This is a genomic window from Polyangiaceae bacterium (assembly GCA_020633205.1).
In the GTDB taxonomy this organism is placed as follows: domain Bacteria; phylum Myxococcota_A; class Polyangia; order Polyangiales; family Polyangiaceae; genus JAHBVY01.
This window is the reverse complement of record JACKEB010000014.1, coordinates 115,344-173,014: the sequence shown is the minus strand read 5'-3', so window position 1 is coordinate 173,014 and position 57,671 is coordinate 115,344. Positions and strand designations below refer to the sequence as shown.

Annotated in this window: 51 protein-coding genes (2 of these 51 cut by a window edge); 28 read left to right on the top strand and 23 right to left on the bottom strand. The window is 64.5% G+C overall.

Annotated elements, in window-relative coordinates; all coding sequences use genetic code 11:
• The 9 genes from aroF to H6718_20730 all read left to right on the top strand — a co-directional run.
• On the top strand, positions 1–381 hold the final stretch of the coding sequence (aroF, locus tag H6718_20770; protein ID MCB9587850.1) for a 3-deoxy-7-phosphoheptulonate synthase. Its footprint begins 675 nt before the window's first position; the window shows 381 of its 1,056 coding nt (coding positions 676–1,056); the start codon falls outside the window, past its left edge; its stop codon occupies positions 379–381.
• Positions 378–1,121 carry a bifunctional demethylmenaquinone methyltransferase/2-methoxy-6-polyprenyl-1,4-benzoquinol methylase UbiE gene (gene ubiE / locus H6718_20765; GenBank protein ID MCB9587849.1) on the top strand — a complete coding sequence of 248 codons (744 nt, stop codon included), beginning with the start codon at positions 378–380 and terminating at the stop codon, positions 1,119–1,121. The genes aroF and ubiE overlap by 4 nt, the downstream gene beginning before the upstream one ends.
• A gap of 1 nt (position 1,122) precedes the next feature.
• Positions 1,123–2,553 (top strand): isochorismate synthase, encoded by a 1,431-nt coding sequence (locus tag H6718_20760; GenBank protein ID MCB9587848.1) that lies wholly within the window; start codon positions 1,123–1,125, stop codon positions 2,551–2,553.
• Between the two features lie 50 nt (positions 2,554–2,603).
• Entirely contained in the window at positions 2,604–4,388 is a 1,785-nt protein-coding gene (menD, locus tag H6718_20755; GenBank protein ID MCB9587847.1) for a 2-succinyl-5-enolpyruvyl-6-hydroxy-3-cyclohexene-1-carboxylic-acid synthase, read from the top strand.
• Between the two features lie 73 nt (positions 4,389–4,461).
• Complete coding sequence (locus tag H6718_20750) at positions 4,462–5,220, top strand: alpha/beta fold hydrolase (GenBank protein MCB9587846.1); 759 nt, start codon at positions 4,462–4,464, stop codon at positions 5,218–5,220.
• A 23-nt stretch (positions 5,221–5,243) separates the two neighbouring features.
• Complete coding sequence (locus H6718_20745) at positions 5,244–6,224, top strand: 1,4-dihydroxy-2-naphthoate polyprenyltransferase (protein ID MCB9587845.1); 981 nt, start codon at positions 5,244–5,246, stop codon at positions 6,222–6,224.
• A 9-nt stretch (positions 6,225–6,233) separates the two neighbouring features.
• Entirely contained in the window at positions 6,234–7,334 is a 1,101-nt protein-coding gene (locus H6718_20740) for a hypothetical protein (GenBank protein MCB9587844.1), read from the top strand.
• Positions 7,331–8,740 (top strand): AMP-binding protein, encoded by a 1,410-nt coding sequence (locus tag H6718_20735; GenBank protein MCB9587843.1) that lies wholly within the window; start codon positions 7,331–7,333, stop codon positions 8,738–8,740. The genes H6718_20740 and H6718_20735 overlap by 4 nt, the downstream gene beginning before the upstream one ends.
• Positions 8,741–9,170: 430 nt before the next feature.
• Entirely contained in the window at positions 9,171–9,479 is a 309-nt protein-coding gene (locus tag H6718_20730) for a hypothetical protein (protein MCB9587842.1), read from the top strand.
• A 354-nt stretch (positions 9,480–9,833) separates the two neighbouring features.
• On the opposite strand, the gene H6718_20725 is transcribed toward H6718_20730, so the two are convergent.
• On the bottom strand, positions 9,834–10,304 hold the full coding sequence (locus H6718_20725) for a DUF3565 domain-containing protein (GenBank protein ID MCB9587841.1): 471 nt from the start codon (positions 10,302–10,304) through the stop codon (positions 9,834–9,836).
• 407 nt (positions 10,305–10,711) lie between these two features.
• Between H6718_20725 and H6718_20720 the strand changes: the two genes are divergently transcribed.
• Positions 10,712–12,940, top strand: coding sequence for a hypothetical protein (locus H6718_20720; protein ID MCB9587840.1), 2,229 nt, complete (start codon positions 10,712–10,714; stop codon positions 12,938–12,940).
• A gap of 39 nt (positions 12,941–12,979) precedes the next feature.
• Here the strand turns inward: H6718_20720 and H6718_20715 are convergent, their stop codons facing one another.
• The gene (locus tag H6718_20715; protein MCB9587839.1) at positions 12,980–13,345 is read right to left on the bottom strand and encodes a DoxX family protein; all 366 of its coding nucleotides are present in this window, start codon (positions 13,343–13,345) and stop codon (positions 12,980–12,982) included.
• A 236-nt stretch (positions 13,346–13,581) separates the two neighbouring features.
• Between H6718_20715 and H6718_20710 the strand changes: the two genes are divergently transcribed.
• Positions 13,582–13,971, top strand: coding sequence for a helix-turn-helix transcriptional regulator (locus tag H6718_20710; GenBank protein ID MCB9587838.1), 390 nt, complete (start codon positions 13,582–13,584; stop codon positions 13,969–13,971).
• An 11-nt stretch (positions 13,972–13,982) separates the two neighbouring features.
• On the opposite strand, the gene H6718_20705 is transcribed toward H6718_20710, so the two are convergent.
• The gene (locus H6718_20705) at positions 13,983–14,249 is read right to left on the bottom strand and encodes a hypothetical protein (GenBank protein MCB9587837.1); all 267 of its coding nucleotides are present in this window, start codon (positions 14,247–14,249) and stop codon (positions 13,983–13,985) included.
• 23 nt (positions 14,250–14,272) lie between these two features.
• Here H6718_20705 and H6718_20700 point away from each other — a divergent pair, with 23 nt between their 5' ends.
• Complete coding sequence (locus tag H6718_20700; GenBank protein ID MCB9587836.1) at positions 14,273–14,410, top strand: hypothetical protein; 138 nt, start codon at positions 14,273–14,275, stop codon at positions 14,408–14,410.
• 59 nt (positions 14,411–14,469) lie between these two features.
• Here the strand turns inward: H6718_20700 and trxA are convergent, their stop codons facing one another.
• The 4 genes from trxA to H6718_20680 all read right to left on the bottom strand — a co-directional run bounded on the left by trxA (position 14,470) and on the right by H6718_20680 (position 18,054).
• Complete coding sequence (gene trxA / locus H6718_20695) at positions 14,470–14,895, bottom strand: thioredoxin (protein MCB9587835.1); 426 nt, start codon at positions 14,893–14,895, stop codon at positions 14,470–14,472.
• Between the two features lie 74 nt (positions 14,896–14,969).
• The gene (locus H6718_20690) at positions 14,970–15,188 is read right to left on the bottom strand and encodes a hypothetical protein (GenBank protein MCB9587834.1); all 219 of its coding nucleotides are present in this window, start codon (positions 15,186–15,188) and stop codon (positions 14,970–14,972) included.
• Positions 15,189–15,712: 524 nt separating this feature from the next.
• Positions 15,713–16,861 (bottom strand): metallophosphoesterase, encoded by a 1,149-nt coding sequence (locus tag H6718_20685; protein ID MCB9587833.1) that lies wholly within the window; start codon positions 16,859–16,861, stop codon positions 15,713–15,715.
• On the bottom strand, positions 16,861–18,054 hold the full coding sequence (locus tag H6718_20680) for a cytochrome-c peroxidase (GenBank protein MCB9587832.1): 1,194 nt from the start codon (positions 18,052–18,054) through the stop codon (positions 16,861–16,863). The genes H6718_20685 and H6718_20680 overlap by 1 nt, the downstream gene beginning before the upstream one ends.
• A 336-nt stretch (positions 18,055–18,390) precedes the next feature.
• On the opposite strand from H6718_20680, the gene H6718_20675 reads away from it, so the two are divergent.
• From H6718_20675 to H6718_20665, 3 genes are all read left to right on the top strand, one after another.
• Positions 18,391–19,470 carry a hydrogen peroxide-inducible genes activator gene (locus H6718_20675; protein ID MCB9587831.1) on the top strand — a complete coding sequence of 360 codons (1,080 nt, stop codon included), beginning with the start codon at positions 18,391–18,393 and terminating at the stop codon, positions 19,468–19,470.
• A gap of 187 nt (positions 19,471–19,657) precedes the next feature.
• Positions 19,658–21,643, top strand: coding sequence for a hypothetical protein (locus H6718_20670; protein ID MCB9587830.1), 1,986 nt, complete (start codon positions 19,658–19,660; stop codon positions 21,641–21,643).
• A gap of 27 nt (positions 21,644–21,670) precedes the next feature.
• Positions 21,671–22,516 (top strand): hypothetical protein, encoded by an 846-nt coding sequence (locus H6718_20665; GenBank protein ID MCB9587829.1) that lies wholly within the window; start codon positions 21,671–21,673, stop codon positions 22,514–22,516.
• Positions 22,517–22,535: 19 nt separating this feature from the next.
• On the opposite strand, the gene H6718_20660 is transcribed toward H6718_20665, so the two are convergent.
• Both H6718_20660 and H6718_20655 read right to left on the bottom strand, forming a co-directional pair.
• Entirely contained in the window at positions 22,536–25,238 is a 2,703-nt protein-coding gene (locus H6718_20660; GenBank protein MCB9587828.1) for a WGR domain-containing protein, read from the bottom strand.
• A gap of 155 nt (positions 25,239–25,393) precedes the next feature.
• Positions 25,394–25,963, bottom strand: a complete 570-nt coding sequence (locus H6718_20655) for an RNA polymerase sigma factor (GenBank protein MCB9587827.1) — start codon at positions 25,961–25,963, stop codon at positions 25,394–25,396.
• A 300-nt stretch (positions 25,964–26,263) separates the two neighbouring features.
• Here H6718_20655 and H6718_20650 point away from each other — a divergent pair, with 300 nt between their 5' ends.
• Both H6718_20650 and H6718_20645 read left to right on the top strand, forming a co-directional pair.
• On the top strand, positions 26,264–26,794 hold the full coding sequence (locus tag H6718_20650; GenBank protein MCB9587826.1) for a hypothetical protein: 531 nt from the start codon (positions 26,264–26,266) through the stop codon (positions 26,792–26,794).
• 515 nt (positions 26,795–27,309) lie between these two features.
• Complete coding sequence (locus tag H6718_20645) at positions 27,310–28,074, top strand: phosphatase PAP2 family protein (GenBank protein ID MCB9587825.1); 765 nt, start codon at positions 27,310–27,312, stop codon at positions 28,072–28,074.
• Here H6718_20645 and H6718_20640 read toward each other — a convergent pair.
• The 6 genes from H6718_20640 to purL all read right to left on the bottom strand — a co-directional run bounded on the left by H6718_20640 (position 28,071) and on the right by purL (position 37,414).
• Positions 28,071–28,991, bottom strand: coding sequence for a phosphatase PAP2 family protein (locus H6718_20640; protein ID MCB9587824.1), 921 nt, complete (start codon positions 28,989–28,991; stop codon positions 28,071–28,073). The two genes, H6718_20645 and H6718_20640, sit on opposite strands and share 4 nt — an antisense overlap.
• A 3-nt stretch (positions 28,992–28,994) precedes the next feature.
• A complete protein-coding gene (locus H6718_20635; GenBank protein ID MCB9587823.1) occupies positions 28,995–29,996 on the bottom strand; it encodes a serine/threonine protein kinase in 1,002 nt (333 codons plus the stop codon).
• 102 nt (positions 29,997–30,098) lie between these two features.
• A complete protein-coding gene (locus H6718_20630) occupies positions 30,099–30,761 on the bottom strand; it encodes a hypothetical protein (protein ID MCB9587822.1) in 663 nt (220 codons plus the stop codon).
• 78 nt (positions 30,762–30,839) lie between these two features.
• Entirely contained in the window at positions 30,840–32,639 is a 1,800-nt protein-coding gene (locus H6718_20625) for a DUF692 family protein (protein MCB9587821.1), read from the bottom strand.
• A gap of 80 nt (positions 32,640–32,719) precedes the next feature.
• Complete coding sequence (locus H6718_20620; protein MCB9587820.1) at positions 32,720–33,151, bottom strand: hypothetical protein; 432 nt, start codon at positions 33,149–33,151, stop codon at positions 32,720–32,722.
• Between the two features lie 270 nt (positions 33,152–33,421).
• Entirely contained in the window at positions 33,422–37,414 is a 3,993-nt protein-coding gene (gene purL, locus H6718_20615; GenBank protein MCB9587819.1) for a phosphoribosylformylglycinamidine synthase, read from the bottom strand.
• A 212-nt stretch (positions 37,415–37,626) separates the two neighbouring features.
• Here purL and H6718_20610 point away from each other — a divergent pair, with 212 nt between their 5' ends.
• Together H6718_20610 and H6718_20605 are read left to right on the top strand one after the other, a co-directional pair.
• Positions 37,627–38,187 (top strand): hypothetical protein, encoded by a 561-nt coding sequence (locus H6718_20610; protein ID MCB9587818.1) that lies wholly within the window; start codon positions 37,627–37,629, stop codon positions 38,185–38,187.
• Between the two features lie 69 nt (positions 38,188–38,256).
• Positions 38,257–38,805: an HD domain-containing protein gene (locus H6718_20605; GenBank protein ID MCB9587817.1), complete on the top strand. Its 549-nt coding sequence runs from the start codon at positions 38,257–38,259 to the stop codon at positions 38,803–38,805.
• A gap of 3 nt (positions 38,806–38,808) precedes the next feature.
• Here H6718_20605 and H6718_20600 read toward each other — a convergent pair whose 3' ends face one another.
• On the bottom strand, positions 38,809–39,276 hold the full coding sequence (locus H6718_20600; GenBank protein ID MCB9587816.1) for a hypothetical protein: 468 nt from the start codon (positions 39,274–39,276) through the stop codon (positions 38,809–38,811).
• Positions 39,277–39,607: 331 nt separating this feature from the next.
• Complete coding sequence (locus tag H6718_20595; GenBank protein ID MCB9587815.1) at positions 39,608–42,016, bottom strand: serine/threonine protein kinase; 2,409 nt, start codon at positions 42,014–42,016, stop codon at positions 39,608–39,610.
• Between the two features lie 71 nt (positions 42,017–42,087).
• Between H6718_20595 and H6718_20590 the strand changes: the two genes are divergently transcribed.
• On the top strand, positions 42,088–42,894 hold the full coding sequence (locus H6718_20590; GenBank protein MCB9587814.1) for a sigma-70 family RNA polymerase sigma factor: 807 nt from the start codon (positions 42,088–42,090) through the stop codon (positions 42,892–42,894).
• Here the strand turns inward: H6718_20590 and H6718_20585 are convergent.
• On the bottom strand, positions 42,891–43,172 hold the full coding sequence (locus H6718_20585; GenBank protein MCB9587813.1) for a hypothetical protein: 282 nt from the start codon (positions 43,170–43,172) through the stop codon (positions 42,891–42,893). The genes H6718_20590 and H6718_20585 overlap by 4 nt on opposite strands.
• A gap of 1,169 nt (positions 43,173–44,341) precedes the next feature.
• Here H6718_20585 and H6718_20580 point away from each other — a divergent pair.
• Positions 44,342–45,007, top strand: coding sequence for an SUMF1/EgtB/PvdO family nonheme iron enzyme (locus H6718_20580; protein MCB9587812.1), 666 nt, complete (start codon positions 44,342–44,344; stop codon positions 45,005–45,007).
• 1 nt (position 45,008) lies between these two features.
• On the opposite strand, the gene H6718_20575 is transcribed toward H6718_20580, so the two are convergent.
• Positions 45,009–45,470, bottom strand: coding sequence for a peroxiredoxin (locus H6718_20575; GenBank protein ID MCB9587811.1), 462 nt, complete (start codon positions 45,468–45,470; stop codon positions 45,009–45,011).
• Between the two features lie 581 nt (positions 45,471–46,051).
• Here H6718_20575 and H6718_20570 point away from each other — a divergent pair.
• The 3 genes from H6718_20570 (at position 46,052) to H6718_20560 (ending at position 47,349) form a co-directional block, all read left to right on the top strand.
• Positions 46,052–46,321, top strand: coding sequence for a hypothetical protein (locus tag H6718_20570; GenBank protein ID MCB9587810.1), 270 nt, complete (start codon positions 46,052–46,054; stop codon positions 46,319–46,321).
• Between the two features lie 90 nt (positions 46,322–46,411).
• Positions 46,412–46,888 carry a hypothetical protein gene (locus tag H6718_20565; protein ID MCB9587809.1) on the top strand — a complete coding sequence of 159 codons (477 nt, stop codon included), beginning with the start codon at positions 46,412–46,414 and terminating at the stop codon, positions 46,886–46,888.
• Complete coding sequence (locus H6718_20560; protein MCB9587808.1) at positions 46,885–47,349, top strand: acyl-CoA thioesterase; 465 nt, start codon at positions 46,885–46,887, stop codon at positions 47,347–47,349. Before H6718_20565 ends, H6718_20560 begins: the two co-directional genes overlap by 4 nt.
• A gap of 3 nt (positions 47,350–47,352) precedes the next feature.
• Here H6718_20560 and H6718_20555 read toward each other — a convergent pair whose 3' ends face one another.
• Positions 47,353–47,757, bottom strand: a complete 405-nt coding sequence (locus H6718_20555) for a GFA family protein (GenBank protein MCB9587807.1) — start codon at positions 47,755–47,757, stop codon at positions 47,353–47,355.
• Between the two features lie 89 nt (positions 47,758–47,846).
• Here H6718_20555 and H6718_20550 point away from each other — a divergent pair, with 89 nt between their 5' ends.
• On the top strand, positions 47,847–48,554 hold the full coding sequence (locus tag H6718_20550) for a YafY family transcriptional regulator (GenBank protein ID MCB9587806.1): 708 nt from the start codon (positions 47,847–47,849) through the stop codon (positions 48,552–48,554).
• A 16-nt stretch (positions 48,555–48,570) separates the two neighbouring features.
• Here the strand turns inward: H6718_20550 and H6718_20545 are convergent, their stop codons facing one another.
• Together H6718_20545 and H6718_20540 are read right to left on the bottom strand one after the other, a co-directional pair.
• On the bottom strand, positions 48,571–49,767 hold the full coding sequence (locus tag H6718_20545) for an aminotransferase class V-fold PLP-dependent enzyme (GenBank protein ID MCB9587805.1): 1,197 nt from the start codon (positions 49,765–49,767) through the stop codon (positions 48,571–48,573).
• A complete protein-coding gene (locus H6718_20540; protein MCB9587804.1) occupies positions 49,757–50,911 on the bottom strand; it encodes a PrsW family intramembrane metalloprotease in 1,155 nt (384 codons plus the stop codon). Before H6718_20540 ends, H6718_20545 begins: the two co-directional genes overlap by 11 nt.
• Positions 50,912–51,266: 355 nt before the next feature.
• On the opposite strand from H6718_20540, the gene H6718_20535 reads away from it, so the two are divergent.
• Positions 51,267–52,823 (top strand): Ig-like domain-containing protein, encoded by a 1,557-nt coding sequence (locus H6718_20535; protein MCB9587803.1) that lies wholly within the window; start codon positions 51,267–51,269, stop codon positions 52,821–52,823.
• Between the two features lie 2 nt (positions 52,824–52,825).
• A complete protein-coding gene (locus tag H6718_20530) occupies positions 52,826–55,045 on the top strand; it encodes a hypothetical protein (protein MCB9587802.1) in 2,220 nt (739 codons plus the stop codon).
• A gap of 26 nt (positions 55,046–55,071) precedes the next feature.
• On the opposite strand, the gene H6718_20525 is transcribed toward H6718_20530, so the two are convergent.
• A complete protein-coding gene (locus H6718_20525) occupies positions 55,072–56,283 on the bottom strand; it encodes an acyl-CoA dehydrogenase family protein (protein ID MCB9587801.1) in 1,212 nt (403 codons plus the stop codon).
• A gap of 434 nt (positions 56,284–56,717) precedes the next feature.
• Between H6718_20525 and H6718_20520 the strand changes: the two genes are divergently transcribed.
• On the top strand, positions 56,718–57,671 hold the 5' portion of the coding sequence (locus H6718_20520) for a hypothetical protein (protein ID MCB9587800.1). Its footprint extends 429 nt past the window's final position; 954 of the gene's 1,383 nt are visible here — the first part of the coding sequence; the start codon lies at positions 56,718–56,720; the stop codon falls past the right edge of the window.

Sequence of the window (57,671 nt, the reverse complement as noted above, 5' to 3'; positions counted from 1 at the left end):
TTCTGCGAGCGCGGGATCCGTGGCTTCGACACGACCACACGGAACTTGCTGGATCTCGGGGCGGTAGCGCTCTTGAGTCACGTCCACCATCTGCCGGTGTTGGTCGACCCAAGCCACGCCTGCGGCCGTCGCGATCTGATCCCGGCGTTGTCGAAAGCCGCGTTGGCGGTCGGCGCTGCGGGGCTCTTGCTGGAGACCCACGATGCCCCGGGCGAAGCGTTGAGCGACGGTCCTCAGGCGCTCGCTCCCCAGGAGCTGAAGGCGTTGGCCGCCGAACTCGGTTTCCGCGCGAAAACTTCGAACGGTGAGCGCGCGGGCTCAATGGACAGTGCAGCCGTCGCGGCGCCCGCGGAATTGCCTCGGATGGAGGCTCGAACATGAATCAGGTGGAGTCGAAATCAAGCGCGCTGGGGGATGAGCCCCGAGGTGGTTCAGGTGAAATGTTCGATCGCATCGCCGATCGCTATGACCTGCTGAACCGTATTATTTCCTTGGGGATTGATCAGGGTTGGCGGCGCAAGACCGTCCGCGCGTTGGCCCTCAAAGGCGATGCTCAGGTGCTTGACCTCGCGACGGGCACAGGTGACCTAGGCATTCTGGTCGCCGAGACGCACCCAGAGGTCGAGGTCGTCGGGCTGGATCCATCAGCCGGGATGCTCGAAGTAGGGCGCCAGAAGGTGCACGACCATGACCTGACCGGGCGCATCCGCATGGTGCAAGGCCGCGCTGAGGAGCTGCACTTCGACGACGATCAGTTTGATGGCGTGTGCATGGCATTCGGCATCCGCAACGCCGAGGACCGAGGGAAGGCGCTGCGAGAAATGGCTCGCGTGACTCGACCTGGTGGTCGAATTGCCATCCTGGAGCTGTCCGAACCACGCGGCGTGCTTGGGCCGCTCGCACGCTTCCACGTCCATCAGGTCGTACCGCGCCTCGGCGCGTGGCTGTCTGGGGCCAAAGAGTACCGGTACCTAGAGAAATCCATCGCGGCGTTCCCGCCCGCAGAGGAGTTCGCTGCGCTGATGCGCGAGAGCAACCTCGAGGTGCTGCAGGTGCAGCCCCTGACGTTCGGCGTGTGTCACCTATACGTAGCCACCCCAAAAGTTGCGGAGGCTGACTGACGTGAGCTCGCTCGGCCCTAGCCTGAGCCCGGCCGGGCCACACGAGGCAGCCGACTACAAAGGCTCCCTCGACCAGCGCATTTTAGGCGCGCTGGAACGTGGCGCGGGCACGCGCCTAGTCAGCCTCAGCATCCCTGCTCCACGTGTCCCTGCGGATACGCTCCTGAGTATGCGGGGAGAAGCCGCGAGCTTTCTCTGGGCACCCCCAGCCGCAACCCACTTCTCCGGGTTTGGCACAGCTCACGAGATCGCCAGTTCTGGCAGCGAGCGCTTTCGCGTCTGCGCCGAGCGCGGCGCGGTCTTGCGTGAAGCGCGTGAGTTGCTCGCTCCCGAGGCTCCCGCAGCGCGCCTGTTTGGCGGGTTCGCATTTCAGAGCGCTGGCTCGGGCGACGGCTTGAGTGAGCCCTGGCAAACCTTCGGCGAGGCGCGATTTTTACTCCCGCGAGTGCGCTACGCGGTCGCCGGTGACGATGCATGGTTGACCCTGACGCTCGGTCCCGAGGAGCGTGACGCGGCGAAGATCAGCGCTGAGCTACGTGAGATCTTGAGCGGGCTCCGTCACGCAGAGGCGCCGAACAGCATCGCGATCCGTCAGACTCACGGTGACGTCGTGAGCACCGAGGCGAGCAGCTATGAGAGCTGGGATGCCTTGATCCGCTCCATCCTGGATGCAATCGCACGAGGCGGCGCAGAGAAGATCGTCGCCGCGCGCAAGACCCGCTTCACCCTGCAGCACCCGGTAGACCCGCTGGCGGTTCTGCAGCGACTCCAAGGATCGCCAAACGTCAATCGCGTGGCCTTCCGTTTCGCTCAGGCTGAATTCCTCGCGGCAACGCCTGAGCGATTGCTACGGCGCTCTGGCCGACAGATTCAGACCGAGGCGCTCGCAGGCACTCTCCCCACGCAGCACGCGTCTGGCTCCGTCGCCGAGGCGGTGCGCGCGCTGCTCGCGAGCCAGAAGGACCGCGAAGAGCACGCCTATGTGGTGGAGGAAATCTTGCGCTGCCTCCAGCCGTTCTGCAGCCAAATCCAGGCAGCGCAGGAGCCATTGGTGCGGGAGCTACGCCACGTGGTGCACCTGCAGACGCCCATCGAAGGTCAGCTTGCGGCGGACCCCGAGCGTCACGTGCTGGAGCTGGTCGAGGCACTTCACCCGACACCAGCGGTCGGCGGCGTGCCCCGCCAGTTCGCGTTGGACTTCCTGAGCGAGCATGAGGCGCTGGAGCGCGGTTGGTACGCGGGCCCACTCGGCTGGTACGACGCCGCAGGCGACGGCGAGTTCTGGGTGGGGCTCCGCTCGGGTGTTTTCAGCGGCAACGAGGCGCACCTGTTCGCCGGCGCGGGCATCGTGCGTGGTTCCGAGACGGAGAGCGAGTTCGCCGAGACCGAAGTGAAGCTCACTAGTTTGCTTCGCGCGCTCGGCATCGCCTGATCCATCGGGATTGGTGCTCCGCTAGGCTTGCTGCTCCGTTAGGATTCGTCATGCACAGCCGAGGCCCGGACAGCGCTACTGCGGCCCACCTGACCAGCAGCTGGGCGCGCCTCTTGATGCACACGCTGTGGGACGCGGGGGTCGAGCACTTCGTCGTGAGCCCCGGCTCGCGCTCGACGCCGTTCACCTGGGCGCTGATGCAACTCACCAGGCAGCCTGACGGACCGAGCGCGCAGATCGTGCTGGATGAGCGCTCGGCGGGCTTCGTGGCGCTGGGTGTCGCGCGCGCCAGCGGCAAACCGGCGGCGCTCTTGTGCACGTCGGGTAGCGCCGCCGCCAACTATTTCCCCGCGGTAGTTGAGGCGCGAGCCGCCGGCCTGCCGCTGCTCCTGGTCACCAGTGACCGGCCCACGGAGCTCGGCCAGTGCGGCGCGCCGCAGACTCTCGATCAGCTGAAGCTCTACGGAGACCAAGCCGTGGGCTTTTTCGAGCTGGGGCAAGCGGAGAGCGATTTGCGCGCCTGGCGCGGCTTGCGTCGTATAGCGCTGCAGGCATACGCAACCAGCATCGGTCCCATTCCTGGGCCCGTGCAGCTCAACGTCAGGGCGCGCAAGCCGCTGGAGCCGGAGCCAGACGGTCCGCTCAAGAGCTTCGTTGACTCCCTGGTGGGCCCTCACCCCCAAAACTTGATCCGCACGGAAGTTAGCATCAGCGAGGTCGCGGCGGAGCACCTCGCTCAGCGCCTGAAGCAGGCGAAGCGGGGCGCGATCGTGTGCGGTCCGCTGTCACCAAGCCAAGCGGCGCCGCGCGAGCTCTTGCAGCGCATCTCCAAGGCGAGCGGCTGGCCGCTGTGGTGCGAAGCGACGAGCAACGCCGAAAGCGGAGACGCCGTCACTCGCTTCGACACCTGGCTGCGAGACGAAGCGGCGCGGCGGGAACTCACGCCGGACGTGATACTGCAGCTCGGTCCCGCACCGACCTCGGGCAGCCTGCTGCGTGTCCTCGACCAGTTCGAAATCGAACGTCACGTGATCTGCCCGTTCGGCTATCAAGATCCAGCGAATCGCGCCGCGAGCGTGCAGCGTGCTGATTTGGGTCCGAGCTTGAGGCGCCTGTTGACGCGTCTCGAAACGGCCCCCGCCGCCGAGCTCTACTGCGAGCGACTGATGCGAGTAGAAGCTGCCTGTGGGGCCGCGCTCGTGGAGGTGCTCGAGGCGTGCGACGGGGAGTCGCAGCTGAGTGAGGCGAGCGCCTTCGACGCGGTCCTACAAAACCTCCCGGAAGCGGCGACGCTGAGCGTTGGCAATAGCTTGGCGGTGCGTGAGGTGGATTGGTTTCGTCGCCACCGACTGCCTGGTCGGGTGCTCTCTCAGCGCGGCCTGAACGGCATCGATGGCAACGTGAGCGGCGCCTTCGGCGCGCGCCTGGCAGGAGCTGCTGGGCCGCACCTGTTGCTGCTCGGAGACTTGAGCTTTCTCCACGACTTAGGTGGCCTTGGGGCGGCTCTGCGCGCAACTCAGCCCCTCGTGGTCTGTGTGATCAACAACGCGGGCGGACGCATCTTCGAGATGCTGCCCCTCGCCTCCGAGGTCGACGCGGCAGCGCTGGAGCCGTGGACCACACCTCATCGCGCGAACTTGGAGCACGCCGCGGGGATACACGGGATCGCATACTTCCAGGCGAACACCCGAAGTGAGATCAAGGCGTCACTGGATGCCTGTCTGAACCGCAATGCTGCAGCGGTAGTAGAAGTACGGGTGGCAGACCAATCCAGCATTTCTGCTCAGCGCGCCTTGTGGCGCCGCGCGAGTGAGCGTATTTCCGCGGCGCTGTAGGTCGCGCGCCGACCCTCGCACCCCCATCACCTCCCCTCCCGCGACCGTCACCCGACGGACCGCCGCGCCGTTCATGGACATCGTTTTTCTTCACGGATTTACCGGAACGCCAGGTTCCTTTCGCTGGGTCGCAGAAGCGCTGGCCCCGACGCAGGCCCGCGTGTTCGCGCCCATCCTGGTTGGGCACGCCGGCGGTCCGTCTGCGGCGAGCAGCTTCGAGCAAGAGGTCGAGCGGTTGAGCCGTGAGATCGACGAGGCGGGTTTCCGTGGAGCACACCTGATCGGTTACTCCCTTGGGAGTCGCGTGTCGCTTGGCCTCTTGATGCACGACCAGACCCAGTTCGCCAGCGCGACGCTCGTAGGAGTGCACCCCGGGCTCGAGAGCGAAGCCGCGCGGAAACAACGCGTACAGGCTGACGAAGGCTGGTGCGAGCTGCTGGAGCGCCAAGGCATCACCGCCTTCATCCGCGCTTGGATGACGCTACCCTTGTGGGAGACTCAAAAGACCCTCGACGAAGCGAAGCTCGAAGCTCAGTCGCGGGATCGCATGACCCACACGGCGCTCGGCCTGGCATGTGCCCTGCGGAGCCTTGGGCTCGGGCAAATGCCCGCGTACGTCGAGCGCCTACATACGTTGAAGCTGCCCGTGCACTTGGTGGTTGGGGAGCAGGACGCGAAGTTCCTGGAGATCGCCACGCGCATCGTTCGGCAGCTGCCCCAGGGGGATCTGCAAGTGGCGCCAAGCTCCGGTCACAACGTACTGCTCGAGCGTCCCGATTTCATCGCGCAGGTGTTAAGAAGCGCGGACACAGCGTGTCCTCCTCCGAACTAGACTCCCCGCCGCAGCCAACCAAGCTGCCCGCACCCGGTAGCTTCGGCGCGTGGGTGCTCGCATGTCGCCCTGCGACGTTGTCCGCGAGCTCCGTGCCCGTTTTGGTGGGCACCGCCTGCGCGTTCCTGGCCGGCGGCTTCAAGCTCGGTCCTGCTCTGGCAGCGCTGATCGGCGCGGGACTCCTACAGATTGGCAGCAACTTCGCGAACGACGTCTTTGACTTCGAGAAGGGCGCCGACACCGAGGAACGCCTGGGACCAACCCGCGCGGTGCAAGCCGGACTGGTGTCGCCAGAAGGCATGAAGCGCGGCATGTGGCTGGTGTTCGGACTCGCGCTGCTGGTGGGGATCTACCTGACGTGGGTCGCGGGTCCGGTGATCATCGTCATTGGCCTGTGCTCCATCGCGGCTGCGATCGCCTACACCGGAGGACCGTATCCGCTCGGATATCACGGGTTGGGCGATGTCTTCGTGATGTTGTTCTTCGGCTTCGTCGCGGTACTGGGGACCATCTACGTGCAGCTGCACGAGCTGACACGCCTCGCTTGGCTCGCGAGCCTGCCAGTCGGCGCGCTGGCGACGGCCATCCTGGTGGTCAACAATGTGCGGGACTGCGACACGGACCGCGAGGCAGGCAAGCGCACGTTGGCAGTCCGCTTTGGCAAGCGGGCGGGCGTGGCGGAATACATTCTACTCTACGCGGTTTCTTACCTCGTTCCGCCGCTGCTCTGGCTTGGTGCGGGTTTTGCAAATCCACTCGGGAGCGCCGACGGAGCCGCTCAAGCAGCGCTGAAACCCTGGGTCATGTTGCCTTGGTTGGCTTTGCCCTTGGCGATCAAGAACGTGGGATCCATGCTTCGCGACCTGCGCCCACTCGCCCCTGGGCCGGGTGCCGCGAAACAACGCGGCGTGGTCCTCAACGAGACGCTCGTGAGGACCGCCAAGCACCTCGCCATCTTTGGCTTGCTGTTCGCAATTGGCCTGACACTAACCAAACTAATTTGAAGAGTGAGTATGCGCGCTGCCCGTTGTCGCGTGCGCCTCGACAAGAGGCGCGACCTGGAACTGAACCTCACCACCTCGAGCGGTAGCTGGACATCGCGTCCCAGCGCGCTGGTGCACCTGATCTCCAAGGACGGCACCACAGGCACCGGCGAGCTCGCGCCGCTGCCTGGGTACAGCCCCGATGAGTTCGATGCCGCCTACGAGGCGCTCTCCGATATCGAACCTCTGGAGATTGACCCGCCGGACTACGCCAAGCCGCGTATCTTGCTCTCGCGCATCGAGGCGATGGTCCCGCGTAGCCTGCCCTCCGCGCGCTTTGCGTTGAGCTCGGCTGCGATGGACTGGATTGGGCAACAGGCTGGAATTCCCGCATGGGAACTTTTGCTGCCACCAACGGATGAAGGCAACGCCGACTCCGTGCCCCTCTGCGCACTCTTGCCTCAAGACAACCCAGCCGCCGCCGCGAAAGAGCTGATCGCCGCTGGCTATGGCTGCGTGAAGTACAAGCTCGGTGCGGACCTCGAGCAGGCCACGAGCGAGTTGAAGGCCATCTCAGAGGTCCTCAAGGAGGGTGGTTTGGGGGGAGGGTGTTTGCGCCTGGACGCGAATCAAGGCCTCTCCGCGAAGCAACTCGGAGACGCGTTGAAGGCGCTCAGCGAGTACCAGCCGGATTTCCTCGAGGAACCGCTCAGCAGCGAGGAGCTGGTAGCCTGGCTCAGCGCTGGCAACTCATCGCCATGCGCCTTGGGCGTGGATGAGAGCCTGTTCAACGCCCCAAGCATGGTCAAGGCCTGGTTCGGCACGCTACAGACCCGCGCTGTGGTGCTGAAGCCGACGTGCCTCGGGCTCGCGCGCTGCCTGGACGTCGCCGATCAAGCGCGCAGCGTGGGAGTCGACGTCACCGTAAGCCACTGCTTCGAAGGCGCTTTCGGCTACACGGCGGTGGCCGCAGTTGCGATCGCGATCAGCAGCCGCAAGCTGTCGAGCGGCTTGGCTCCGCCGTCCACGGTAGGAGCCACCACGAAGCGCCCACCGCCGTTCGTTGCCGCGGGGTACATCACTCCGTGGGAGACCTCGGGGCTCGACACCGAGTTCGCGGTGCGCGGTTGAGTCAGCCACCAGCCACCCTGTCACTGGGCCGGGTCGCTGGCGAGCAGGCTTCGCGAATTGCGCTGATCGATGCGGGTCAGCCGCTGAGCTATGGAGAGCTCTGGGCGGGCGCCCAGGCGGCCCAGGGTTGGCTAGCAGCGCAAGGGCTCTTGGATGCGCCGCTGCTCGCCTGCGTCGCTGAAGCGAGCAGGCGCCATATCGAGCTGGCGCTCGCCGCCATCGATCTGGGCCTGCCCATCGCCTTCGTTCACCCGCGCCTGCACCCGGCCGAGCGCCGTGAGTTGCTGGGCGGTTTTCCGCGCACCGCGGCGGCCCCGGTGCTGGACACTTCAACGTTGCCTGAAGCGGGTTGGCCGGCGCAAAGCAGCGCGCCTCACCCCCAAATGAGCCGCGCGCTGAGAGACGAAGCCTGGAGGCGCTGGGAGGCTGTGCTCTTTACGAGCGGCAGCACCGGGACACCAAAGGGCGTGCTGCTCGGCGCAGAACAGTTCTTGGCCGCTGCCCACGCCTCTCAGCGGAACCTCGGCTGGCTCGAGCACGACCGCTGGCTCTTGAGTCTGCCGCTGGCACACGTGGGCGGCTTGTCCATCGTACTGCGTTGCCTCGCGGCAAGGCGCACCGTGGTGTTACCAGAGCCGGGCGCCGGGCTCGACTTGGGGCGCCTCACGCGGGCGGTCGAAGGACACCAGGTGAGCTTGATGAGCCTGGTACCGACTCAGCTCGAGCGGCTGGACGGGTGGGCTCCGCCGCCCAGCTTGAGAGCCGCGCTGGTCGGCGGCGCGGCGGCGCGCCCACAGACCATCGCCGAGGCACGACGGCGCGGGATCCCGACGCTCACGACTTACGGCGCCACCGAGGCTTGCTCGCAACTCGCCACCCAACCTCTGGGGAGCCCGCTGCGCGAAGATGGCGCCGTGGGGACGGCTGTGGCCGGCACTCAGCTCGAGATCCGGGCAGGGCGCATCGCGGCCCTTGGACCTCAGCTGATGCGTGGCTACTTGCCTCGAGGAAATGAAACCGACCAGGGCGCCGGGCTGGAAGCCGACTGGTTCGTCACTAGCGACGCCGGAGAGCTCACCGAGGACGGCTGGCTGCGCGTCCTCGGGCGCATCGACGACGTGATCATCACGGGCGGAGAGAACGTGCACCCGACCGAAGTCGAGGCGCGCTTGATCGAGTGCAGCGGAGTGTCGCGCGCCCTGGTAGCCGGCGTTTCGGATCCCACGTTTGGCCAGATCGTCGGCGCGCTGCTCGTGGGAGATGCGTCTCGAGATGGCGATTTTCAGGCGTTTTGTCAGAGCCTCGCGCCACACAAGCGGCCCCGGCGCTGGCGCTGGGTGGAGCGCCTGCCTGAGCTCCCCAACGGCAAACCAGACCGGCGAAAAGTCTCCGAAACCTTCGACTGAAGCGTACCAGCGACGAGTTACTGCGCTGAAACGCCGCGCAGTGCGGGGCACGGCGGCGTAAGTCCACGTGGCGCACGCGTCGCGGGGCATCGGCAGAGCGGTCGGAGACGCGAGTGGCGGCGTTGCCTTCCGCCACTCGAAGCGAGCTGGGTCAAACGACCGCAAAGCGCACGGGACGTGGGATCGCAGCTGCGAACGCCGCGTCAACGATGCGCCCAGGCATAGGTGCGGCAGGTTCGAGCGTCTGAGGCACTCAGCGACCCGCGCCCCAAACCGTGCGATTGGCACAACCGCTGCTTAGGAGGATGCAACGTTCGACGAGCACTCGGTTGCGCGTCGACGGGCCCCTGGAGCGATTTGTTTCCTCCGGGTAACTCAACTCCACGCTTCGACGACGTGAAGTCGAGCGCAAATACAACACGAGGAACTTATGAAGCACTTTCTGACTCTGGTCTGTCTCTCCGCAACCCTGGCCTTCGCTGGCTGCAGCAGCGACAACTCGCTGATCGAAGAGGCCAACAACACCGTCGACTGCGCGCAGATCTGCGACACCTACAGCGACTGCGTGACCGACATCGACGTGACGGAATGCACCGACTACTGCGAGGACGAGGCCGACGCCAGTGAGGCGACGGAGGATCGGGTGCAGGCGTGTGAGGACTGCCTCGACGACAAATCGTGCAGCGAAGCCGCGGTGTCTTGCTGGGACAACTGTGCGTTCGTGCCTGTGCCGGAATGAGGTCAAGCGACCTTGGCAGCTACCGCCTGACTCGCGCTGATACGCGCCTGAATCGGGCGGCAGCGCAAATGAGGGGCCGTGCGGCGACACCTTCGCGGGACGAAACGTGAACCTCAGCTTGGATAGTGCGGGTCGAGACGACTCGCGATGGTTCACTTGTTCGGAGGTGCGAGGGGGGTAGGCGACGGTGTCGCCGCACGGCTGACGCTCAACGGGGTGGGTGTGGACGCCCCGATGGTTCGCGGCGGGTTTGGCTCTCGATGCTGCCGCTCACCATGTCTCTACCTACGCCCCAGCCGGTTCTGACTTCCCTCCCTTTGGAACCCAAGTGCTCACTTTCGAGACTGAATGGCACTAAGATGGCTCGGCCGCGGCGTCGGCCCGCAGGAAGTCCACACGGAAACGAACTGGCTCGATGATACGTAAGTGGTGGGGCGTGTCGGGTTCGATGACGCCGAGCACCCCCGGGCGCAGCACGAAGACGCCGTGGGGACAGTGGTATTCGAGCCGCCCTTCCTCCACCACGATGTGCCCCCACACTCCCGGTTTCGTGCGGTGGTCGTTGAGCAGCGCCTGCGGCACGTCCTGATCGGTGAACTCACGCGTACCTGAGTACTTTTCGTATCCCTGGGGCACCGACCCCATATTGCAGAACTGGCAGTCGAGGGGCTCGCCCCGCTTGGCTTCGCGGCCTGCTTCGCTAAGCACCCAGGGGCGCTCCTGCCACGGCGGCGCGTGGCGCACATGCTGCGTGTGGCCGCACTCGAGTTCGGCGACCCAGTGCCCCTCGGTATCTTGGTGATAGCCCGCGATCTTGCGCTCCAAAGCACTGCTCCTGGTTCGGGGGAGGATGTCCGCGGCGGATACGGCCGCCGCGCGTAGCGAAAGCAGCCACGCGAGCGGGAAAAAAGCTAGCCGCTTGCTACGAAGTGGCAGCCAGCGCCCCAAGTCGAGCTGGAAGGCGCTGCGGGCAGCAGCTCATTGGTGCTAGCCTTCGTACACTCCAGGTTTGGTTCTTCGTTCTCGCGCTCTAGGCGAGAGTTGACCGCGTCTCGAGCGCGGCTTTTGTGGCGGCCCATGCAACCACTCGGCGATTTGAGCGTATGCACCGCGCACACCTGCGGGAGTGCGCTGGGTGAGGCGCAGCTCTTGCACTGCGCTCGTTCGCTCTTTGGCTTTGGCCCGCTTGTTTCGGGTCTTCGCGCCGTCCGGCGCCTGCTCCCGCGAGTCCCATGAAACCCGGCAAGCTCCAGTCGATCTCTCTCTACCTGGCGCTGGCGCTCAGCCTCATCGCGATCGTGCTCGCCCTCGTGGTGCGGCCCGACGCCAGTACGCCGCCAGACTTTCTGCGGTTTCTTGGGCGTTTCCACACCCTCGCGGTGCACCTGCCGATTGGCATCATCACCCTAGTAGCGATCGCGGAGCTGGTCTCGTTCTCCCAGCGCGCTCGGCCGAAGGTCGATCCGGTGATCGGTTTCGCCCTCCCCGTGGTGGCCGTCACCGCTACGGCGGCGTTCACGTTGGGCCTGCTGCTGGCTCGAGGCGGGGGCTACCCGAGCAAGCTGATTTTCTGGCATCGGGCGCTGACCCTGGCGTCGATCGCCTTGCTCCCCATCTGTGCCGGGCTCTGGGGGCCGGTGCAACGCAGCGGCAATGGCCGTTGGCTCTACCGTGGAGTGCTGTTCAGTGCCGTCGGCCTGATGAGCATCGGGGCGCACTTCGGTGGCTCGATGACCAAGGGCGAAAACTACCTCGTCCAGTTCGCCCCCAAGTTCGCTCGGGGTCTCCTGGGGGTGAAGGAAGCTGAGCCAGTCGCCGAGGCCAAAGTCGAGCCCACCGCCGACCCGTTGGTCTGGCAGCACTCAGTGCAACCTCTGCTTCAGCAACACTGCGTGGAGTGTCACGGCCCCGAGGAAGCCAAAGGCGGCTTGCGCCTCGACACCCTGGAGAGCGCCCTCAAAGGAGGAGACGAAGGCAACACGGTCGTCCCGGGCAATGCTGCGAAGAGCTCGCTCGTCAGTCGCATGAAGCTGCCAACGGACAGCGACGAGCGCATGCCGCCGGACGGCAAAGCTGGCCCCAGCGACGCAGAAATCGCGCTGATTTCGTGGTGGATCGACCGCGGCGCCGACGACAAGCTGAAGGTTCGCGAGGGCATCACCCCAGCCCCCGTGTCGGAGTTGCTGGAGAAGACCCTGAGCCAAGCGGCCGTTGCGCCCTCAGCGCCTGCAGGCGAGGGCCCAAAGTCCGCTGAGGCAGACGCCGGAGCAACGGATGCCGAAAAGACCGCAGCCGGCGACGACGACGACGACGACGATGACGATGACGACGACGACAGCGAGTTCGGACCAACTCCGCACTACGGCTCCGGGAGCAGCGACGACGACGATGACGACGACGGTGGAGAGACCAAGCAGGTCAGCCTGAGCCACAAGTCCGGTCCCGTCTGGAGCAGCCTCGTCAGTCCCTTGCTCGACAGCCGCTGTGGTAACTGCCACGGAGCCAAGCGCCAGAAGGGCAAATTCCGTGTGGATTCACTGGCTGCCCTCCGCTCTGGAGGCAAGGCCGGTCCCGGTGTCGTGCCAGGCAACCCGCAGAAGGGTACGCTGCTCGCTCGCGTCCACTCGACGAAGAAGAGCGAGCACATGCCGCCCTACAATCAGCCTCAGCTGACGGACAGCGAGGTGGAGCTGATCACGTGGTGGATCAAGCAAGGCGCAGACGAGAAGATCGCCTCCACTGCGCTGCCGAAGGCCCTGCTCGCCAAGTACGGTCCCGAAGCCCCCAAGCCGGTATCGAAGCCGACTGGTGGCGGGGACGATGACGACGACGACGACGATGCCGATCCGCAGGCGGCGGACGCCGGCGCACCGACTGCCGACGCAGCGCCACCAGCCACCCCAGACGCGACGCCTGTCGAGCCTGCCAAGGACACGGTCGCGCTCTACACCGACATCGTAAAGCCCATGCTGGAGAAGCGCTGCGGCGCGTGCCACACCGGCGACGGCGCGATGGGCGTGCACATCGACGATCTGCCCGGGATGCTGGAGGGTGGTGACATCGTCGCGGGTGACCCCGAAGGCAGCCCGATCCTCGCGCGCCAGCTGGTGCCTCTCGAAGAGCTGAGCCACATGCCGCCGAAGAGCGAACCTCAGCCCAAGAACTGGGAAATCGAGGTGCTACGGCTGTGGATCAAAGACGGCGCGAAGGCCGACGCTCGAGTCGCCCTCGCCGATCTACCCCCGGAAGCGATTCCGCAGGGCAAAGGTGGAAGCGACGCAGAAGAGCCCAGCGCCAAAGCAGGGGCTGGGGGTAAGGCTGGCGTTCAGACCCCCTCGACTGCCGGCGGCTGCGCCGCTTGCACCATCTCCCCCGAACAGGCGAGCCCACTCAGGAGGCTCGCCGCCTTCAGCCTGCTGGTCGGATTCGGCGCGCTGTGGCTGCGTCGTCGGCGCCGCTAGCTTTGGGCGCCCCGCGAAACAGCCAGACTCAAGCTGCTATCAAGCAGGCTGACGCAACGGGAGCAGCGCCCTCAGGCGCGCATCCCTGAGGAAAAGCCCTAACCACAGCATCACCCCGATTAGCACCGGCGCCAGGAAGGGCTCACCGACACGCACGTGGGTCGCCGTCGCACCACCCAGGTACGCCGTGAGCAACACCGCACCGAACACCGAAGTACGCGGCACTGCGTAGAGCAGCGTAGAGACGAGCTCTGCCAGCGCGATGGGCAACAAGGCGCCGCCCGGGTAGCCCAGATGCTCCTGAAACTGTGCAACGAACTGGGGATTGGCTGACAACTTCATCGCGCCGCTCGCGCTGAGCATCAGCACGGGTAGCGCAGACAACACGCGCCCGGTCCACAACATCCAGCGCGGTGACTCCGCGCTCTTGATCACTGAAGCCGCTTCCATATTGGAACTCCAGGCGCACCGCTGCGTTCCCACACGGATACAATCGGTCCCGCTTGGCCGACGACACTCCGTGCAGGTCAATCGCTCAGACCAGAGCTAGACCGTGCGCTTGCTGGGGCTATAGTGAGCGGGCGGCGCACCTCGCAAGTAGGCACACCGCTGTAACCCCGAGCCCAAAGGTAGGCACATCCATGTTACCTGACACGTATTCGCCGCCAAACGACTGCAGTGTCGCTCGAGACGTGATGTCCGCGATCGGCAGCAAGTGGACGATTCCGGTCGTCGCGTCGCTATCCCACGGCGCGCTGCGCTTCGGGGCGCTGATGCGCGCGCTCGACGGGATCTCACAGCGCATGCTCACCCTCACCCTGCGCTCACTGGAACGGGACGGCATGCTGATGCGCCGCGTCCTCGACGGTAACCCGGCCCCCGTCGAGTACGAGCTGACGGCTCTCGGTCGTTCCATGCTGGAGCCAGTCAGCGCGTTCGGGCAGTGGGTGCAGGAGCACGCTGCAGACATCCACGCGGCGCGCAGCCAGTACGACCAGCTGCGCAATCCCCAAGAAGACTCAGCACCCTGAGTGGTAGAGGCTCAGACCCGCAACGCTGAGTTCTTCAAGGTCTCGATGAGCAGCTCACGATATGCACGCACCCGCTGCGGCAAGTGGCGGGCGCTCGACGAGACGACGTACACGTGGCTGGTGTGCGCCGTCAGCCCCGGCATCACGCGCACCAGTCGCCCGTCGGCCACATATGGTTCCCCAAGGAAATGTGGAAGGTTGCCGATCCCCACGCCGCGCACCAGCAGCTCGCGCATCAAGAGCGTGTCGTCGACCCGCGCGCGGATGTGCTTGGGCAAGCGACCACGGGCTACCAGGCTTCGTGGCGGAGATGCTCGCAAGCTTCGACATCGCAATTGCTCGCGGTGACTTCTCCAAGCCCGGTGACACCATCGAGCGGCTCACCGGGCAGCCCCCGCGATCCGTCTCGAGCTTCTTGGAGCAGCACCTGACTCGCTAGCGACTCACCCATTGGACGGCGCGCGGACGACCGGCGTCCCGCCCGCCCAATGTACGCAGCTAGCGAGCGGCTTCGAGCCAGCGCTTCATGGTGGTGGAATCCACCAGGCCTGCTTGCTGATTCACCACTTCCCCGCCCTTGAGAATCAGGAAGTTAGGGATGCCACTGACGCGGAAGCGCTGTCCGAGCTCCGGGTGAGCCTCGGTGTCGACCTTGAGCACCACCGCCTTCCCCGACATCTCAGACGCCACCTTTTTCACATGCGGCGCCGCCGCTCGACACGGGCCGCACCAAGCTGCCCAGAAGTCGACGAGCACGGGCACCTTGACGCTATTCACGATCTCGTCGAACTCGGCGACCCCGACGTCGATCGGCTCCGAAGCAGCAGGCAGGGTGGTCTTGCACTTTCCGCAACGGCCGGCGTCGGAGAGGTGCTTGGTGGGGATGCGGTTCTTCTGACCGCAGCTTGGGCATTGGCGGATCACAGTAGCCCCGCAGGATAAGTCGTCAGCGCGACTTGTGAAGGGGCTGCGGCAATCCGCCTCCGCTCAGATCACCGTCAGCGTTTGCCGTATTGCAGCGACTTCCCTGCGCGTTGCGCCAAGATGTAGGACTCCATCGCGCGCATACGCGGATCGTCCGCGTCGAAGGGTTTGCCCCTGACGGGGTGCTGGATGCACCAGTTGATCATGTCTCGCAGGAGCGCCACGCGACCAAGCTGGGGCTGAAACTTGGGGTACGTCTCGGGGTGGGTGTTGGCCGCGTGGGGGTGGCACATATCGCACGACACGCCGACCGTGCTGCCCAGGGCGTTTGCGTCGTGGAAGACTTCAGAACCAGCCAACGCGACGCGCTCCGTTTCGTTTTTCCACAGGGCAACATCTTGCTCGGTGATTTGACCGTAGGTCTGACCGTTGACTTGGCCAACCAGATCGGTGTTGTCCGCGGCCGGTTGCAACGTGTGGCGCTCTCGCTCTTCCGCCTCCCAGTTCGAGTTCGGATTCTTACGCAACCACTCCGCCATCAGGTCACCGGCGATGGTGGTTCCGGGAGTGCCCTTCGGGACGGTCGTCTTGGTCTTGCCGTCGCAGAGCAAGACTTCGACCTCGTCGTCCCTTACAGCGCTTGTGGTGGAGTCGCTCGTAGCGGCAGCTGTGGCCGCTGGAGTGGGCGCAGGCGCCGAGGGCTCCGTATTCTGCGCGGAACCGCCGCACGCGGCGGCGATGGCAGCGCTGAGCGTGGCACCACAGAGCCAGGCGCCAGGACCAAACCAGCTGTTCTTGTGCTGTTTCATGGCTTTCCTCAGTAGCTCCGAAGCTTGGGTTTGGCAGGCTTGGCCTGCTTGCCGTTGGTCGCCATGTACTTCTTGCTGATGGTGACGGGGTTACGGTTCCAGAGGTTGTAGACCATGTCTGCCATGCCATCGGGGTGCATGGTGACGAGTCCGTCCCCCAGGCCATCGTGGGGATTGAACGGATCCGGACGGCCCATCTGCACGGTGAGTTCAGGCATGCCCTCCGGGGCGTACGGCCAGGGCCACGCGGTGGAGAGCAACCCGTGGAAGTGAATGTTGCCGATGCGGTTCGTGAGCAACTGGTGCGTGTGACCGTGGAACACCACAACGCTCTTGAAGCGCTTCAGGATCGCCTGCACCTGCTCGGCGTCGTCGGTCCAGAAGTTCCAGGGCTTGTAGAGCTTGTAGAGCGGTGAGTGGGAGAACACGACGATGGGCTGCGTGACTGGCAGCTTCGCCAAGTCCTTCTTCAGCCACTCGCGCTGGGCGTCACCCACGGTGAAGGAGCTCTGCACCCCGTTGTCCAAGCCCGCAACGGTGCGCATGCGCTCCATCGGCGTGAGCTTGCGCTTGGTCCAGAAATCCTTCTCGACGACGCTGTTGAGCACGACGAAGTGCACGCCTTTGTGGTCGAAGGAGTAAGTGGGTTCGCCGAAGAGCTCGCGCCACTTCTCTCCCATGTCGAAGTACCAGTCGTGTTCCCCGACCATCACCTTGAGCGGTGCCTTGATGGTCTTCAGGATCTGCGCCCCCAGCTCGAGTTCCTTGGGTTGTCCGAGCTGCGCCAAGTCTCCTCCGTAGAACACGAAATCAGGCTGCGGATCGAGGGCATTCACGTCGTCCACCGCGCGCATCAGCTGATTCACGAAGCGGTCGTTGAGCTTGCGCTCGTAGAGGTGCGAGTCAGAGATGTAGGCGAAGTTGAACTTCTGTGCTTTCCCCTGCTTCGTCTGGGCATGTGCGACACTGATCGGCTGAAATCCGTGTGGCGCGGACAGACCAGCGGTCGCACCGAGTGCCGCCGCGGAGACCTTCATGAACGAGCGTCGGTCAAGGCTCTTCAGCGCCGTGTAGAGCTGCTGCCGATCCTCGAGGTAACGGGTTTCGACACTCTTCACACCGAGCAGCTGCGGTCGCTCCTGCTTACGCTTGGGCATTACTTGCCTCCCTTCGCTGCCTCGAAGGGCAACACTTCACGATTGGCCCGCTTGGTGTCGCGGAAAGGACGCTGCTTCTTGGCAAGGGTTGCTTGCCGCTTCTGCTCTCTCGTGTTCTGCGCGCTGAGGCGGTCATCCGTGAGGGCGAACAAGAACGCGACCAGCTGATCGACCTCTGCTTCGCTCAACGCCAGCGGCTCGATCCCGCCGTCCAGGTAGGTGTTTGTTTCCCCGCCCTTGTTGTAGTGGTCCACCACATCCCACAACGTCTGTAGCGAGCCGTCGTGCATGTACGGACCGGAGATCCCGACGTTGCGCACTTGAGGCGTCTTGAAAGCCCCGATGTCGGAGCGGTTGCGGGTGACCACGAAGCGCCCGAGCTCTGATAGATCCGTCTCGAGCGCGAGCTTGTCGATCGCAGCAGCGGAGGAGTCCTTTTCCAAGCTGGTCAGGGCAGAGCGAGCCAATTTTTCGAAGTCTTGGTGCCTCGCGGAAACTCCTATGTTGTGAAACCTGTTGTCTGTTCCGAGCGGGCTCGAGCTGTTCAGCTGATGACAGCTGTTGCAGCGAGCCTTGCCATTGAAGAGCATCCAGCCACCCTTGGCCGCAGGACTGATCGCTTTCGGATCACCGGACAGAAAGCGGTCGAAGGGCGCATTCAAGAAGACCAACGTGCGCTCGAACGCGGCGATGGCGCGCCCCATATCGTCGTAGTTCGGCGCGCGGCCGTAGGCGCTCTGGAATTGCTTCTGGTAGGTTGCATCCTTGGCGATGGCTGCCACGGCGGCTGCACCATTCGGCTGCCCCATCTCGATGGGATTGACGATGGGAAGCTTGGCCTGCTCTTCCAACGTCGCGGCGCGCCCATCCCAAAACTGCGAGCTGAAGAACGCCGTGTTCAGCACGATAGGAGCGTTACGCCTGCCGACTTGATCGCCGATCCCCTCGGAGGTGTTGCGGCCGTCGCCGAAACCGCGACTGACGTCGTGGCAGGTCGCACAAGCAACGGTGCCATCCTTCGAGAGCTTCGGGTCGAAGTAGAGTCGCTTGCCCAGAGCAACCTGGGCCTGCGTGCCGGGGTTGTCTTTGGGAACGAGCTTCTCCCAGTAGGCTGGAGCGATACCGGCGGGCACCACCACCTCGGGCGTCTTGACCAGGGGTGCGAGTAGGCTCTGCTGACCTGCAAAGTCCATCGCTCCATGAGGGGCGCGTTTCGCGCTCTCTCCGTGAGCGGTCGCCAGTGCGAGCAACAGCCCACCAGCGACGGCAGCGCTCAACAGTAGCGGCGGCGTGCCCCTACCGTTGCGTCTCTGTCCGCGCGCGCAATCTTTTCCGCATGTCAAACCGCCGCGTCCGCGGACGACAACCTGCTTCATCCAGAACTCCTTCGGGCGCACCAGTCCATTCGCAGTCGTTCGTCACGCCTACGCCACTCAGCCCAGCAACGGTGGATGTGGTTGGTTACCCAGAGAGCAAGATCGCCTGCGACAACCTTCGAAACAATTCGTTAATATGAATGGGGCGATAAGATGAACCTATCGGCTCTCACGATTCAGCAGCTTCGGTACCTGGTGGCGGTGGATCAGCACCGCAATTTCCGCGAGGCGGCGGCGGCTTGCCACGTCTCGCAACCCGCGCTCAGCACCCAGCTCAAACGCCTGGAAGAGCTGCTTGAGACCACCCTCTACGACCGTTCCAAGCAACCCATCGTGCCCACGCCGCTCGGGGCGCTGGTGGTGGCGCAAGCCAAGGTCGTGCTCGAACAGGTAGACCGCCTGGGGGCGCTCGCGCGTCCGGAGCTCGAGCTCTCGGGCGTGTATCGCCTGGGGGTGATCCCGACTCTCACCGCGAGCTTCCTGCCGCTCTTCATCCCGCAGTTCAGCGTCGCCTATCCGAAGGTGGAGCTGATCATCAAAGAACTCCCAACGGACCAGCTGATCCGGGGACTGCGCGCGGGAACTCTGGACGCCGGCCTCGCCGCGACTCCGCTCGAGGTACCAGGTCTGTTCGAGCGACCCCTGTGCAACGAGCCCTTCTACGTGTTCGTCCCGCCGGGCCACGCCCTGGGCAAGCGCACAGAGCTCCACCAGTCGGACCTGGTGGGGGAGCACCTATGGCTGCTCGCTGAAGGGCATTGCTTCCGCAATCAGGTGCTGCACCTGTGCAGCGCGGACCTGGGAGACAGCAACGACGGGCGAAAGCTCCAGCTCGAGACGGGTTCATTCGAGGCACTCGTGCGTCTGGTTCAAGCCGGCCTGGGGGTCACGATCCTCCCGGAGCTCACTACTCGTCAGCTCAGCGACGCGCAGCGCCAGCAGCAGGTCAGGCCCTTCGTTGCCCCGGTACCGGTACGCCAGGTCGGGCTCCTCTACGCGCGCGAACATATCCACAAAGAAATAACTGACGCCATCGCGCGGGCGTTGCTGAGCGGCATACCGGCTGAGCTACGAGAGCCGAACAGCGACCAAGCGGAGCCCCTCCCCCCCAAGAACGGCGTCGCGGCGGCAACAGGTGGATCCGCCGAGGACGCGAACGGGGTAGCCGTCAGGCGCGGCCGCCGGGCTACAGCGTCCAAACAAAAGAGCCGCCGCGGTTCCCGCGCTGGCTGACTCGCGTATACAACATACGCACCCGTATGTTTCGAACTAGCTGCATATCCATATGCATTCGTGAGGCTTGCGAGGCTTGCTCACGTTGCAGTGCTGAGTCAGCTCGGCGAGGAGTAGGTGAAGCGAGGGATCGGCAGGCGTTCAGCGTGGTCATCCGTTTTCAACGCTGGTACCTCTGAAGCTAGCCGTGATTAACAAGTCGCAGGGTTGGTCCATTTTCGATCCATCTGGCGAGCTACTCGTTCTGCCCAGTCACCGAGCGAAGCAAGCTCCGGATGGTTACGAGCAGTTCCCGGCAGGACTTCCGTGGGAGTGGTACCTGGGAGGGAACCTGCCTCCCAGAACCTTGGTGGAGCTGTATCACGCCACCTCCAAGCACTGCACGAACCGGGCTCCCGACGAGTATCAGCTTCGGGAGATGCTGGATCGCGTAGAAGGCGACCTGCGAGATGGTCGCCTAGTCGTTTTCCGGCGGAAACCAAAGCCGGCCAAGGGGAGCGGAAGCGGCGGCGCTGGCATGCAGCCGATCGGCGCGCAAACGCAGGAGCAGCAGCCCCCCCCAAAGCGCGAGGGCGTCACGCCGGAGACCCACCCCTGCGACTTCGAGACCATCGCGCTCAAGTGCAGCCACTGTCCTGATTCCGAGGGGAAGCGCAAGCTCAGCCAGATCGACTTCAAGAAGCAGGGCGCCGTCACCACGAACACCTTCAAGCAGCCGCCCTCGGGCTCTAAGCGCAAGTTCATCGATCGCTTGCAGGTCGTGGCAAACCACGAAGACAAGGGCGCGGACGAGATCACGATCGAGCTGGCGGGCGGCCCTGGTTACACCTGCGGCCACGCCCACCCCCACATCGACATCCTCGATCAGGCCACGGGCAAGTGGGAGCACCACCAGGGGGAGACGAACGTCACCTTCAAGGCGAAGTGCAAGAAGTTGCCCCCGCCGCCGTCGGCCTACCAGAACCCACTGTCGCTGATCCGCTACTACTTCTTCCCGCAGCAGGTGCTAAACAATTACCGCGTGGATATTGAATCCTGCGGTCTCAAGGACGACATGAGCCGCGGCTTCGGCCGGCTCACGCAGACCATCGACGTCTTCCCGTCAGACACCTACAAGATTTCGCTCAGCATCCCTTCGCTGAAGAAGCTCTCCTACACGAAGTCCAAGGCCCAGCTCCTGGGCGACAAGAAGGGCACGACGCTCTCCTCCACGGAGACGGAGAACTCCAGTCCGCTGCTGCGCAAGAGCGAGACCACCTCCAGCTCGGAGTCTTCCTCGGGCGACAAGATCGAGACCGAGAAGACCTACGCCGTCAAGGAGGGCAGAGACGGGCTCCAGGAGACGGTCAAGGAGAGCCTCGACAAGGACAACAACTACTCGTCCTCCACCGAGCTGAAGAAGGTCGATCCTGTCGATCACCCAGTCCGGGACATGGCGGCCTCGTTCACCTTCGAGCGCAACGGCAAGGACGTCAAAGGCAGCGAGACGATTGGGCAGTTCATCAACGCGCTGGTGAACATCCAGAACGAGATCCAGTCGGTGATGAACTTCATCAACGACTTCCAACCCCAAGTCGGCTGGAAATTCATCTTCGAGCTCGAGCTGTTCAAGGGCGATCTGTCCTACGAGTGGGGTTTCAAGGAGTGGGAAGACCAGTCGGTCTACAAGTGGTGGAAGTTCGAGATCGGCATGACGCTGTTCGCGGTGAAGCTCGAGGTGAGCTTCGGCGCGAGCTTCAAGGTGGCCGGCGTGGGCATCACCGCGGTGATCTTCGGCAACGTTTCCGTGGACTGTCGGATCAGTGCGAGCAAGGAAGCGTCTCCCGACAAGCCGGAGCCCTGGCAGTCGAAGCTCGCCGCGGAGCCCAAGGGTGAGCTCGGCATCCGCTCGGCGCTCGGCGCCGATTGGGTCAAGGCAGAAGGCAAGCTGACCTGCGGCTTCCCGTTCGAGGCGGTGTGCGTCGCGAGCAACGACGAGCCCTTCCACATCGACTGGAAGCTCGAGTTCACCGGTGTGAAGGCCGTGGTGACCGGGCACGTGAAGTTCGTCGGTTCCATCTCCAAGGAGTGGACGGTGATGCAGCCGAAGAAGAACTGGAAGACAGGCAAGTTCCCCGGTGGCGAAGACAACAAGAAGCCGCTCAAGGGCAAGACCGGCAACATCGCCGCGTGAGCGTGATAGCGTCCGCGTGGGCACTACATGGCAACACCCGTCTTCTATCTGAACGTCAACATCATCGGCTACGACGCGGAGATCGTTCTCAACGGTGCTCCCATCGTGCAGGCGAGCCAGGCGTACGCTTGCATTTGTTACCCGACGATCAGTGAGTGGGTGATCAACGGTAGCAACACGCTGACCGTCGTCATCTACGCGGGGCGGGAGCTACCGACCCCAGAAGGCGAAGCCCAAACCGCGATCGTCGTTCCGGCGGAGGCAGGCAACGACACCGACGAGGCCCCTCGCCTGCGTGTCGCCTTGTGCCGCGGGGAAATGGGCGAGGTGCCAGAGGACGGCGCCGAAGAAGAGCTGATTGTTCTGGAGTGGCAGCCTCCCCCAGAAGACCCGAACAACCCGCTGGTGCTGCCCGTCAGCGTGAGCGAAAAGGGCGATGTGGCCCAGCCCTGGGGGGAGTGGTCCTGGCAACGCGCCGAACCGTTTGCGCCCACGCAAGAGACGGCGATTGAGCTGACGCAGTTCATCCAGAGCCTGCACGCTCCGCTCAGCCAAAAGAACCTGCTGCCGCTGATGGACGCTAGCAAGCCGAAGTTCGATGAAGTCGCGCCTTGCTACGACATGACTCCGGCAGACGCGACCTCACGGCTCACCACCGCGTTCAAAGAGATCAGCGCTCCAGCGCAGTGGAAGCTAGCTGCCTTCGACCCGACTCAGCTCCAGCTTCGCCCGTGCTGCGACAACAAAGTGGTCGAGCCACGCACTGCTACGGGTGAGCCCGTGCTGCGTCAGGCTGCACCCATCGATGGCCAATCGTGGGGCCTGCAGCTCTTCATCGCCCGCGTCGACGGCAAGCTCGCTGTTGTGCGTTAGCCCGCATCAGCTCAGCAGCTCAGTGACACTGCCACTCGCAGCGCTCGGCAAACGAGTAGCAGATCCCAGCGTCGCCGAAGTTGGCGCCCGGTGCGAGTCGCTCGTCGTACTGAGCGATGAACTCCGGATCGAGCCCAGTCGGGCCCGTTTGAAGCCAAATCGGCCCGCCCAGCAAAAAGCCAGGCTTCGTGTAGAGCAGTTGACGCCCGTATGCGGCGCGCCCCGGCGGGTCGCGGTCGAACACCACCGCCGGCACCTCCAGACGCAGCAGCTCGAGCTCCGTTCCGCCTTCGGCCGTCACCTCGGCAACCTCTGCATCCGTGCGCGGGATCAGCTTCTGAGCACGCTCTGGGTCCTCCGAGTAGCCTTGGATCCACACGGATAACGTTCGAGCATCAGGGTAGCGCGCCGCTAGCTCGGGTGCGCTGCGCAGGTCGACGGTGAAAGCGTGCACCATCTTGCGACCGCGATGACGGGGGATGTCCTCGCCAGTGAATCCGGCGGGCAAGCCGCCGACGCGACCGAGGCCCTTTCCAGGGGAACCAGCTGACAACGCGTAGACAACCGTCCCGCTACCGAACTCCTTCACCAATCCGTCCAGCTCTGCCTTCAGGTCCAGGGTGTTCTTGCCCACCGTCTGCTCGAGCTCGGCAAAAGCGTCTTCATGGATTGCGTCAGCGATGCGCTCCATGAACGACTCGCTCAAGGTCTCACCGCTTAGCGCCTCGGAGAGCACCGGACCGAACTCTGGTCCCAGCACTTCCAGAGATCCCGAACCGAGATGGCTCCACATATCCTCGTTCTCGCGCCCGCCAGCGACCAAGCGCGCGAAGCGCCTGAGGGCTACGGCTGACATGCCCTCTCGCGCATAGGTGAGTTCTTTGTAAGGGTCATCCAGCTGGCTTGCCGTACGAAATATCACGCGCTCGGCTCGCCCAACCGGCAGCGCACCGATGGCCTCTTGCATGGCGACCTCGCTGTCGTAGTCGACCGGGTCCCCCAGACTGAGCAGCTCGTCCACTTCCTCGGGGATCTTCGCGTCGCCCTCCCAGCGGCGCACAGCCGTGGCCACCACCAAACGCAGCCCGAGGGCGCAGCGCTCGTCCGTTTGCTCCTTCGCCATGCTGACCAGCAGCGGCACCAGTTTGCTCGCACCATCTCCGCCAAGCCAGCTCACGTCGCTGACAAAGCCACGCACGTCGAGTTCATCCGGGTTGTGCTCGTAGGGCCGAGGCGTACCGATCAACTTCCGGCGTAAGGCATCACTGAACGGCACGCCGGCGAACACCAGGCGACGTAGGAAGACGCCAACATCGTGTGCCTCGAACTCCTCGTCGGTCGGCTCGACACCGAGTTCACCTATGGTGAGGGCGTTGGGGTAGCGCGAAAGCCAGTGCTCCGCCCACGCGTCGAGTCGTGCCGTCCCGAGCTGACCAAAGCCTGGGTCGGCGTTCACGTCTCGAGGATGCAGCTGGTACTCGGCTTTCGCGGGGATATCCTTCGGCTTCTTTGCCTTGCGGATACCGGCGACGCGCATCATCGCCGCAGTCTGCTCGCCTAGCTTCTCGGCAACCTCGAAGAAGCGAGCCGTGGGCTCATTGCGCGCTTGCAAGATTGCAGGGTTGAAGATGCTCAGGGCGCGCCCCACCTCCTCCAGCGTCTCGCCCTTGAGCGCCGGTGACGCCACCTCGGCAGGCAGGCGATCCGGGTTCGGGAATCCACGGATCCAGTGAGGCCCTCCAATGCGTTCCAACGCTGCAAGCAGGCGCTCCGGGGCGACCGGCACGGGAGTGTCGTCCTCATCCAGCCAAGCGACCCGCTCACTACCGTACGGCAACACCTCGGCGACCATCGACACGGCCTGGGCACCTTGCTCCGGGTTCAGGCGCTCTCCGCCAAGCGAGCGTACGAGGGCTGCGGCTCGCGCCAACGTCGGCGGCAGCGCCAGCTCGGCGAGAGTGCTAGATGCCTCACGTGCTACCCGCAGCAGCACCGGGAAGTAGCCAAAGATCACCGGAGTGTCCTCGGGCTGAGTCACTACCCAGGGCTCTTCGAACTGACTCAGGACTTGCGCAACCTGCTCCACCGAAACGCGCAACAAGGCCTTGGTCGATCCGCGAACATGCAGCCGACAGGCGGGAACGAAGAGGCCGTGCTCGATCAGATGCGCCAACAGGCGGATCACATCGTAATCGGAGTAGCTGACCTTCTCTGCCGCGGCTCGCCAAGCCTCTGGAGTTGTTGCCTCGAGGAATCGAGTGGCGGCGTTGCTCTGCGCCCGCGCGCCCATGGACTTACCCCCAGATAGGCTGAAGTCCGGAGGTGCTGCCTTGCTCGCAGCTGACTTGCTCGCGGCTGGCTTGCTCGCAACTGGCTTGGTTTTGGCCTGCTTGGCCGTCGCCTGTTTTGCGGTCGCTGACTTGCTAGCGGGTTTGCTGGCTGTCTTCGCCGGTGCCTTGGTTGGCGCCTTTGGTTTCGCAGCCTTGGGCTTTGCTGCCCCTGTTGAGGCGGCCGCTTGCGCCACTTCCGAGTAGCCCTTCCCGACCTTCTCCCGAATCAGCTTCTCGGCAGCTTCGTTCGCTTGAGCCGCGCTGCCGAACTCTTTCTTCTGGCTGCGACCATCGGTTCCAATCCGGCCATAGGTGACCGTGAACGCGGCTCCCTCGAGGTGGATCTGCCAGAACTTGCTCGCACTCCCCTCAGCCAGCTCGAAGCGACGCATGCGACGGCGAGTGTCTCACCTCCGTTTGGAGTCAGCCAGAGCTAGGCACCGGGTCCGTTCACCGGTTGAGCTGACTGGTAAGTTCGGGTTTGGGGGGGTGATGCGCTCCGGGTGCTGCTCGTCTTCCTCAATTCCGAACCGCAGCGCTAGCGACTTCAGCTTGCGATGGACAACGCAAGCGCTTCACGCTGATTGGGCGCCGCAGTCAGTTCAAGCACCGCATCGGCAAACTCTGCGCGTGCGGTGCGCAGTCGCGAATACACGGTATTGGTTGGCGCTTCCACCAGGCGGGCGATCTCTGTGGCGGACAATCCCTCGAGGTCGTGCAGGGTGAACACCAAGCTGCGTTCGGCAGGCATGCGCCCGAGCACTTGCTCTGCGATGCAGCGGGCTTGCACTAGCAGCGCCTGGCGCTCCGGCGATGACGCCTCCGGGGCCACGGGCTCAGCGCAGTCGCCAAGTTCGTCCCGTCGCTTGCGGCGTTGGTTCGCAGCGACTCGCACCGCGAAGCCAAACAGCCAAGGCTTCAGTGGGCGGGTCGCGTCGAAGGTGTCGCGCTTCTTGTGAACGGCGATCAACGCCTCCTGCACCGCGTCCTCCAAGTCCGACGGCGCCACGCCCAGGCGACGCAAGGTCTTCTTCAGGTAGCTGGCGGCCTCGCTGATCCAGGTCGCCGATAGAGGTTCCGCAGCGTGACGCGACGGGCGCTCAGTCTTTTTCCACATGACAACATCTCCTCAACGGCGCGCCTCACCCAAAAACCAAGCGCTGGCGTTGTGAGTCGATGTACCGACGCCGCACCGATTAACTCCCATCAAAGCGGATCAAACCTGAGACGGATCGGCCATGTCGACAGTTTGTCTTTCATATCAGCCACTTACCCAGCAGCGTAAAAGCTCGCAGCGCGCATGACGGAAAGCCTGGGCTAGCGACAAACCCATCTCGAACCCGGCGTCCTCGGACGCATTCACTCCGTCCTCGTAGCAGGACACGACGCCGCGACGCGGCCCCTCAAGGAACGACTCATGCGCAAGCTCATCCCCATTCTCGCACTGCTCTCCCTGGCCGCCTGTGACAAGGGCAAGGCCGACGACTCAGCCACCAGTGGCTCGGTGAAGGCGAACACGGCCGCCGCGCCCGCCGCGGACAGTGACAGCAAGGAAGTGAACCTCGACCCACTCCCGCTGAAGGCCATGGTGCCGAAGAGCAGCATGGGCGCGATGGACATGTCGGTCGCCGACAACCAGAGCGTCACCCTCGACGTCGGTGGCGGTGCTTCGCTCAACATCCAACCGGCAAAAGAAGACTTCGCAGCAACCAAGAAGGGCTACGAAGGCGACACCATCCTCTTCCCGTTCAAGAAGTGGGTGAAGGACGAAGCGAATCTCGCCATCTTGGAGTTCGAGAACGACGGCAAGAAGGGCTACATCGGCTTTCAACGCATCGAGGTCGGTGGCAAGGCCTACTACTGCAAGACCACCGGCATGAACGGTCAGCCGAGCGCCGACGACGCCGAGAAGCACCTGAAGCACTGCGCCGACATCAAGGCGAAGTGAGCGCACAAGCGTTCAGGTCCCGTATTTTCCCCAAGGCAATTCGCGCCCAGGAGGCGCGAACAAGCAACAATCAATTGCCCACGCTTTGCCCGCTCGGTTGCGCTACGCGTGCCGAAGGTGAGCCATGTGGTAGCCGAGACGCTGACCTGGCGGGCAAGGCTGGACCCTAGTCCGGGTCTCTCGCGCAACAACGCCTCAGTGTGCGCGCGAATTTTCGGAGTTTGAGCAGAGGTGCCACGTTCCTCGGAACGCTGGTCTGCCAGAAAGCCGAAGAAACGATCGGGTAACGCTGAAGGATCCGGGCTGTTCGGGGAATTAAGCCAGAGCTGGAACGCACATTGCTTTTCCTCAGCGCTTTCTGGCCCCGAAACAGCATGTTGAGAACGCAACCCTTCGCCCGCAGCTTGGTCTCTTGTTTGAGCGGGGCGCTCGCGCTCGCCGCGCTGAGCTCAACCGCCGTCGCACAGACTTCCTCGTCCCCATCCACTACGGAACGTGCGACTTCCCGCGACCCGGTGGATGCGCACTTTCACGTCGACCCCATCACCGACGGCGCGATCTTGAGCGTCGGCGTGGGCTTCAGTGGCTTGCTCGAGTGGATCATCGGCACCGGTGAGCTGCGACCGCAACAGCCTGGCGAAACTGACCGGCTGCTACCCATCGACCGCGGAGTAGTGGAGCTCGAGCCAAGTACCACAGCCACCATCGTCTCGAACGTGGGTGCCTTGGGAACGGTGGCGTACGCAGTCGGAACCACACTCGAGAGCGGCCTGAGAGGCGGCGTCACCCGCGCGTTGGTTGACGGGATGATCTACGCGGAAACGGCTGCGCTCACCCTCGCGGTGACCGACCTCGCGAAGATCTCCGTACGGCGTCCCCGCCCCAGCGCCTACCGAGCGCGCGATGAACGAGTCGCTCAAGGTCTCTCGCCGGACCTCTCGGGCACCGATAACGCACTGTCGTTCTTTTCAGGCCACGCGGCGATCACCGCCGCGCTATCGACGACCGCTACGTATTTGGCCTTCGCAAGGGAGAAGTCCCCGCTCCGAGGGTACCTGACGCTCACGGGAGGTGTCATCGTCACGGGCCTCGTCAGCTGGGGCCGCGTCTACGGCGGCAAACATTTCCCCACGGATGTAATTGCCGGCACCATGGCGGGCATGGGTGTTGGTCTCTTGGTGCCCCACCTGCACCGGCAGGACGACGAGTCGACGCCGCTCTGGGTCGCCTTCGCGCCTGTCGGTGGAGGCTCTGGCGTCAGCGCCGGTGGTACCTTCTAAAAGTACCCCAGGCCCTGCACCCCGAGGCTAGTGTCGGTCACCAGCGGCAACACACCGCCGCGCGCCAGACCATCCCCGCTCTCGACGCTGAGGGGATGCGAGTAATGCAGCAGGTTCGGTAATCCGTATCCAATGCCAGCGCCGAGCAACGCACCCACGATGTTGTCGGATAGGTAGTGGCGATCCGTCGACAAGCGAAGGAAGGAGCTCGCCGTCGCCAATCCAAGCCCGAGTACGCAGGTCGCGTCGTCTGCGAGCTCCGAGCCATACCAGTCGAACGCGCCGTGGTGCGCACACACCAAGCTCGCCGCCGCAAATGCAGCCGCGGTGTGTCCTCCGGGAAACCCCGAGTTCTCCGCGACGGGACACACTTCGATGTAGTCCGGATCCTTCCTGCATTCCTCGACGCTCGGCCGTCGACGCCCAATGAAGCGGTGACCCGCGCGGGCGAACAAACCAGTCAACGTCATGGCCTGGATGTTGATGAAGCTCACCTGCCAGGCCGCGTCGAAGTTCCAGCTGTCGCCGAGCACCGGCGTGAGGACGCCGTCGAGCACGACCTGAACCTGCGTCAGCAACGTCGTGGCGTCGCTCCAGTCCGCGGCGCGTTGACGCCCGGCGCGGCTCTTCAAGCGGAACGCGTCGCGCGCGCTGTCGTCGAACAGAATACCACCGGTCCAGCCGGGCTCATCCTTCACCGGCACGCCGAACTCCACGGCGGCATACAGACCGGCAACCAGAGCAGTCCCCGAATACTCCCACACGTCGGCGCGGCGGTAGCGCCACTCGAGACGGTGCTCGTGCTCAGGCTCTTGAAAGGGCTCTGGGTCCGCGCCTGCTGCCTCAGCCGCAGCTGGGCAGAGCAACGCCATCAAGAGCACCTGGCTCCCTAGACGCCATGTGCAACAACGCCTCATCTTTCAGCTGCCAGCTGCCTTGTGCACCGGATCCACGCGGTAGTTGAGCTCCACCCGATGCTTCACCACGGTGTCATAGGCCGCTTGGAAGCTACGCGCAAGGATCTGCCGATCGACTGGTTCCGGGAGGATACGCAAGGCAGAGATGAGTGCGACCATCATCTCCCGGGCTGAGGCAAAACGCATCGTGGGATCGACCTCGAGCGCTCGGTGCACGATCTGTGTGATGGCAAGGGGCAGCTCCGGCCGCTCCATGCTGAGCATCGGCACCCGCGCATCCCTGAGCAGCTCAACCACCTCGACGTCGGTCGGTGCGTCGAACAGACGCTTACCGCTCAGCACTTCCCACATCACGATCCCGAGCCCGAACACGTCGCTCTGGGCGCTGGGGTCCACGCCGCGCACCATCTCCGGCGCCAGGTAGCTGAGCTTGCCCTTGACGATATCCGGCTGAGTCATGCGCGCTCGATCCATCGCTCGCGCCATGCCGAAATCAGCCAGCTTCACCACGCCTGAGAGATCGAGCAGCACGTTATCCGGAGTCAAATCCCGGTGATAGATCGCCGCCGACTCCCCACTGTCGTCCGTCCGGGTGTGCGCGGCGTCCAGCGCCTCGAGCACCTCGATGGCAATCGCCGCCACGATCTGCCACGGCGGCGGTCGCTTCGCGGCGAGGAAGGCTTTGTTCCACTCGCCCAGGTGCAAGCCGTTCACCAGCTCGGTGACGAGAAACAGATCACCATCCTCGTCCTCGCCAAAGTCGTGGACTTGGACGATGGTTGGGTGACGCAAGCCAGCGCCGACCCGCGCCTCCTCCACGAACAGCTGGCGTACCTCGTAGTGCCCGCGAAAGCCCGGGTGCACGCGCTTGATCGCCACGGGCATCGCGAAGCCTGCGCTGCCGTGATTCAAGCCTCGCCACACGACGGCCATGCCGCCTTCGCCCATCTTCGTGACGAGCTCGTATTTGCCGGCAAGGCGTTTTCCAGGGCGATCTTCGGACATACGGAAGTGCGCTAGCGAGGGCGCAACGTGCTCTAGCGGCGCTTCCGTATTCTAGACCGCTCCCTGGGCGCGGCGCGAACAATCACCAACCAGCGGGTCTGCTCAGCCGCCGTCTCCCAGGCCCGCGTCGCCCGTCCCGGAGTCGGAACCGGCGTCCTCACCGCCGTCTCCGCCGTCGCCAGCGTCCCAGTCCATCGGCACCCAGTCCCCGCGCCCTTGAGGCGTGAAGATGCGGCCCGGGGCGTCTCCGATGGGATCCGGCCAGCTGTGACAAGCGTTGCAAGAGCCCGCAGGAGCCTCCAGCGGCATGTCGATGGTCTCACCGTCGTACTCGATGGAGACGGTGTAGGGCGGCTCCAGGTCGTCATCGAAGAAGAAGTTACCGACCGAGTTCGTCTTGGCGCTGGCGCTCACGCCATTGGTGTCGGTGATGTGCACGATCACGTCTCGCACGCCCTCATCGGCGTTCGCCGACTTGCTGCCGTAGATCGTCCCACCGGCTGACCACGTCGGAGCCGGATCGCCGAAACCCGGCTGATGACAAGCAAGGCAGTTCTCGCCTGGGCGCATGGTCGGCCCGGTCGGGTAACCCACGCCCGCGTCTTCGCTCGAACACGCGGCACCAAAGGCGCCAATCGCGAGCAGGCTCACAAAGCCAAGCCACGCCATGCGCTGGACTCTCCGCGCAGACTCTTCGGGTGATTTGGGTTTGGGGGGGAGGGGCGCCGGAGCAGGCTCTGGGCGAATCTTGAGGCTCGACTTCATCAGGTTTCCGTACGCAAACGGTTCACGTTGGCTACATGCGATCTGCAAAAGTTCGGTGCATGTGCCGGCAGGACTCGGCTAGCCGGCGAGCACCTTCTCCACGCTCGGCGCTGCATGCTCCGCGGAGATCTCCTCCAAGGCGACAATCCAGCCGCGGCTGAACCAGCCGCGCAGCACCCCGAAGGCGCGCCCCACGGGATCCTCAGCGTCTTGAAAGCCGTCGCAGACGGCGGCGAGGGATGCACCAGCGCGTGCGCTCTCGAGCGCGCGCGCCTCGTCAGCCTCCAAGGTAACGTGATGCGAGAACAGGTTCTTGCGCCAAATCGCTACCTTACGGATACATTGCTCACGCTCGCTGGGTACCACTTCGGAGTCGAACGCCAGGGCAGACTCGCTCGGCAACTTGGAGCCATCTTCCTTGAGCTGGTCCCAAGCATCCAACGCGAGCTGAGTCACTTCGACCACTTGCAAGCACGGCGCCCAGGCCAGCCTGGAGTCGCCAAAGCGCGTTGGATCGATCGCGCTGGTGTCCAGCGCCTCGTGATCCGCCGCGAGGAAGGCGAAGAGGTGTGCCCACTCCAAGCTCGCAAGGTCCGCGTGAGCAGCCTTCAGGATGCTGCGACCGTTCTCCGTACGCGGCTCTGAGCTGGCGCTTATTTCCTCGAGGATCTTCTGTGGCAGGCAGCGCCCCAAGTACTCGAGGGCAAAGTGCTCCGAGGGGTACGCGCTGATGTAACGCGTGATGAGCTTGGTGAAGTGCTCCGTCCCCAGCGCGCGGGCCAGCCGCGGAAAGCTGTCAAACAGCGCATCCACCTGACGGAACCAGTACATGTTCCGATACACCGCCATGCGATCGCGCCCGCTCATCGCGCCGCGATCCAAGAACTCTTGGTCGACTTCGGGCGGCGCCGGGTCGTAGCGGACAGAGCGCCAGAACAGCTGCTGCAGAGTCGCTGTCTTGGAGTCGCTGGCGGCAAGTGTGGGGGCTATGCGCTGGACCTCCCCCCCGAACTCGGAAGGGCTGACGGAAGCTTCGACGGCGCTGGCGATGAAGTGAGGCAGCTCCTCTGCCTCGATGCGTGCGGCGGTCGCGCTCTCTTCGAGCAGGCGCGGCAACTCCGGGACGTTTTCGTCCCACTCGATGATGCAGGGCACCGCACCGAAGCGCCGCACCACTTGGCGGTAGAGCTGCCAGACGCCGTCGGGCACCTGAGAGCCGTGATTATCCAGCAGGAAATCGCCCTTGTCTAGGTGACCCGCCAGGTGCAGCTGGCGAACACATCCTTGAGGAATCCCCTGAATGTACTCTTCTGCGGAGAAGCCGTGATTGAACGCGCTGACGAAGACGTTGTTCACGTCGAGCAAGAGCGCGCACCCGCTCTCGCGCACCAGCGCCGCCAAGAACTCCCACTCCGTGAGTGTGCTCTCGGCGTACTCCACATAGCTCGACACGTTCTCCAGCAGGATCTGCTGGCCCAGGATGTCCTGCGCCTCACGGATCCTCGCGGCAACGTGGCTCAAGGATTCTTCAGTAAACGGCAGCGGCCACAGGTCGTGGCCATAGTGCTTGCCGACGCGACCAAAGCACAGGTGGTCGCTCACCCAGCTCGCCTCGAGCTCGGAAGCCAAGGTGCGCAAGCGCTGCAAAAACTCGCGGTCGAGCGGCGCCGCCCCTCCCACCGACAAGGAGACCCCGTGGAACGCGATGGGCGAGTCCTGACGCACGCGCTCGATGACCTTGCGCGGCCGTCCCCCACGATCGATGAAGTTCTCAGTGATGGCCTCGATCAGCCCGAGGGGCATCCCGCTCTGCAGCACTTCAGGGTAGTGCTTGGTGCGGAGTCCGACGCCGTGCTGGGGTGTTCGAGATTGAGCCATTACTGTATGGAAACTAAGTTGAGCGGCCCGGTCGGGGGATGACCAGAGCCGCTCGCCAGGAGGACCTAGTTAGCTATGACTCAGATGACGGTGCCGCCAGCAGCGGTGCAGTCACCCTCGGTGGGGACCTCTAGGAAACCTTGGCCAGCGCACTCGTTCATGCCGGCACAGGCGTGATCCGCACCTTCGCAAGAGCTCTGCCCCTTGCACTCGTTGATGCCTTGGCACTTCACGTTTGCGGTCGTTTCCGTACGAGGAGTTCCGCCGAGTTCAGCGCACTTCTCAGGGGTGACGCTGATGTAGCCCTGGCCCTTGCACTCGTTCAGACCCTGGCATGAGCTCTTGCCATCAGCGCTCGCGCACTCCGACTGACCCGCACAGTCGTTGGCGCCGTCGCACTTGATGGTGGCAGCACTGCTGCTGCCGGGGCTTTCGTCGTCCGAGTTGCTGCAGCCAGCGGCAAGCAAGAGGGCGGCGACGCTGGTGGCGATGGTGACAGTCTTTGCATTCATGAATTCAAACCTCCTCGAGCACCGCGAGCGGTGCCCCCGCGCCTCGGCGCGTTTCAACGACGCGTCGGCGAGACGCATGATCCAAGTCGCGCCAGAGGCGCGAACGACATTCCAACCCGAGCCAGAGCAGCACTGGCCGCTCCGGGTTCATGGATGCGTCGATACGGAGGCGCCCCGAGCCTGGTTACACCGACGGCTTCACTTTTTTCCGCTGCCCCACTTGCGAGGGCACACGCAGCGATTTTCCGCGGATTTTTTGGGGGGTGAGGATCACCCCACGAAGGCACGGGCGTTGCGGAACAGGCGCAGCCACGGGCTCACGTCAGCGTCCCACTCCCGTGGCCGCCAAGAGAGCTGCACCCCACGGAAGACGCGCTCCGGGTGCGGCATCATCAGCGTCACACGGCCGTCACGACTGCAGAGCCCCGTGATTGCGCGGGGTGATCCGTTGGGGTTCTGAGGATACAGCGACGCCTGATCACCGCTCGGGGTACAGAAGCGCAGGCCGACGAGGCCCGAGCTATCTAGCGCCTCCAAAGCGCCCGCGTCCGTCACTTCGACGCGCCCTTCGCCGTGCGCGACCGCGATCGGGATGCGGCTCCCAGCCATGCCCTTGAGCAAGACGGACGGCGACTCTTCCACCCGTACCAAGCTCAAGCGCGCCTCGAACTGCTCGCCCAGGTTCTTCACGAAGCGCGGGAAGTGCGCCGCTCCCGGGATGATGCCCCGCAGGTTGCTCAACATCTGGCACCCGTTACACACACCCAGGGTGAAGGTGTCTTCACGCTGAAAGAAGCGCGTGAAGCCTTCGCGTGCGCCGGCGTTGAACAGGATGCTCTTCGCCCACCCCTCGCCAGCGCCGAGCACATCGCCGTAAGAGAAGCCGCCGCACACCGCGAGGCCGCGGAATTGATCGAAGTCGACCTTGCCGGCGAGCACATCGCTCATATGCACATCTACCGCGCGGAAACCCGCTCGCACGAAGGCGGCGGCCATCTCCACCTGGCCGTTCACGCCTTGCTCCCGCAGGATGGCCACGCTCGGGCGCTCACTGGCAGAAGACACCGCGCGCGCGACGTCTTCTAGCGGGTCGAAGCTGAGCTGCGCGCTGAACGGCGCCGGGGCCTCCGCGCTCACCAGCTCGAGCTCCGACTTCACCACGTCGGCGTTGTCCCGCAGCTGTTGCATGCGACTGCTGGTCTCCGACCAGATGCGCCGTAGCTCATGGCGAGGCGCGCTGAACAGCACTTGCCCGTCGAGCTTGAAGCTCAGCTTGCTGTCCGCGGTGGGCTGCCCCAAGGCGTGACACACGTTGCCGAGGCCGTGGCGCTCGAAGACTTCGTCCACGGCCAGCGCGTCGCTCTTCTTGATCTGCAGCACCGCGCCGAGCTCTTCGTTGAACAGCGCGCGCAAGGCTCGCTGCTCCGCATCGCCGTCGTTGAGCTTCGCCGTCGCTGCCTCGAGAGAGACATCGACACCACAGCCTGCTGCGAACGCCATCTCGCACAGCGTGACGAACAAGCCGCCGTCACTGCGGTCGTGGTAGGCCAAGAGCAGGCCCTGGGAGTTGAGCTCCTGAATTGCCGCAAAGAAATGCTTGAGCTTCGCCGCGTCATCCACGTCCGGCGCGCCGCTCCCAACGTGACCGTACACCTGGCACAGGGCGGAGCCGCCCAGGCGACACGCGCCACCTCCCAGGTCGACGAGCAGGAGCGCCGTTTCGCCCTGATCGAGTCGCAGCTCCGGCGTCAGCTGCTTGCGCACATCGCTCACCGGCGCAAACGCCGACACGATGAGGGACAGCGGCGACGTCACGCTCTTTTGGCTCTGTTCGCCCGTCTCCCCATCAACCTCGCTCCACAGCGTGCGCATGCTCATGGAGTCTTTGCCTACGGGAATGGTCAAGCCGAGGGCGGGACACAGCTCGAGCCCCACGGCTTGCACGGCGTCGTAGAGCGCGGTGTCTTCACCGGGGTGCCCGGCCGCGCACATCCAGTTGGCGCTGAGCTTCACGCGCCCGAGCGACTCCACCGGCGCCGCCGCCAAGTTCGTGAGCGCCTCACCCACCGCCATGCGCGCGCTAGCTTTGGCGTCCAGGAGCGCAACCGGCGTGCGCTCCCCCATGCTCATGGCTTCACCGGCAAAGCCCGTGTAGTCGAGCAACGTGAGCGCGCAGTCCGCAACGGGCACTTGATACGGGCCAACCATCTGATCGCGGGCGATCAGCCCGGTCACCGTGCGATCCCCGATGCTGATGAGGTATGTCTTGTCCGCCACGCTGGGCAGCGCCAGCACGCGGCGCGCAGCCTCCCCGAGCTTGACGGCTCCGAGCTCAAAGTTAGTTCCGCGCGGTTTCGGTCGCTGAACATCACGAGTCATCTTCGGCGGCTTGCCGAAAAGCACCTCGAGGGGCAAGTCGATGGGGCGGTTGTCGAAGCGCTCATCGCTGAGCAGGAGCCGCTCCTCGCGCGTCGCGACACCAACGATGGCGTAGGGGCAGCGCTCACGCTTGGCGATGCGCTCGAACTCCTCCAGGCGTGCCTGGTCCAGCGCCAGCACGTAGCGCTCCTGCGCCTCGTTGCACCAAATCTCCAAGGGGGAGAGCCCGGGCTCGGCGTTCGGGACTTTACGCAGCTCGAAGTCTGCTCCGCGGTCGCTGTCGTGCACCAGCTCCGGCAGCGCGTTGGAGAGGCCACCCGCGCCGACGTCGTGGATGCTGAGGATTGGGTTCGCGTCGCCGAGCGCCCAGCAGCGATCGATCACCTCTTGGCAGCGACGCTGCATCTCGGGGTTGTCGCGCTGTACGGAGGCGAAGTCCAAGTCGGCGTGGCTACTTCCGGAGGCCATGCTGCTGGCCGCGCCACCGCCGAGGCCGATCAGCATGGCCGGTCCTCCGAGCACCACGATCGGCGCGCCTTCGGGGATCTTCTCTTTCAGCACATGCGCCGGACGCACGTTACCGAGGCCGCCCGCCAGCATGATCGGCTTGTGGTAGCCGCGCACCTCGCTGTGGCCGCTTACGTGGGGAAACGCGACCTCGAGGCTGCGCATGTAGCCGAGGATGTTCGGGCGGCCGAACTCATTGTTGAATCCAGCACCGCCCAGCGGGCCTTCCAGCATGATGTCGAGGGCGCCGACGATGCGCTCTGGCTTGCCTACGCCGCTCGCCTCCCACGGCTGCTCGAAACCGGGGATGCGCAGGTTCGACACGGAGAAACCGGTCAGTCCCGCTTTGGGCTTTGCGCCTCTGCCCGTTGCCCCCTCATCGCGGATCTCTCCCCCCGATCCCGTTGAAGCGCCGGGATACGGAGAAATTGCGGTGGGGTGGTTGTGGGTCTCGACCTTCATCAAGACGTGGGTGGGTTCCTCGACGCTGATGTACTCGGCGCTGATTGGATCCGCGAAGAAACGCGCGCCGAGGCTGCCCTCCATCACCGCCGCGTTGTCGCTGTAGGCGCTGAGCACGTGCTCCGGCGTGGTTTTGTAGGTGTTCTGGATCATCGCGAAGAGCGAGTGCGGCTGCTCTGCGCCGTCGATGAGCCAGTCCGCCTTGAAGATCTTGTGCCGACAGTGCTCGCTGTTGGCCTGGGCGAACATCATCAGCTCGACGTCGCTCGGGTCACGCCCCAGCTCGCCGAACGCGTTCACCAGGTAGTCGATTTCGTCTTCCGCCAGGGCGAGCCCAAGCTCCTGATTGGCGCGCACCAGCGCGCTCCGCCCCTGCTCCCGCACCGGAAAGCGATTGAAGCTGCTCGCGGGCTGATGCGCGAACAGGCTGATCAGCTCCTGGTCACTGCCAAACACCACCTGGGTCATGCGGTCGTGGAGCAGCGCGTCCACCGCGGCGACCTCGGCCTCTGAGAGTGAACCTTCCAGGCTGTAGACGATGCCGCGCTCCAGGCGCTCGAGCCCCTGCAAGCCACAAATCAGCGCGATGTCTGTGGCCTTGCTCGACCAGGGAGAGATCGTCCCAGGGCGCGGCACCACGATACGTTTGGTTCCGTGCGGATTTTTCTGGGGGAGAGTAGGGCCGTAGACCAACAGGGCCTGCAACGTCTCTAGCTGAGAGGCATTCAAGGCGTCGCGCGTCGCCAGGTACGCGACGTGAACGAACTCTGCGTACACGCCGCTGAGGCCCACGGCGACGCTCTTGGCCTCGGCGAGCAGTCGCTCGGTGCGAAACTCCGAGAGCGCCGGTTGCCCCGGCAGCACCAGGACCCGACTCGGGTCGGCACCGCGAACGGCTTGGCTGACTTCACTCAGGAAGTACGGAGTGGACGACGGGCGCTGAGCGCCGGGAGCAGAGAGGCGCGCTGAGTCAGTCACGGCGCCGCCTTACACCATCGGCGCCTAGCCGGCCACCCGGCGCGCCGCCAATCTTCGGCAGCGCCTTCAACACCCGGCCGCCGTACGAAACCTCGTCACATGCTGGCAACACGAGCCAAGCTGGGGGAGCCGCGCTAGGGATCGTCGCGATGCTGCCCGCACCGACTCGCCGCGATCTCCGAACCGCAGCAACGCGCGCCGAGACACTGGCCGCACAGTTCGAGCTCGCGGCGCGCATCGATGATGAGGTGCCCTCCACCTGGCACCTGGGCGGAGAATACGCCGGTCGCCAGATCGCAATCGCGATGGGCTCACCTCGCCTGCGCCGCTGGGGTGCTGGTGCCGTGACGCACTGGCTGCACCTCACCGTCCACGAAGCGACCTGGCTACCGAACGGGGCTGCGCTACGTCCCGCGAGTCGCAACGTGTGGCAGTGGCGGGAGGGCCTGCCGGGTGAGACGCCTCACCTGCGCGTGCGGCATCCGCAGCTTGGGCTGCTCGAGTACATGCTGCTCCCGGAGTCGCTGCATCCCGATCAGCTGGGTCTGGCGGAGCGCACGCTGAAGAGCCTGCCCGGCGACATCAGCTGGCTCAGCGCACAGCACAAGCAGTGGGAGGTCCGGGTGAGTCAGCTCGACGAAGCGACGCCACTCGCAGAGCTGCTGCTGCGCCTACTCGAGTGGCAAGGTCTGAAGCCGCTCAGCTCGTGAGGCGAGTGCGCGCGCTGAGCGCCTCCAAATAGCCGTGCCCTGACCGCTGGTCCCTGGCAGACTCGCGCCATGACGCAGTCGTTCACTCGCATGGATCAGTCCACCACCGAGCAGTGGATGGAAATTGGCCGCCAAACCTTCGGCAACCAACCGCGCGTCGCGGAGAAGGTGCTCGGCATGCTGCGCGAGCTTCAGACCATCACCGATGGCTTCGCTGTCGATCAGCTAGTGCACGCTTTGCAGACGGCGACCCGGGCGGAGCGTGGCGGCGCCGACGAACAGGTGATCGTCGCTGCGCTCTGCCACGACATCGGCAAGCTGATCAGCGTCGCCAATCACCCGGCAATCGCTGCGGAGATCCTCAAGCCTTATGTCCGCGAGGAAGTGTACTGGATGATCTTGGTGCACCAAGATTTCCAAGGCAAACACTACTACGAGCTGCTCGGCAAGGACCCCGACGCTCGCGCGAAGTACACAGGACACGGCTCCTTTGAGCTAGCCGCGAAGTTCGCAGACGACTGGGACCAAACAGCCTTCGATCCCGACTACGAGAGCTTCCCCCTCGAACACTTCGAGCCGATGGTGCGCCGCGTGTTCGCGCAACCCAGCAGCTTCTAAACTTCAACTTAGCGAGAAGTCGAAGCGCGCCACCTCCGACGCATACGTCGAGTCGTCCAGGTTCATGATCAGCGAGCGGTCGATGAACGGATCGATCTCGTTGTATGGATCCCCGGGGAAGTACAGCTGGGTCGTGAGCAGGCGCTTGCCGGGGGCGCGGAGCTTGACGTGGATATGCGCCGGACGATACTGCGCGCCGTTCAGGTAGTGCCCCGGGTGAATCGTGTTGAAGCTGTATTTGCCTTCGGCGTCGGTCCGCACCTGACCCCTTAGCTCGAATCCGGAGTTGTCGTAGGCACCCGACGCGTTCGCCTGCCAGATGTCCAACGTCGCGCCCGCGATGGGGCGACACTTCGCATCCTTCACGACGCCGCTCACCACCAGCGCGCGCCCCTTTGCGCTGCGGTTCAGCTGACCGCTGAGCGGCGCGCCCGCCTTGTAGAACGGACCTTCGATATTCGGCGCAGTCACCGCGCACGCCGGGTCCGTCGCGTAGGGCGACGCGCCATAGCTTGGCGCCGGAGCGCCCTGTTGCCCAGGGCCCGGCTGCCCATAGCCTGCGTAAGCTTGCGGTGCGGAGCCCTGGGGCCGACGCTGCAGCGGCTGAAGTCCGCTCGTGCTGGGTTGGGGGTGAGGACCAGCGCTTGGAGATCGAGCACAGGCGCCAAGCACCAGGCTCCCTCCCACTGCGAGCGTTGCCTCAAGGATTTGTCGACGGGTAGGACGGCTTTGCGGTTTCACACTGACTGAACGCAGCCATCCCTCAAGTGGCGCAGACTTTCTCGTCTGCGCCTCAGAAAGGCTACTGAAACGCTGGGCCCGACATGTAGCTCCCGGCGGCCGAGACTGCTGGTGCCGATGGCGCGGGAGCCTTCGCGCTGGGCGCCGAAGCGGCCTTCCGCTGAACGACTGGCGTTGGCAAGGCCTTCTTCGAGGTGCTCGCGAGGGCGTCTTCAAGCTCCTTCTGCAGCGCAGCGTCGGGCACCTCGAGGGAACGCGCGACTTTCAGCGCACGGCGCAGCACGAACTCGGCGCTGTCCCGCTTACCTTGCGCCAGCAGCGCTTGGCCTTGGGCGAGCTGCAGCGCGACCGCTTGGCGGTGACTCGTCCCGAGGTTCTTCTCGACGACCAGCGCCGCCGCCTCGAGCTCGACGAGCGCAGCTTTCGGCTGGTCACGGCGTAGCAAGAGCAGCCCCAGGTTGTAGCGGGCCAGCGCGCCCTCCAGGCCATCGAAGCCGGCGCTGGAAGCTATTGCCTCGCGGTAATATTTCTCGGCCTGTTCGAGCTTGTCCGTCGCGGCAAAGAGCAGCCCCAGGCTGTTCAGGGTGCGGGTCACCGCGGGGTGCTTTTCGCCGAACGCCTTGCGTTCGAGCGTCAGTGCTTGCTCATACAGCGCTTGAGCGCGACCCGGCTGACCCATGAGCAGCGACGCGCGCGCCCGATTGTGCAGGTGACGTGCGATCCCTGGGTGTTGCTTGCCAAGAGCTGTTTCGTCGATTCGCTGAGCCTGTTCGTGGCGTTCGAGCGCCTTCGCGTAGTCGCCCTGAGCGCGCGCCAGGTTCCCCAAGTTGGTCAGCACACGCGCCACGGCAGCGTCGTTCGCGCCAAGCTTGCGTTTCCGCACGCGAAGAGCTGCGTCCAGCGCCGCTTGGGCGTCCGCGTAGCGCCCGGCTGAAGTGAGGACGACACCCCGGGTGTTGTTCAGGCTTGCCTCGAGCAACGCAACGTCGCTGCTGCCTTCTGAGCTCGGGCGAAGCAGGTTCTTAGCGTGGTCGCAGCGCTGTTCGGCTTCTTTCAAGCGGCCTGCAGAGCTAGCGATACCTGCCAAGGTGATCCAAGCGGTCGCTTCTTGGTGGGGGTTGCTGCCACGTTGGGCTGCGCCCAGGGCGGCCAAGCCAGTTTGCTCCGCGAGCTTGAGCTGCCCAAGCTCCCAGTGCCCTCGCGCCAGCAGCTCTTGGCTTTGGCTTTCCAGGGCTGCCTGTTCCAGCTGCTTGCTCCGCTCCACCAGCTTGGCCGCCGCTTCCAGCCTCGTGGGCGTCCAAGCTTGAGCCTGAGCGTCGAACGCGATTAATTCCTCACGGAACTTAACGACGGCTTCTGGCTCCGCAGCCTGGGAGGCGACTGCCCTCACCCCCTGCCCCTGGGGCGACGCGAAATACCAAGACAGCACGAGCCACGCCGCGACGGCGCACGCGGCAATCAGAGCTACCGCAAGGTACACGCGGCTCGCAGGCGCTGGGCGTTCGGGTGTACCAAGCTCGCTCGAGAGCTCGCTCAAGCTTCGGAAGCGCTCAGCAGGCTCCAATGCCAAGCCGCGCAACAGTGCCTGCTGGACACCAGGTGGCACGCTCGTGGGCAAGGCGGCCGGAGGCGCCTTCAGGCGCTCGCGCAGCTCATCCAGCGTGGTAGCAGGGAATGGCTTGGCGTTTGCCAAGGCCTCGAACAGCACCACGCACAGCGCGAACTGATCGCTCGCCGCCGTGGCCGGTTCCCCACGGATTTGTTCCGGCGCCATGTAGCCAGGAGTGCCAATCAACTTGCCAGGCAGCACCAGCGAGTGGTTGAGGTCGACGGCCACGCCTTCGGCCTCGGGTAGCGCGCCCTGAGCGAGGCCAAAATCGGTGACTTTGGCGCGCCCCTCGGCGTCGAAGAGGATGTTCTCCGGCTTCAGGTCGCGGTGCACGAGGCCCGCCCGGTGCGCCGCTTCGAGCCCCTGAGCCACCTCGCGCAGGCGTGCGAGGATCTGAGCCTGCGCGGGGCGCCGCGCCAACCATTGCCGCAGGGTATCGCCTTCGAGCAGCTCCATCGCGAGGAAGGCTTCCCCCGAATCGAGGCGCCCGACGTCGAACACCGTGGCGACGTGGGGGTGCGCTAGCTTGGCCATCGCCCGCGCCTCCTCTTCGAGCTGCTCCGGCAAGGCGTTCGACCCTTTGAGGAGCTTGAGCGCTACATCGCGCTCGAGCCGCGCATCGTGGGCGCGCCACACCACGCCAAACGCGCCGCGCCCCAGCTGCTGCAGCAAGCGGTAGCGGCCTAGCTCCTCACCGGCGGCGTGAGGCGTGATGCCGGCGTTGAGCTGAGCCAACGTCAGCACGAGCTCACGACACAGCGCGCAGTCATCCAAATGTTCATCGACCGCCGCGAGCGCCGCTCCGTCGACTCGCCCGGACATCAGGTCCAGGGCCAGCTCTTCTTCGAGGCAGGCACTCATCACCGCGAGTGTACTCCGAGCAGGCAACGCTCGCTCCGCTCGTCGGTGGCGCCGCGTGGTACCCTCGCCAGGTGTCCGAGGCCCTCACGCGAGCCCAAGCGGCGCTGCCAGAGCTGCAGGCGGAGCCCGCATGTTTCGCTCGGGTGCTGGAGCGGGTGTGTCAGCGCAAGGCGTGTGAAGCAGACGCGCTCAGCGACGACGGACTCGCTGAGGTGCTGCTCGTGGCAGCGCTCATGGAGCACGACCCAGGCGCTCAGAGCTACTTCGAGCGCGCGATCCTCGACGTGGTCGCGCCAGCGCTCGCGCCCATGAAGCTCGGAAGCGAACTCGGCGACGACATCCGCCAGCAGGTCGCGGAAAAGCTCTTGTTGCCCCAAGACGGCGTGCTGCTCCTCGAGCGCTACGCGGGAGACGGTCGCTTGCGCGGCTTGGTCAAGGTGATGGCGGTGCGCAGTGCGATCAGCCACACGCGCAAAGCGAAGCCAGAGCGCAACGTTGACCTGAGCGATTTGCAGGCCGGAGACATCGAGTGGGAGCTCGAGCGCCTCAAGCACGGCTACCGCAGCGCCTTCAGGCAAGCATTTGCCGCGGCGCTCTCGGGGCTCTCCGCGCGGGATCGCAACATCTTGCGTTTGCATCACTTCGGGGGCCTTAGCGTGGAGCAAGTGGGAGAGATCTACGGAGTCCACCGCGGGACCGCGACGCGCTGGATCGCACGTATCCGAGAGGATCTGCTCAAGGCGACCAAAGCGCAGCTCGCTGGCGAGCTGGGGCTGACCGCCCTGGACGTAGAGTCCGTGATGCGCCTGATCCAGAGCCAGCTCGACGTCAGCGTCGAGCGGCTCTTGGATACGCAGAGCGAGCACCAGAGCGACTAGGTCATCACCACCCAGCCCCGATCCGTGTAGGCAATCCGCAGTGTCAGGGGCTTCGAAGCCTGCTTGAATGTCACCGCTGCCAGCCCACTCTTGTCGTTCTTGTCGAGTCGAATGTCCACGCGCTCCACCCGCTCCTTCAGCCCAAGCTCGTTCAGGAAGTCGTAGACCTCCATGCGGGCAAAGTCTTCGGGGCTACCGCAGGCGGCGGCAGGCTGGGCGCTGGCCAAAAGCAAGCACAGGGAGAGAGCGGCGAAAATGATGCGAAAAAGACGGGTCATCGTGAGTACCTCCGGGGTCTTGCGGACTGAACGCAGCCGCCGCCCAGGTGGCGCACGCTTTTTCGCTGAGCCCGCTTTTCGCGTCGCCGCTAGTCGTAGAACGGTGAGCCCAGCTCCCGATTGGCCACCTCGGTGCTCTTCGCGTCGAACACCCGGGTGTACAAGCCAACTCCCAAGTCTGCTCGCAGGCTTTTTTGGGGGTGAGGGTGCGCCGTGAGCCGTTTGAGACGGCGTCGGGCACTGCCCCAGCCGTGACCCAAAACTCTACGTCGCCTCAGCAATTGAACCAGCCGGCCAGCCAGCGCACCTCCCCCCCAACCCCGCACCGATTGGATGCGGCAGGAACACCCGGGTCGACTAGTCTCGGCGCCATGAAGCGCCGTCCTCTGGCAGCCGCTCGCACCCTGCTTGCCGCGTCCCTGTTTCCGCTCCTGGCCGCCGCGTGTGGTGGCGGCACCCCAAACCCGATCCTCTCGGACACCACGCCCACTGGCGTGGATGAAGCGCTGGGAGATATGGACTGCGGCAAGGTCAAGGCTCAAGACGCGCCGGACCTGATGGGCTGGGACCCCGCTGCGCGCGCCAACTTGGACCGCATGCGGCAGCAAGGCATGGTTGCCGTGCGGTACAGCAAGAACGGCTGCGACGTGAAGCTCGAGCTGCTACCGAACTGCAAGGTCCGGGCGGGTCGCGGTAAGCGCACCTACGCTTGGTCACCGTACAGCGCCAACGAGACGAAGATCGCCCACAACCAGGCTGAGCTGTACGCGAAGCTACCCCTTGGCGCAGTTGGGCTCTCAGCGAAAGTTGGTGGTGAGCGCTCGCTGCGGACTGACTACATGCTGGTCGGCACACGCAGCGTCGAGGTGGGCAAGACCATCAACACGGATCAGCTCGTGGAGTCCGACGACTGCTCGAAGGCGACCCACGTGATCACGACGATCTACTATGGCGGCTTCGCCCTCGCGTCGGGCGCGAACAAGGAAATCGAGGCTGAAGCCAGCGTGTTCGGTATGGGCGCCGGAGGCAGCCAGAAGAGCTCCCAGGAGCTACTGGCGAACGAAGGCAATGCCGACGCCTGCAAGAAGGCCCAGGCGAGCGGCGAAGAACAGCCCACGTGCAATGTGCCCCTGCGGGTGAATCTAGCTGAAATCGAGGGACGTCAGAGCATGACGTCGACCAGCGACGTACAGAGCGGCGGTGGCGACCAGCCAGCCGCCAAGTTCTCCGGCAAATGCCCCACGGATATGCTGCCGGTGGCGCCTGGGTCCTTCCGCTTTGGTCCGCGCAAGGAGCCTTCAACCATCGATGGCCTCTGCATCGACACGACGGAAGTCACCGCCGGCGCCTTCTTGAAATGCGTGGAGAGCGGCAAATGTCCGCCACCGAAGCGCAGCAGCAAGGGCTGCCATTTCCGCGAGGCAGGAAAAGAAGACTTCCCGATGAACTGCGTGACCCTCGATGAGGCGACGCAATTCTGCAAGGCCCAGGGCAAGCGTCTGCCCACGGACAAGGAGTGGGAGTACGCCGCAGTGGGGCATGACGGGCGAGAGTTCCCCTGGGGCGATGGGGACGCGACGGGCAAGGCTTGCTTCGACCGGCGTCAGGAAGGCGCTTGCAAGGTCGGTTCGTTCCCCGACGGAAAGAGCTTCTTTGGCGCGATGGACATGGGTGGCAACGTGGCGGAGTGGACATCTACCGCGGACGGCGACTACCGCTACCTCCGAGGCGGCGACTACAGCGACAGCGCTCGCAAGCTAGCGAGCGCGCTCCACGCCGAGCGTAAGCGCGCCAGCATGACCGACAAGACCATCGGCTTCCGCTGCGCGAAGTAGGCTACTTCGCGAGTTCTTGCACGGTCTGTAGCGCGGCTTCGACGTGGCCCTTGGCGTTCAAGGCGGAGCTGAAAACGTGCCGGATCAGGCGTCCTTGATCGATCACGAAGGTGACCCGGCCGTCGAAGAAGCCGAGGGTCTTCTTCACGCCGAACAGCGAGCGCACCTCCCCGCCTTCGTCAGCCAGCAACGTGTAGGGCAGCTCGTGCTTCCCGGCAAAGCGCCCGTGGCTCTGCACGTTGTCTGAGCTGACACCAACGACTTGCGCGCCGAGGCGCGCGAAGACTTCGTGTTGATCGCGGAACGAACACGCTTCCACGATGCACACCGGAGTGTCGTTCTTGGGATAGAAGAAGAGCACGACGGGGCCCTTGGCTGCCTGCTGCGAGAGCGTCCAGCGCTCCCCCGCCTGAGTGGTCAACGTGAACTCCGGAGCCTGCTGTCCCGCCTCGAGCTGCGCCATGGTTCCCACCTCAGTCCGCCGTCTCGACATTGTCAATCACTCGCTGGGATCCGACCTTCGAAGCTGATTCCTCGGGGTAACCCGCTGCGGCGAGCGGCGCCGTAGGTTGGCAGACAGGGGCGGTGGAGCCGTACCCGGGGCCTGCGCTCGAAACCACTGAACATGAGAGGTTCAGTCAAGGCGATCCTGCGGTACTCAGCCGTCAGAACCGGGAAACTAAGTGCTTTCAACGGGTTGGAGATCTGACAAACAACGACACTGAACACTGAACACAAAGCACTGGCGCTTTGTTCAGTGGTCGGTTAGGAATTAGACATGCCTTGGTCCTGGGTGGCCGTGAGTCACGGTCGAGAGTTCGGCGCTGGTGTCGAACGCTCCTTGGTGAGTGCGAGCGCAAGCTCTCGCTCTCCTTCGGCAAACCTGTGCTCATTGAGGCTGCGCCCACCGAATGCTCACGAGCTGGCTTCTGCAGCCATGAAGACAGCGCGAGAGAAAGTAGCCGCAGCCACCTCAGGATCGGTCTTCTTGCCCCCATCCGGCCCGCTCCGCCGCGGCGCCGGACACCGAACATCGAGGTAGCTATGCGCGTTCGTCATTACGGTTTGTCCGCCGAGGCCGCCCCCATCGACTTCTTCGCCGATCCCGACGGAGATTGGAGTTATGAGGCGCTGCTCGAAGCCGCCGGCATCCACCCGGAGTCTGCACCCAATGGCGTGATGATCGGCGCCCTGGGCGAGCCCTGGCGCGGTCACCCAGAAGGTGCCGCAGTGGTCAGCTTCGCCCGCGACGGAGTCCCGCGGCTGTGCATCGTTCAGTGCCCAGCGGGTCGCCGTTCGCCACGCGCAGCGTGAGCTTGGCTCGGTCTGTTTGCGCCGATCGAATCTCGCGACCTAGAGCTTGAACACTGGTGAGTCCGGCTGGAGCGATCTAGCGTCGCCGCCATGGCGGACACCCAGCTTCAGCAGCTTCCCGAAGATTTGCGCTCCCGCGTCGCCGAGTTGAGCGACGCGGCAAACGAGCTGACCGAGGGGGGACAGCTCGTCGAGGCACAGCAACGCTTTGAACAGGCCCTAGCGCTGTTTCCGGAGCCCGCAGAGCGATGGGAAGGGCGTGCTGAACTGCTTGCCGCCGTGGGCGATGTTTTATTTTCCCTAAGGAAATATAACGACGCTCTAGGTTGGCTCGAGCGCGCTGCCGGTGCACCCGAAGCTGAAGAGAGCGCGTGGCTCGAGCTGCGCCTCGGACAGGTGCGGCACGAACTTGGCGATGCAAAGAGCGAGGCGCATCTGGCGCGAGCGCTCGAGCTAGGTGGTCCAGAGCAGTTCGACGACGAGGATCCGAAGTACTTCGCCGTAGCGAGCTCCGTCGTATCGCCACCTGCGGGCTTCAGCTCGTGGGACGAAGCTCGACTGCCATGAGCCAGCCGTATCGCTTCGACTTGCAGAGGTTGCGCCAGCTGGAGATCGCGCCTGGAGCGTTTCGCGTGAAGCGTGCCGTGCGCTTCCATGACATCGACGCGGCTGGCATCGTCTACTTCGCTCGCGTGCTCGACTATGCGCACGACACGTATTGCCAATATTTGGAGTCGGTGGGGCACGGCTTGCCCCAAGTGCTGAGCGATGGCGAATGGGCTGCACCGATCGGGCATGTGGAGGTCGACTACTTTGCGCCGTTGCTGTTTGGAGACGAGCTCGAGCTGGTAATCGCTCGAGCGCATCTCGACGGCAGTCGGCTGACGCTGGCGCACCTGGTTCGCTGCAAGGACAAGGTTCGCTGCGTCGTGCAAACGACTCACGTCTTCGTGGGCCGAGCGGACTTCCGCCCCATTGCGATTCCGCCATCCCTACTCGAGGCGCTGCAGCAGCTGCCTCGCGGTTAGAACTCAGCCGTCAGCAAGTTCGGGGTGGCCCGGGAACTGCGGCGCCGCGTCTGCGATCTCGTACCACCCTGGCTTGTCGGCGACGAACTCATGAAACGCGTTGCTCAGCGCGGGAGGGTTTTCCAAGCAGTTCACGTTCACAGGAAACGTCTCGGCATCACCGATCAGCTCGCCCAACGCGGTCCCGCAGCGCCGACAAAACGAGCGGGTGTAACGATACGGCGCCTCGGGAGCGTAGACCTCCACGGATGCTTCCCCCGATACGAAGGCGAAGTCTTCCCGCCGCACGAAGGCGAACGTGGCGATCCCCAGCCGTCGACAGCGCGAACAGTGACAAGTCCCCATCAACTTGGGCGGACGCTTCAGCTGAAACCGAACTGCGCCACAGCAACATCTCCCATCAATCATCGTCTCTTTGCCTTTCGCGTTTTGCTTGAGTCGGGAGATTCCCACTTCTACTGACACGTTTCTGTCAGCAGGCGTGCGATGACTCACACATGACCCGCAGCGAGCGCTTCTTCCGCATCGTTCAGATTCTCCGGCGGTCAAGGCACCCAGTTCCTGCGAAGCAGATCGCCCAGGAGCTAGAGACCAGCCAGCGCACCGTGTACCGCGATGTGATGGCGCTCGTGGGCCAAGGCGTGCCGATCAGCGGCGCAGCCGGAGCGGGCTACCTGCTCCAACCCGGTTTCGACATGCCCGCAATGATGCTCACCAGCGACGAGCTGGACGCCGCGCTGCTCGGCGCCAGCTGGGTGGCTTCACGAGGCGATCCGCAGCTCGCTCGCGCCGCGCAAGACTTGATCGCCAAGCTGCGGGCGGGGCTACCGGAGTCGTTCGCGATGCACATCGACGCGCCACCCGCGAGCATCGCACCAGTCCCCACCATCCACGAACTAGTTGATACGGCGGCCCTCCGCAGAGCAGTGCGACAGGGGTTGATGGTGCAACTCGTGTACGTGGATCTCGCAGGCCGCGAGACCAAGCGGCGCGTTTGGCCCGTGCTGGTCGGCTACCGAGACAGCGGGCGCATCCTCGCCGCATGGTGCGAAGAACGCAGCGCCTTCCGATACTTCCGCACGGATAGAATGATGGGTGCCGTAGTCCTGGAAACTCGCTATCCGGAGTCTCCAGCGCTGCTCAGAGCGCGTTGGCGCGACGCAATGGACGTCGAGCGCCAACGCTACGCCGACGCGGCTGAATAGCAGGCAGCTGAGCGACCTAGACGAGTGCCACTACGTCGCGCAGCGTCGTGACCACGTGGGAGACCTCATCGAGGTTGTTCGGCCAGTGCGGCGCGAAGCGCAGACAGCCGTCGGGCGCGCTGCAGTGGATGCCGCGCTCGTTCAAGACCTCATGCACCTTCACCACGTCGTGCTGATCCGAACGGAAAGACAGGGTGCAAGAGCGGCCGCTGGTTTCTGCTGTACGCAAGCTCTCGAAGCCGAGGGCCGCCACTGCAGGCTCCAGCTGGTCGAGGTAGGCTTGAACGTGGGCGTAGATGCTCCTCACCCCCAACCCTTGAATCAAGTCCAGGCTCGCCTCCAGCGCCGCGAAGCCAGCCCCATTGGTCATGCCCGTCTCGAAGACGGCTGCGGTCTGTTTCAACGGTCGCTCGTAACTCAGATGTCCCGCACCTTCGAAGAGGAAGCGCAAGCCGTCTTCATGGCTGAGCCAGCCGGCGGTATGCACCTCGAGACCCTTGCACTTCGCTTCCCTGACGTAGAGGAAGCCACAGCCGTCGGTGCCCATCAGCCACTTGTGGCTGCCACAACTCAAGTAGTCGATTGAGCAGCTGGCGACGTCTATGGGAGTTGCCCCGCACGCCTGAATCGCGTCGACGAAGAGCTCGCAGCCGTAGCGTTGACACAACTCACCGATGCGCTCGAGGGGCATGCGATGCCCTGTTTGGAACTGCACGGCACTGACCGCGAGCAAGCGCACCCCACGTTCGAGTTCCGTCGCCAGCGCCTGCAAAGCCCGATCCTCTTCCGTGCGGAATGAATCAGCATCCAGCCAGCGCAGCTCGAGGCCGAAGAGCTTCGCCGCGCGCTGCCACGGCGTGACGTTCGTCGGGAACTCGCCGCGCAGCACCAAAACGCGGTCGCCGGGCTCCCATGGCACACTTAGCGCGATGTCCGAGACGCCCCGCGTGGTGTTGGGCATCAGGGCGATCTCTTGGGGTTTTGCACCCACCAACGACGCGAGCTTTCCGCGCAGCACCTCTCGCTGATCGATCCACTGCGGGAATGCGGTGACACCGCCAGCGGCCATGGTGTCCACGTAGGTACGCACCCGATCTACGACCCACACCGAGGGAGGTGAGATGGCGGCGTGGGCCAGATACGCGCGGCTCTGAAGCTCTGGGAACCCGGCGCGTGAGCCGAGCTCTGCCTGTAGAGCGCCCTCAGTAGCCACGCGCGAGCTCTTGACGGAGCGCGATCAGTTCTTGCCGCAGGGGAACGATGGACTGAATGCTCACGGTCTGCTTTTGGCCCTTCATGGCGCGTGCAGCGTGCCACTTCGCCATGCCGAGTCGGATGCCCACCATGACCATCTTGTGGCCCTTGGCACCTTTGCTCATGCGGGCCTTCAAACGACCGAACGGCGAGCAGATCAGGTCCAAGTCTTCCGCGGTCATGTTGCCCATCAAGACCTCATCCTGAAGATTGGCGCGCAGTGTCTTGCCCTCGCGGGCAACCAGCCAGAACACCATGATCATGAAGCAGATCAGCACGATGAAGTACATGATCAGCAGGAAGAAGAAGAGCGGCACGCCGGTCCAGCCGCTGAGCACGCTGGTGAAGTTCCACATCGCGTGCATCGACACCGCGATGAAATAGAAGCCGATCGGCGCGGCCCACTTGACCCAGCCCTTGGTCGTCTCTCGCGCGAGCCCAACACCGAGACCCGTGATCGCCGTGTAGAGCGGGTGACCCCAAGGCTTGAGGATGCCACGCATCACGAACTGGAAGGTGAACTCCCCCATGCCAGCCCCGGTGACGGATCCCTTGGCGATGGCGCTCGAGTAGTAGAGGACGTTCTCCGTCATCGCGAAACCGAGCGCAGCGAACACACCGTAAATCATGCCGTCCACCACGCCATCGAACTCCCGGCGCATGAACCAGAACATCCCGAGCACCGCCATGCCCTTGAAGCCTTCTTCAACCAGCGGCGCGCTGATCACTGCCCCGAGGAAATCGCCGCCGCCTTTGCCAGCGACGCCTTCACCGATCGCTCCGGCGATGGTGTTGATCAAACCCGCGAAACCGGCCGCAGCCAAGGCGCCCCAGAGAAAGGCCATGGCGAGCGCCCACCACGGCTCCGGGTCGAAGCGGTCCACGATCCAGGGCACCGTCATGTAGACCAAGCAGGCCGGGACCGCGAACATCGCCGCGATGATCTCCGCCTTGATGATCTCGCCGGCGTACGGCGTCATCAGCGGCGAGATCAGGAACATCCACGACAGGAAGATCAGGCCGAATAAACAGCCCAGCGCCCACAACGTGATCCCAATCCAAGCGGCCGTCTTCTCGGAAGACGTCTTCGGTGCCCCAGGCATAGCTCGCAACGCTATCCTGACTCGGCCGGCTTTTGAATGCGCGAAAGTGGCAATCGTCGTGGCCGGCAACCTCTGAGCCCGACCCCCTCCAACCAGCGGCGTGGGCCTACTCCTGGAACGACCGTGGGTTCGTTGCTGGGGGTGAGGGTCTTGTCGCCGCGAGCAACCGCGAGCCTGGCGCCGGGTTCTCCGGAGACGAGCCGACGCGCCGCGTAAGTAGTCCTGCGGAAAAGCCGTCAGATGTAACCGCTCTGCCTCCTCCCAGAGCGAACGGGGATGTTACGTTTTCGAAGTGCTGAAGCTGTTCATTCATCTAGTCCGCCCGAGGGTCCCTACGTCGCGGGCTTCCGTCGCTATGCTGCGCTCCAGCGCTTGGGCGATCGCGCTGGCACCGCTCCTGTGTGTGGGTTGCGGCGGAAACGACGACGGAAACGCGGAAGCTGGTAGCTGCAAGGCGGGCGCTCCAGCGCCAGACGCCTTCACCCCGATCTCTGGACCGGGTGGGCCGAAGGGCGCGTTCTCTGCCGCACCAAGTGCCACCCCCTGCGCGTTCCTCGATGGGGGCGAGAACGATCCGGATCATCACAACGGTCTGTTCATGATCGATGGCTACCTGGTGATGCCCTGGGCACCCGAGTGGGCGGATGGCGGCATCAGTGTCTTCGACTTCAGCGACGCGTGTTCCCCCAAGCGCTTGAACACCGTCGATGCCGTGGCCATGCGTGAGACCCATGCTACAGGGCTGAGTCAACACGCTGGACGCTGGATGGCGGTCACACATCTCAAGGGCATCAGCTTCTGGGACATCTCCGACGTCACCAATCCGGTGTTCGGCTCGACCATCGAGCTACCAGGCGTGTTCTACCCAGACGCCTACGCCCGGGTGGTGATGAGTCTATTCTGGCAGGCACCGTACGTGTATGTCGCCGGAGCGGACAACGGGCTCTACATCGTCGACGCCAGCGACCCGCTGAATCCGGAGCTGGTGGGGACGTACAACTTCGAGTTGCCCCTGCGTGCCGGCGCCATATTTGCCGTGGGGAATTTAATGGCGGTGAGCGCCGCTGAAGGCACGCGCACCACGTTGCTCGACATCAGCGATCCGACGACGCCAGCGCCGATTCCCGGCGGCACATTCGAAGTAACTGACGAGACCGGTACCCCGCGGGAGGTCTATCACTCGCACCTGAACGGCGACAAGATGTGGTACGCCCGCAAGGGCGGCGGTGGCGGACTGATCGTCTACGACATCGCGAACACCTCAGCTCCGAGCTACCTCGGGGGCAACAGCCCTCCGAACAGCAACGGCGGCTACGTCTTCATCAAAGATCAGCGGGCGTTCGTCGGCGAAAGCAACTTTGGAGATGTGTTCGATGTTTCGAACCCGACCCAAGTCGTGCTGGAACATACCTTCCATCTACAAGCGGAGGGGGACCTAGAGAGCGACCCGGGCGACTTCGACACGTTGGTTCCCCTAGGCAACGTGGTGATCGCGGCAAGTGACGAGAGCGACAAGACTGACGCTTACCCAGACGGCGCGGTCGAAGGGCGTGCGAGCCAGGTGTTTGCATTGGACAGCGCCCCGGATACTCAAGGACCGCAGGTTACGATGGTGAATCCGAGCGCGAATGCTGTGGGGGTCCGGACCAGCGCGCGCATAGGTATCACCCTCAGCGAGTTCGTTGAACTAGGAAGCGTTTTCGAAGGGTCATTCCAAGTTTTCAAGTCGGGCTGCTCGAAGCCGCTAGCCGGTTACTATTCGGGTCAGGAAGGGATCTTGAACTTCTGGCCCGCCGAGCCGCTCGAGCCGCGCACGAGCTACGAGGTCGTGATTCCGGCGGGCGGCATCACCGACTACCTGGGTAATCCGACCAGCGAAGAGTTCCGCTCGAGCTTCACCACCTCAGACTGAACATGAAACGCCGCTTGTTGTTCGCTGGATCCGTAACGCTGGCACTCGCAGCAGCCTGCGGCGACTCCGAACCCAAGCAGACCGGCTCGCCTCGCTTGCAGGTCGGCGAACTGAGCGGCCCAGAGCTCGGCTACGTTGGGCAGGACGTCTGCTTCAGCCTGGAGGTCACTCCAAGCAACGCCGAGCGCATCTATTACTGGGGCGACGGTGAAGAGACGGAGAGCGAGTGCCACACCTACACAGCTCCTGGTCACTTCCTCGTGAGCGCCAGGGTCACATCCGCAGGGCAAAACGACTCCGAGACGCGTTCGCGAAGCCTGCTTGTCGTGCGTGAACCGTTGGCGAGCGCTCCAACGCACTCGAGTACCATCGCACTCGAGCCGGAGGGTGAGCGCCTGTGGGTGGTCAATCCGGACAACGACAGCATCTCCCTGATGAACGCGCAGACTCTGGAGCTGCTCCGCGAGTTCCCCGTGTGCAAGCATCCACGCACGCTGGCGCTGAGTGGAGCGTTCGTCGGCGTGACCTGTCAAGACAGCAGCGAAGTGTGGCAGCTGGAGCGCCTCGTGCCTTCGGATGCGAAGCGCACTGCATTGCCTCCCGGAAGCGCTCCATTTGGCATCATCGCCGATCCGCGCGGGCACTACTTCTACGTCTCGGAGCAAGGCCGAGGGGGCGTCTCGAGCATCGCCGTCGGTGGCTCCGGCGTCACCCAGAGCGCGGCGACACTGCCGGACCCACGCGGGCTTGGGATGCTACCAGATGGGCGACTGTTTCTGACTCACTGGCGCGCAGGGAAAGACGGCGCGCGATTGTCGCAGGTCTCAAGCCCGAGAGCCGGGGAGCTCGGCGAGCCTCGGAGCCTGCAGCTCCCTCCCGAGCTCGGCTTGAACAGCGACACCAACAACGACGGTGTGCCTAGCTTCATGAACCAGGTGGTCCTGACTCCCAGCGGCTCGCAGGCCTGGCTGCCTTCGTTGAAGGCCAACGACCGAACCGGCATATTCCTTACGGGAAAAGATCTGACCTTCGACACCACGGCTCGCGCCATGCTGAGCGTGCTCGACGTACCGAGTACCCAAAGCGATCTCCCCGTCGAGCGCGCGGCGGGGCGCTATGCCTTTGACGACCTGGACATGGCCTCCGCGCTGGTATTCTCCCCAGAAGGCGGACTCGCCTACGTTGCGATCCAAGGCAGCGAACGCGTGATCGTGCTCGACGCTTTCACCCTCGACATGGCTGGTTCGATTCGTGACGTGGGTCAGGCACCCCAGGGACTAGCCTTGAGCCGCGACGGGCAGCGCCTGTACGTGCACGGCTTCATGTCACGAAGCGTGCGCGTCTACGACGTGTCTAGCCTTGGTCAAGGCGATCCAACACTGCTCGCTGAAGGCAAGACGATCGAATCCGAAGCGCTGAGTAGCCAGGTCTTGCGAGGCAAACAGATCTTCTACGCGGCGGTGGATCCACGCATGAGCAAGTCCAGCTATCTCGCGTGTGCGAGTTGTCATCTGGATGGCGAAGGCGACAACCTGGTGTGGGACTTCAGCGGGCGCGGCGAAGGGCTGCGCAATACCATTCCGCTGAGAGGACGCGCCGGCACAGGCTCGGGCGCCTTGCACTGGTCTGCAAACTTCGACGAAGTTCAAGATTTCGAGCACGACATCCGTGGGCCGCAGCAAGGCACAGGCTTCCTGGCGGACTCGCTATTCCACATGGGAACTACGGACACACCGCTCGGGGACCCGAAGGCGGGACTGAGCGAAGACCTGGACGCCCTAGCCGCCTACGTGAACAGCCTGAGTGGCTGGGGCACGAGCCCCTATCGGCAGACAGGCAACAGCGACTGGGAAGCATCGCGAGAGCGCGGCAGGCAACTCTTCGAGTCCGCCCAGACCGGCTGCAGCAGCTGTCACTCCGGTCCCACCTTCAGCGACAGCGGCTTCGACCCGGGACAAGTGCCACGCCTGCACGACGTGGGAACGCTCGGCGCTGGCAGCGGCTCGCGACTCGGCGGGGCGCTGATTGGCGTCGACACGCCCAGCCTTCGAGGCTTGTGGAAGAGCGCGCCGTACCTGCACGACGGCTCCGCGCCGACGCTGCGGGAGGTGCTCACCACGCGCAATGCAGGCGACCTTCACGGCACCACTTCTCAGCTGAGCGCGATGCAGATCGACGACTTGGAAGCTTACCTACTCACCCTCGACGACCTCGAGCCCTAGGCGGCCCGGGTTCGATGCAGCGGGGTTCATTCCGCGGGGAATTTTCTCAACTCCAACTTGCCAACCTGCGCCAAGTGCACCTCGTCGGGCCCATCCGCCAGACGCAGCGTCCGAATATGCGAGTAGGCGCGAGCCAGGAAGAAATCCTGGGAAACGCCTGCCCCACCGTGGACCTGAATCGCGCGGTCGATCACCGCAAGGGCCATGCGTGGCGCGGCCACCTTGATCTGAGCGATCTCCGAGCGTGCCACCTTGTTGCCCGCTTGGTCCATCTTCCAGGCGGCGTGCAGCGTGAGCAGCCGAGCCTGATCGATTTCCATACGGCACTCAGCAACGATCTGCTGAGTGACACCCATCTCCGCCAGCCGCTTGCCGAAGGCTTCACGCTGGTTGGCACGCTTGCAAAGCGCTTCCAGAGCACGCTCCGCCATGCCGATGGTACGCATGCAGTGGTGGATACGTCCCGGCCCTAGACGCCCTTGCGCAATCTCGAAGCCACGCCCCTCGCCAAGCAAGATGTTGGACTTGGGCACTCTCACGCCATCGAACGTGACCTCTGCGTGGCCGTGGGGCGCATCATCGTAGCCGAAAACATGGAGCATGCGCTCGACGTTAACGCCCGGGGCGTCCATCGGCACGAGCACCATGCTCTGTTGCTGGTGCCGGGGCGCGGAGGGATCCGTCTTGCCCATGAAGATGCAAATCTTGCAGCGGGGATCCCCCGCCCCACTGGTGAACCACTTGCGCCCACGCAGCACGTACTCATCCCCATCCGCGCGGATTTCCGCGCGTATATTCGTCGCGTCACTGGAAGCGACTTCGGGTTCCGTCATCGCGAAACATGAGCGAATCTCACCGTTGAGCAGCGGCTCGAGCCACTGCTTCTGCTGCTCGGGTGTCCCGTAACGTACCAGCACTTCCATGTTGCCAGTGTCAGGGGCGTTACAGTTGAACACCTCGGGCGCGATGAAGGAACGGCCCATCACTTCGCAGAGCGGGGCGTACTCCACGTTGCTCAGACCCGCCCCGTAATCGCTTTCCGGTAGAAACAGGTTCCAGAGGCCCGCTTGCTTGGCCTTGGCCTTGAGTTCCTCCATCAGGCTTGGCACCTGCCAACGCGTCGACTGACGATCCAGGGCGGCTTCAAACTCAGCCTCCGCTGGGTAGACGTGGCTTTGCATGAAATCCTGCACCTGCTGGAGCAACTCAACGACCCTGGGGGCGTGCTTAAAATCCATGTAATCTCGACTAGTTATGGGCTGAGCAACGGACTTTGAGGCCGCATGCTACACCGCCCGGCCGGTGAGCCCAAGCGCCGCACCGTGACCTGCACGCGATTCCACGAAGCGCGCGCGGCGTTTCCGCATGCATACGCCTCCCGTTTCGGCCTTCAGTCCGAAAGTGCTAACGTCCGCACTCGCTGCGGCAATGGGGAGGGCACCAAGCCGAATCGGCAAAGCACGCGGCAATGCTTCTTGAGCGCGGCACGCTTCGTGAGCGCGGCACGCTTCGTGAGCGCGGCACGCTTCGTGAGAACCGCACCGCCACGTCACCACTTACCCACGCATCGAAAACTTCAAGCGATTGTTCAGAAGTGCTCATCTCAGCCATTCTCGAGAAACGAATGCAAGCAACCAAGCATCAGGTCCGAGTCCAGCGTAGAATGCGCGCCATGCGATCTGGATCAACGTCCCTGGTGCTCGCCCTCCTCTTGGTCGCGTGCGGTGGTGATGACGGCGGCACGGGGGGTTCCGGGGGGACCGGCGGTTCCGCGGGGTCTGCAGGTAGCGGTGGCACGGCCGCCAGCGGAGGAACTGGGAACTCAGGCAGCGGTGGTATGGCCGCCAGCGGTGGGAGCGCAGGCAACACCACTGGAGGGGCCGCGGGAAGTGCTGGCACCTCCGGCGCTGCTGGTATGGGCGGCACGGGCGGGACATCAGGCAGTGCGGGTACGAGTGGAACTGCAGGCAGCTCGGGCGCAGCCGGCAGCGCGGGCACGGCAGGCACCGGCGGCGCGGCAGGCACCGGCGGCGCGGCAGGCACCGGCGGCGCGGCAGGCACCGGCGGCGCCGCGGGCTCTCCTGCCACGAACTTGCCGCCGCTCACTGGCGTTGGCGCCGAGACATTGGCGGGAGATGGCGTGTCCGGCAAACAGGACGGCACACGGGACTTCGCCCACTTCAACAACCCCGTCAACGTACTGCTAGGCCCCAGCGATCGCCTGTACGTCGCAGACTTCGACAACGGGCTGATCCGCAAGGTCACCACAAGCGGTGACGTCACGACGTTCGTCCAGGCGAGCAGCTTCGCGCGGCCGTTTGGGCTCACGTTCTTGAGCGGCGGCGATCTGCTCGTGCAGACTGACTACAACTCCACCTTTGGCAGCGGTGGTGCACTCTGGCGCGTGGACTCCAGCGGTAGCGCCACTCTGCAGGTCGACGACTCTGGACGCGCTCGTGGGCTCGCAACGCTGAGTGACGGCCGCGTGGTGATGTCATTTTTCCTCGAGCAGCGGATCGGGATTTTCGATCCGACGAGCAAGGTCATCACGCCACTCGCCGGCTCTGACAGCGCTCAGAGCGGCCTCGTCAATGACACGGGTACCGCCGCGCGCTTCAACACACCC

Bases quoted from the DNA above. Each gene is read 5' to 3' on its own strand.
- H6718_20710 (MCB9587838.1), top strand. From the start codon at position 13,582: ATGTTACCTGACACGTATTCGCCGCCAAACGACTGCAGTGTCGCTCGA.
- H6718_20680 (MCB9587832.1), bottom strand. From the start codon at position 18,054: ATGGACTTTGCAGGTCAGCAGAGCCTACTCGCACCCCTGGTCAAGACG.
- H6718_20580 (MCB9587812.1), top strand. From the start codon at position 44,342: ATGACGTCGACCAGCGACGTACAGAGCGGCGGTGGCGACCAGCCAGCC.
- H6718_20610 (MCB9587818.1), top strand. From the start codon at position 37,627: ATGCTGCCCGCACCGACTCGCCGCGATCTCCGAACCGCAGCAACGCGC.
- H6718_20650 (MCB9587826.1), top strand. From the start codon at position 26,264: ATGCGCAAGCTCATCCCCATTCTCGCACTGCTCTCCCTGGCCGCCTGT.
- H6718_20585 (MCB9587813.1), bottom strand. From the start codon at position 43,172: ATGACCCGTCTTTTTCGCATCATTTTCGCCGCTCTCTCCCTGTGCTTG.
- H6718_20575 (MCB9587811.1), bottom strand. From the start codon at position 45,470: ATGGCGCAGCTCGAGGCGGGACAGCAGGCTCCGGAGTTCACGTTGACC.
- H6718_20685 (MCB9587833.1), bottom strand. From the start codon at position 16,861: ATGCCCAAGCGTAAGCAGGAGCGACCGCAGCTGCTCGGTGTGAAGAGT.
- H6718_20750 (MCB9587846.1), top strand. From the start codon at position 4,462: ATGGACATCGTTTTTCTTCACGGATTTACCGGAACGCCAGGTTCCTTT.
- H6718_20540 (MCB9587804.1), bottom strand. From the start codon at position 50,911: ATGCCTGGGGCACCGAAGACGTCTTCCGAGAAGACGGCCGCTTGGATT.
- H6718_20740 (MCB9587844.1), top strand. From the start codon at position 6,234: ATGCGCGCTGCCCGTTGTCGCGTGCGCCTCGACAAGAGGCGCGACCTG.
- H6718_20620 (MCB9587820.1), bottom strand. From the start codon at position 33,151: ATGAATGCAAAGACTGTCACCATCGCCACCAGCGTCGCCGCCCTCTTG.
- H6718_20660 (MCB9587828.1), bottom strand. From the start codon at position 25,238: ATGCGTCGCTTCGAGCTGGCTGAGGGGAGTGCGAGCAAGTTCTGGCAG.
- H6718_20690 (MCB9587834.1), bottom strand. From the start codon at position 15,188: ATGTGCCACCCCCACGCGGCCAACACCCACCCCGAGACGTACCCCAAG.
- H6718_20550 (MCB9587806.1), top strand. From the start codon at position 47,847: ATGACCCGCAGCGAGCGCTTCTTCCGCATCGTTCAGATTCTCCGGCGG.
- H6718_20635 (MCB9587823.1), bottom strand. From the start codon at position 29,996: ATGTCCGAAGATCGCCCTGGAAAACGCCTTGCCGGCAAATACGAGCTC.
- H6718_20715 (MCB9587839.1), bottom strand. From the start codon at position 13,345: ATGTTGTGGACCGGGCGCGTGTTGTCTGCGCTACCCGTGCTGATGCTC.
- H6718_20560 (MCB9587808.1), top strand. From the start codon at position 46,885: ATGAGCCAGCCGTATCGCTTCGACTTGCAGAGGTTGCGCCAGCTGGAG.
- H6718_20570 (MCB9587810.1), top strand. From the start codon at position 46,052: ATGCGCGTTCGTCATTACGGTTTGTCCGCCGAGGCCGCCCCCATCGAC.
- H6718_20555 (MCB9587807.1), bottom strand. From the start codon at position 47,757: ATGATTGATGGGAGATGTTGCTGTGGCGCAGTTCGGTTTCAGCTGAAG.
- H6718_20630 (MCB9587822.1), bottom strand. From the start codon at position 30,761: ATGAAGTCGAGCCTCAAGATTCGCCCAGAGCCTGCTCCGGCGCCCCTC.
- H6718_20640 (MCB9587824.1), bottom strand. From the start codon at position 28,991: ATGAGGCGTTGTTGCACATGGCGTCTAGGGAGCCAGGTGCTCTTGATG.
- H6718_20595 (MCB9587815.1), bottom strand. From the start codon at position 42,016: ATGAGTGCCTGCCTCGAAGAAGAGCTGGCCCTGGACCTGATGTCCGGG.
- H6718_20535 (MCB9587803.1), top strand. From the start codon at position 51,267: ATGCTGCGCTCCAGCGCTTGGGCGATCGCGCTGGCACCGCTCCTGTGT.
- H6718_20655 (MCB9587827.1), bottom strand. From the start codon at position 25,963: ATGTGGAAAAAGACTGAGCGCCCGTCGCGTCACGCTGCGGAACCTCTA.
- H6718_20675 (MCB9587831.1), top strand. From the start codon at position 18,391: ATGAACCTATCGGCTCTCACGATTCAGCAGCTTCGGTACCTGGTGGCG.
- H6718_20720 (MCB9587840.1), top strand. From the start codon at position 10,712: ATGAAACCCGGCAAGCTCCAGTCGATCTCTCTCTACCTGGCGCTGGCG.
- H6718_20530 (MCB9587802.1), top strand. From the start codon at position 52,826: ATGAAACGCCGCTTGTTGTTCGCTGGATCCGTAACGCTGGCACTCGCA.
- menD (MCB9587847.1), top strand. From the start codon at position 2,604: ATGCACAGCCGAGGCCCGGACAGCGCTACTGCGGCCCACCTGACCAGC.
- ubiE (MCB9587849.1), top strand. From the start codon at position 378: ATGAATCAGGTGGAGTCGAAATCAAGCGCGCTGGGGGATGAGCCCCGA.
- H6718_20625 (MCB9587821.1), bottom strand. From the start codon at position 32,639: ATGGCTCAATCTCGAACACCCCAGCACGGCGTCGGACTCCGCACCAAG.
- H6718_20525 (MCB9587801.1), bottom strand. From the start codon at position 56,283: ATGGATTTTAAGCACGCCCCCAGGGTCGTTGAGTTGCTCCAGCAGGTG.
- H6718_20565 (MCB9587809.1), top strand. From the start codon at position 46,412: ATGGCGGACACCCAGCTTCAGCAGCTTCCCGAAGATTTGCGCTCCCGC.
- H6718_20730 (MCB9587842.1), top strand. From the start codon at position 9,171: ATGAAGCACTTTCTGACTCTGGTCTGTCTCTCCGCAACCCTGGCCTTC.
- H6718_20605 (MCB9587817.1), top strand. From the start codon at position 38,257: ATGACGCAGTCGTTCACTCGCATGGATCAGTCCACCACCGAGCAGTGG.
- H6718_20665 (MCB9587829.1), top strand. From the start codon at position 21,671: ATGGCAACACCCGTCTTCTATCTGAACGTCAACATCATCGGCTACGAC.